The following is a 53,983-nucleotide window of genomic DNA, read 5'->3' as shown; positions in this document are numbered from 1 at the left end:
CCAGGAAGCGGGCGCGGTTCTCGGCATTGCCGCCGTACTCGTCGGTGCGGGTATTGGCGATCGGCGACAGGAAGGAGGCGCCGAGGAAGCCGTGCGCGTAGTGGATCTCGAGCCACTCGAAGCCGGCCTCGAGCGCCCGCCGCGCCGCCGCGGCATAGTCGCGCTGCACCCGGCGGATGTCGTCCCGCGTCATCGCCCGCGCCGCGCGCGGGATGCGGCCGCCATAGGGAATGTCGGAGGGGCCGATCGATTCCCAATTCTCGGGGTCCTCGGCCGGCATCTGCGCATAGCCCTCCCAGGGCTTGCGCAGCCCGCCCTTGCGCCCGGCATGGCCGAGCTGCACCCCCGGCACCGCGCCCTGCGCCCGGACGAAGCGGGTGACGCGGGCGAGGGCCTCGGCCTGGGCATCGTTCCAGAGGCCGGCGCAGCCGGGGGTCATGCGGCCCTCCGGCGCGACGGCGAGCTGCTCGACCACCACCAGCCCGGCGCCGCCGACCGCGCGGGCGCCGAGATGCACCAGGTGCCAATCCGTCACCACCCCGTCCGGGCCGCAGGAATACTGCGTCATCGGCGAGAGGGCGATGCGGTTGCGCAGCGTGACGTCCTTCAGCGCGAAGGAGTCGAACAGCTTCGGCATGGGATCAGACCACCTTGTCGCTGATCACCTGCGGCACCGGCACCGAGCCGGCGAAGGAGGGCCGCGCCTCCAGCCGCGCCGAGAGGGCGACGAGGTTCGGGTACTGGCTGCGCCAGGGATGCTCGGGGAAGCGGACATCGAGGTAGCGCAGCACCGTGCCGGTGACGATGTCGGCGAGGCCGAAGCGCTCGCCGACCACCCATTCGCGGCGGCCGGCGGTCTCGGCGAGGGCCCGCAGCCCGCCATCGACCTTGCGGCGCTGCCGGGCGATCCATTCGGCGCTCTGCTGCTCGGGCGCGCGGTGGCGCTCCCAGAACAGCAGCACGCAGGCATCACAGATGCCGTCCGCGATCACCTCGACCTTGCGGGCGGCGAGCCGCTCCCAGGGATCGGCCGGGACCAGCGCCGGCTCGGGCCACTTCGCCTCGATCACCTCGAGGATGTAGCGGCTCTCATAGGCGCTGCTGCCATCCTCGAAGATCAGCACGGGCAGCTTCTCGAGCGGGTTGTGGCGCGGCGTCTGGGTGGTGCTGTCCCAGGGCACCTCGGTGATCAGCTCGAAGGGGATGTCCTTCTCGGCCAGGGCGATGCGCACCTTGCGGGCATAGGGGCTCGGGGTGGCGCTGATGAGCTTGAGCATGGCGGTCTCCTCTCTATTCGGCGGCGGCGGGGGCCAGCCCGGCCATCCGTTGCGACTGGGCGGCGAAGCCGGCGCGGTCCTGGGCGGCGCGGCGGCTGCGGTCGAGCAGCGAGACGGCGACGCAGGTGAGGAAGGCGAGCGGCATGGTGACGAGGGTCGGCGGGTCGAGCGGAAAGAGCGGCGCGGCATGGCCGAGCACCTTCACCCAGACCGAGGGGCCGATCACGGTGAGGAGGATCGCCGAGGCCAGGCCGACCAGCCCGCCCGCAACCGCGCCCGCGGTGGTGAGGCCGCGCCAATAGATCGCCAGCAGCAGCAGCGGGAAGTTCGAACTCGCCGCGATGCCGACCACGAGGGCGATCATGTAGGCGACGTTCTGCTGGCGGAAGGCGATGCCGAGGCCGACCGCGAGCAGGCCGAGCACCAGCACCGCGAGGCGGGAGACGAGGACCTCCGTCCGCTCCACCGGCCGGCCGCGGCGCAGCAGGCTGGCATAGAGGTCGTGGCTGATCGCCGAGGCGCCGGAGAGGGTGAGGCCGGCGACCACGGCGAGGATGGTGGCGAAGGCGACGGCGGCGACGAAGCCGAGCATCAGGTCGCCGCCGACCGCATGGGCGAGGTGCACCGCCGCCATGTTGCCGCCGCCGATCAGCGCGCCCGAGGCGTCGAGATAGGCCGGGTTGCCGCGCACCAGCGCGATGGTGGCGAAGCCGATGACGAAGACCAGGGCGAAGAAGAGGCCGATGAAGACCGAGCCCCAGAGCATGGAGACGCGGGCGGTGCGGGCATCGGGCACGGTGAAGAAGCGCATGATGACATGCGGCAGGCCGGCGCTGCCGCAGAGCTGCGCGACGGCGAGCGACAGGGCGGAGACCGGCATCAGCGCGAAGCCGGTCGGGGCCAGGATCGCCTCGTGCTTCGGATGCAGCCGGACGGCCTCGCCGAGCAGCGCGCCGAAGTCGAAGCCGAAGCGGCCGAGGGCCAGCAGCGCGATGGCGATGCCGGCGAAGAGCATCAGCACCGCCTTGACGATCTGCACCCAGCTCGTCGCGGTCATGCCGCCGAAGATGACGTAGCAGATCATCAGCCCGCCGACGATCGCCTCGGCCCAGACATAGTCGAGGCCGAAGAGGAGCTGGATGAGCTGGCCGGCGCCGACCATCTGGGCGATGAGGTAGAAGATGACGATGGTCAGCGTCGAGGCGATGGCGAAGCTGCGCACCGGCGCCTCGCCGAGGCGGTAGCAGAGCACGTCGGCGAAGGTGAAGCGGCCGAGCCGGCGCATGCGGTCGGCGAAGAGCAGGGCGATGATCGGGTAGCCGACGCTGTAGCCGACGGCATAGACCAGCCCGTCGAAGCCGCTGCCGAAGACGAGGCCGGAGAGGCCGAGGAAGGCGCCGGCCGAGAGCGTGTCGCCGGCGATGGCGAGGCCGTTCTGCAAGGCGGTGAGCTGCCCGTCGCCGGCATAGAATTGCGCCGCCGAGCGGGTGCGCCGCGCCGCCCACCAGGTGATGGCGAGGGTGCCGGCGACGAGGATGAGGAAAAGCCCGATCGCCGGCAGGTTGGGGCCGGCGCCGGTCGCCGCCGCCGCCGGCTTCGCCAGGACCAGCAGGGCCAGGAGCGCGGGCAGGCCGCGGCCGGCGGCGCGCAGCGCATCCTCCGCCCGGTTGGCGCGCCGCACATAGACGGCCGCCGCGCCGACCGCGCCGGCAATCAGCGCCCAGCCGATCGGGAACCACAGGGTCATGGTGCCGCCGGCGAAGAGCGGCCGGGCGAGCAGCCCCGGCGCGACGCCGGCGATGGCGAAATAGCCGAGGATGCCGAGGCCGATGGCGGCGGCGAGGCCGAGGCCGAGCCGGGCGCAGAGGCCGGCCGCCGGGGCGGGCCCAGGGGTGGGCCCAGGGGCAGACCCAGGGACGGGGCCAGGGGAGGGCGCCGTCATGGCATCCGGGGTCCCGGGCGGGCGGGGGTGGCGGCGGCAGGCGGCATCATCGGTCTCCGGGCCCGGTGGGGGCTTGGTCGTGGCGGCCGCGTGCGCGTGGCGAATTTCATCCCGGACCGGGCCTTTGCTAGGCTGGCCCAAGGCTTGTGCACACAGTGTTCGGTATACGAAGGACTTGGACGCGATACTTCCGCGCCGCATCTCTCGTCAAAGGATTTTCGTATACCGTATACCGAACACGGTGTTCGGGGTACAATGCAGAGCCGCAACAGGAGTGTCAAGCTTGATCACCAGGGTCGCGCCCACCCAGCAGGTCACCGACACGGTCTACGAAACCCTGCGGGAGGCGATCTGCGACGGCGTGCTGGCGCCGGATACGCGGCTGATCCAGGACGAGCTGGCCGAGCGCCTCGGCACCTCGCGCCAGCCGGTGCACCTCGCCTTGCAGCAACTGAAGAAGGACGGCTTCGTCACCGAGACCGGCCGCCGCGGCCTGGTGGTCGCGCCGCTCGACCGCGACTTCGCCGCCGAGCTCTACGAGATGCGGGCCGCGCTCGATGCCGCGGCGGCGGTGGCGGCGGCGCGCAAGGCGGGCCCCGAGGACCGGCTGCGGGGCGAGCGCATCATCCGCGAGGGCCGCGCGGCCGTCGCCGATGGCGACCTCGCCGCCATGGCCTCGGCGGATTTCGCCTTCCACGACTTCGTCTACAGCCTCGCCGGCAACCGCCTGATCGCCCAGACCGCGCGGATGAACTGGCACCATGTCCGGCGCTCGATCATGCTGCTCGCCGGCGAGCCCACCAAGCTCGGCCCCTTCTGGGACGAGCACGACCAGATCCTGCAGGCGGTGGTGGGGCGGGATGCGACGGCGGCGGCGCAGCTCGCGCAGCACCATGCGCTGGCCAGCAGCCGCATCCTCTCGCGCCTCGAGGCGGCGGGCTGATCCGGCCCGGGATTGCCCCGCCCGGCCGCCGCGCGCAGCATCCCGCCCGGCACGACGAAGGGGGGACGCCATGCGCCGGAGCGAGCACCGGATCCTGACCACGCATACCGGCAGCCTGCCGCGGCCGGCCGCGCTCACCGCGCTCTATGCGCGCCGCGCCGCCGGCGAGCCGGTCGAGGAGGCCGCCCTCGAGGCCGCCGGCCGCGCGGCGACGCGGCATGTGGTGCGCCGCCAGATCGAGGCCGGCATCGATGTCGGCAACAACGGCGAGCAGATGCGCGAGGCCTTCTTCCTCTATGTCCGCCACCGCATGAGCGGCTTCGGCGGCGGCTGGTCGCGCCGCAGCTTCGCCGATGTGGCGCGCTATCCCGGCTTCCGCGCCTGGAACGACGCCCTCGCCTCCGGCCGGCCGAATGTCAGCAACCGCGACAACGTGCCGGAGGCGGTGGGCGAGGTGCGCTATCTCGACCCGGCGCTGGTGCAGGCGGAATGCGACGAGTTCCGGGCGGCGCTGGACGAGGCGGCGCCGCGGGGCTTCGCCGAGGCCTTCATGACCGCGCCTTCGCCCGGCATCATCGCCGCGGCCATGCGCAACCGCCACTACGACACCGAGGATGCCTATCTCGCCGCGCTCGGCCGCGCCCTGCAGGTGGAGTACGAGGCGATCGTCGGCAGCGGCTTCCTGCTGCAGATCGACGCGCCGGATTTGGCGATGGAGCGGCACCTCTCCTACCAGGACCGGCCGCTCGGCGCGTTCCTCGACTTCGCCGAGCGGGTGGTGGAGGTGATCAACGCCGCCCTCGCCAACATCCCGCGCGAGCGGGTGCGGCTGCATGCCTGCTGGGGCAATTACGAGGGCCCGCATGACTGCGACGTGGCGATGCACGAAATCCTGCCGGCGATCTCCCGCGCCCGGGTCGGCGGCTGGGTGCTGCCCATCGCCAATCCGCGGCATGCGCATGAGCATCGCTGCCTGAAGGACCTGCCGCTCGACCAGGGGCAGGTGGTGGTCGCCGGGGTGATCGACCCGCTGACCAATTTCGTCGAGCATCCGGAGGTGGTGGCCGAGCGGCTGCAACTCGTGGCGCAATCGGTCGGCGACCCGCGGCGGGTGCTGGCCGGCACGGATTGCGGCTTCGACACCTCGGCCGGGCGCGGCCGGGTGGCGGAGGACATCGTCTGGGCCAAGCTCGCCGCCATGGCCGAGGGCGCGCGCCTCGCCTCGCGCCGCCTCGGCCTCGCGGGCTGAGCGCGGCGTGCCCCGGGGGGCGCCCCGAGGGGCGGCCGATGCAGCGGCCGAGGGGCTGACCGAGGCCTTCGCGGAGGGGCTGGCCGGGATCGCGCTCGGCCATGTCACGCGCGAATACCCGAACAAGCTCGACCACGTGCTGGCCGGGCCAGGGGACCTGCGCGGCCCGCGGGACCTGCACCCGGTCTTCTTCGGCAGCTTCGACTGGCATTCCTGCGTGCACGCGCACTGGCTGCTGGCGCGGCTGCTGCGCCGCTTCCCCGGCCTGCCCGCGGCGCCGGCGATCCGCGCGCTGTTCGACGGGCTCTATGCCGGGGAGGCGATCGCCGCCGAGCGCGCCTATTTCGCCCGGCCCGGCGCCGGCGGCTTCGAGCGGCCCTATGGCTGGGCCTGGCTGCTGGCCCTGGCCGCCGAGCTGGCCGACCGGCCCTGGGGCGCCGCGCTGGCGCCGCTGGCGGGTGATGTCGCCGAGCGGTTCCGCGTCTGGCTGCCGCGCGCCACCTATCCGGTGCGGGCCGGCACGCATGCGAGCTCGGCCTTCGCCCTGGCGATGGCCATGCCCCATGCCGCCGCGCAGGACCCGGCGCTGCTGCGGCTGCTGCGGGAACGGGCCCTGGCCTGGTACGGCGCCGATGCCGATTGCCAGGCCTGGGAGCCGGGCGGCGAGGATTTCCTCTCGCCCGCCCTGATGGAGGCCGAAGCCATGCGCCGGCTGCTGCCGGCCGCGGTGTTCGCCCCCTGGCTCGACCGCTTCCTGCCCCGCCTCGCCGCGGGCGAGCCGGCCACGCTCTTCACGCCGGCGGTGGTGAGCGACCGGACGGATGGCCGCATCGTGCATCTCGACGGGCTCAACCTCAGCCGCGCCTGGTGCTGGCGGGCGCTGGCCGGCGGCTGGGGGCCGGGCGACCCGCGCCGCGCCCGGGCCGAGGCGGCGGCGGCGCGGCACCTGGCGGCCAGCCTGCCGCATCTGGCGGGGCACTACATGGGCGAGCACTGGCTGGCGAGCTTCGCCCTGCTCGCCCTGGAGGCGTGATACGAACGGCCTGAAGGATTCCTTCATGCCGAGCGCCCGGATGGGTGCCGTCAGGCGCGCCTGACGGCGTGACGGCGCGAAGGCCCAGGCAAACCGGAGGGTTGCGCCCGGCGCCAAGGGGGCTGCCCATGGGGGCCGGTGATGGGTCGCCAGCAACGGCCGTTCGTAGGCGGCGATCCCGGCGCGGCTTCCGGCGATGCCGCCGCTGTGCTGCTATGGCCGAGTCTGGGGCGAAGCGCGCCGGGCCGCGGCGGCGGGGCGGGGAGGGGCGATGCGGCATGGCTGGCTTCAGGCGCTGGCGCTCGCGGCCGGGCTGCTCGCCGGCTGCGACCGGCAGGAGGAGACGGCGCCGCCCGAGCCGCCGCAGGTGAGCGTCATGCCGCCGGTCCGGCGCGAGATCACCGACTGGGACGAGTTCACCGGCCGCTTCGCCAGCACCGAGCGGATCGAGCTGCGGGCCCGCGTCAGCGGCTATCTCGACGCCGTGAGCTTCGCCGATGGCCAGGTGGTGCAGCAGGGCGACCTGCTCTTCCGCATCGATCCGCGGCCCTTCCGCGCCACCGTCACCGAGGCCGAGGCGCGGCTGGTCGGCGTGCGCTCGCAGCTCGCCCTGGCCGAGCGCGAGCTGGAACGCGCCCGCAGCCTGTTGCAGTACCGCGCCGGCTCCGAGGCCAATCTCGAGCAGCGCAGCCAGGCGGTGGAGGCGGCCCGCGCCGGGGTCTCCGGCGCCGAGGCGGCGCTGCAGCGGGCGCGGCTCGAGCTGGAGTTCACCGAGATCCGGGCGCCGCTCACCGGCCGCATCGGCCGCCATCTCGTCAGCCCCGGCAACCTCGTCTCGGGCGGCGAGGCCAGCTCGGCGACGCTGCTCGCCACCATCGTCACCATGGACCCGATCGACGTCGTCTTCGACATCGATCAGGGCGCGGCGCTGCGCTACACCCGCATGGCCGAAACCGGCGGCCGCCCCTCCTCGCGCGACGTGGCCAACCCGGTGCAGCTCGCCCTCGCCGACGAGGCCGACTTCCCGCATCCGGGCAAGGTGGTCTTCGTCGACAACGAGGCTGATCCCGGCACCGGCACCATCCGGCTGCGGGCGCGCTTCGACAACAAGCAGGACCGGTTCTCCCCGGGCGTCTTCGCCCGGCTCCGCCTGGTCGCCAGCCTGCCCTACCAGGCGCTGCTGGTGCCCGACGCGGCGGTGGCGACCGACCAGTCGCGGCGCGTGGTCTATGTGCTCGGGCCGCAGAACGTGCTGCTCGCCCGGCCGGTCACGCTCGGCCCGCTGGAGGGCGGCCTGCGGGTGATCCGCGCCGGCCTCGAGGGCGACGAGCAGGTGGTCGTCAACGGCCTGATGCAGGCCCGCGCCGGCCTGGCGGTGCGGCCGATGCCGGCGCCGGCCAGCCCCGCCCCGGCCAGCCCCACCCCGGCCAGCCCCACCCCGGGCGGCGCGGCCAGGGAGGCTCGGCCCTGAGCAATCTCGGCGTCCTCTCGGTCCGCCAGCCGGTCCTCGCCTGCGTCATGTCGCTGGTGCTGCTGATCGTCGGCGGCCTGTCCATGCTCTCGCTGCCGATCTCGGAATACCCCGATGTCGTGCCGCCGACCGTGGTGGTCGCCACCGGCTATCCCGGCGCCTCGGCGCAGGTGGTCGCCGACACCGTGGCGACGCCGATCGAGCAGGAGGTGAACGGCACCGAGGGCATGCTCTACATGTCCTCGCAATCCACCGCCGACGGGCGGATGAACCTCGTCGTCACCTTCGGCCTCGGCACCGATCCCGACCGGGCGCAGATCCTGGTGCAGGGGGCGGTGGCGGCGGCGCTGCCGCGGCTGCCGGAGGAGGTGCGGCGCTGGGGCGTGACCACGCGCAAGCTGGCGACCGACCGCCTGATGGTGATCTTCGTCAGCTCGCCCGATGCCAGCTACGACCAGCTCTACGTCTCGAATTTCGCCCTGCGCCAGGTGCGCGACGAGCTGCTGCGGATCGACGGCATCGGCGACATCGACATGCAGGGGGCGCGCGACTACGCCATGCGCGTCTGGCTCGATCCCGGCCGGATGCAGGCGAACAAGGTCATCGCCGAGGACGTCATCGCGGCGGTGCAGGCGCAGAATGCCGAGGTGGCCGGCGGGCAGATCGCCGAGCCGCCGGTGGCCGACCAGGCCTTCCAGCCCAACCTCATCTTCCGCGGCCGGCTCTCCGACCCGGCGGAGTTCGAGGCGATCGTCATCCGCGCCGGCGCCGATGGCAGGCTGCTGCGGCTCGGCGATATCGGCCGGGTGGAGCTCGGCGCCGCCTCCTACACCACCGCGAGCACGCTGCAGGGGCGGCCGGCGGTGGCGCTGGCGGTGACGCAGCGCCCCGGCTCCAACGCCCTGGCGACGGCGGAGCAGATCCGCGACCGGCTGGCGACCATCACCGCCGGCTTCCCGGCCGGGATCCGCGCCGAGATCGCCTACGACCCGACCCGCTTCGTCGCCGAGAGCGTGCGCGAGCTGGTGCAGACCATCGCCGAGGCGATCTTCCTCGTCGTCTGCGTCGTCCTGCTCTTCCTGCAGAACTGGCGGGCGGCGATGATCCCGATCCTCGCCATCCCGGTCTCGCTCATCGGCACCTTCGGCGTGATGATGGCCTTCGGCTTCACCCTGAACGTGCTGACGCTGTTCGGCCTGGTGCTGGCGGTCGGCATCGTGGTCGACGACGCCATCGTGGTGGTGGAGAATGTCGACCGGCATCTCCGCACCGATCCCGAGGTGCGGCGGGCGGCCGCGACCACCATGCTGGAGGTCGGCGGCGCGCTGGTCTCGATCGCCCTCGTGCTCTGCGCCGTCTTCGTGCCGACCGCCTTCCTCGAGGGCATCACCGGCCGCTTCTTCCGGCAGTTCGCCGTCACCATCGCGGTGGCGACGGCGCTCTCCTGCTTCTGCTCGCTCACCCTCAGCCCGGCCCTGGCGACGCTGATCCTCCGCCGCCACGAGGTGCATCCGCCGCCCCGCCGGCACGGCCCGGCGCGGCTGCTGCGCTGGCTGCTGGCCCGCTTCAACCGCGGCTTCGACCGGCTCTCGCGCGCCTATGCCGCGCTCACCCGGCGGCTGGTGCGGCATGTGCTGCCGATGCTCGGCCTCTACGCCCTGCTGATCCTCGGCACCGGCTGGCTGCTGGTCTCGACGCCGCAGGGCTTCCTGCCGGCGCAGGACCGCGGCTACGCCACCGTCTCGCTCGAGCTGCCGGGCGGCGCCTCGCTCGCCCGCACCACCGCGGCCGTCGAGGCGGCGGCGCGCATCGCCCGCGAGATCCCGGGCATCGCCAGCGTCTCGGCGCTCGCGGGGGTCTCCGGCGCCACCAACACCGCCGGCAGCAACCAGGGCACGCTGACCCCGGTCTTCGCCCCCTGGAGCGAGCGGCTGCCGCAGGGGCTGACGGCGCAGCGCATCATGCGCGAGCTGCGCCAGCGCCTCGCCGTGCTGCAGGAGGCCGCGGTGCTGGTCATCCCGCCGCCGGCGGTGCCCGGCATCGGCAGCGGCGGCTTCGCGCTCCGGCTCGAGGACCGCACCGGGCGGGGGACGGAGGTGCTGGCCGCGGCGGCCGGGAACCTCGCCGCGGCGCTGCGGCAGCTGCCCGGCATCGCCGGCGCCTACACGCCCTTCCGCATCGATTCGCCGCTGATCGCGGTCGATGTCGACCGCGCCCGGATCGAGATGCTCGGCGTGCCGGTGGCCCGCCTCAGCCAGAGCATCGAGACGCTGCTCGGCACCTCCTACATCAACGACTTCACCGCCTATGGCCGCAACTGGCGGGTGCTGGCGCAGGCGGCGCCCGAGTTCCGCCGGCTCGACACCGACCTGGCGCGCATCTTCACCCGCAACGAGGCCGGCGCGATGGTGCCGCTCGCCAATGTCATGGCCTTCCGCGAGGTCACCGGGCCGCAGCGGGTGCCGCGCTACAACCTCTACCCCGCGGCCGAGGTGGCGGGCGAGATCCGCCCCGGCTTCGGCTCGGCGGCGGCGAATGCGGCGATCGAGCGCGTCGCGCGGCGGGTGCTGCCGGACGGCATCGGCTTCGAATGGACCGACCTCTCCTTCGAGCAGACCCATAGCGGCAATGCCGGCCTGCTGGTCTTCCCGCTCTGCGTGCTCTTCGTCTACCTGGTGCTGGCGGCGCAATACGGCTCCTGGAGCCTGCCCTTCGCGGTCATCCTCATCGTGCCGATGTGCCTGCTCGCCTCCACCCTCGGCCTGCGGCTGCTGGGGCAGGAGGTGAACATCCTGACCCAGATCGGCTTCGTGGTGCTGGTCGGGCTGGCGGCGAAGAACGCCATCCTGATCGTGGAATTCGCCCAGCAGCGCGAGGAGGAGGAGGGGATGAGCCCGGTCGAGGCGGTGGTCGAGGCCTGCCGGCTGCGGCTGCGGGCGATCCTGATGACCTCGCTCGCCTTCATCCTCGGCGTGCTGCCGCTGGTGATCGCCAGCGGCGCCGGGGCCGAGATGCGCCGCGCCGTCGGCAGCGCGGTCTTCTTCGGCATGATGGGCGTGACCGTCTTCGGCCTGCTCTTCACGCCGGTCTTCTACATCATGATCCGCCGGCTCGTCGGCCCGGCGCCCTCGACGCTGCGGGAGATGCGCCGCAAGGGGCAGTGAGGCCGGGCGCCGGAGCGTGACGCGCGCGACCCAACGCCGCGCAATGCCCTAGCGGGCGCAGTCGAGCAGCGGGCCGAGCTGCGGCACGCGCCGCTCGATCAGGGCGGTGCGGGCACGCAGCGCCGCGTCCGGCGCGGCCACCGACCAGCGCAGCGGGCTCGGCAGCACCGCGGCCAGCCGCGCCGCCTCGTGCCGCGTCAGCAGCCGCGCCGGCTTGCCGAAGAAGGCCTGCGCCGCCGCCTCGGCGCCGTAGAGGCCGGGGCCGAACTCGACGATGTTGAGATAGACCTCGAGCACCCGCCGCTTCGGCCAGAGCAGGGCGATCTGCGGCGTCAGCCAGGCCTCGGCCAGCTTGCGCAGCGGGTCGCGGCCGGGCCAGAGCAGCAGGTTCTTCGCCGTCTGCATGGTGAGGGTGCTGGCGCCGCGCGGCCGCTCGCCCCGCCACCAGGCCGCCACCTGGCCGCGCAGCGCCGCCAGGTCGAAGCCGAGCGCCTCGGTGCAGAACAGGTTGTCCTCGGCGGCGATGACCGCGTCCGGCAGGGCCGGCGCGATCGCCGCATAGGGCACCCAGTCCTTGTGCAGCCCATGGCCCTGGACGAGGCGGATCAGCATCAGCGGCGTCGCCGGCGGCGGCAGGACGCGGACGACGAGGATCAGGCCAGGCGGGCCGAGGAGCAGGGCGAGGGCGAGGATCCGCAGCAGGCGCCCCAGGCTGCGGGGGAGGGCGGGACGCAGGCGCATCAGGCGGGCAGGGGAAGGGGAAGGGGCAGGGGTGGGGCCGGAAGTGGGGCCAGAAGTAGGGGCAGCGGCCTCACGACAGGTCGTGCAGCGCCTTGTCCATGGGTGGGCCGAGGGCGAACTCGCTGAACCGCACCCGCAGCCCGGCGCGCTCCGGCGTGCAGCACATCGGCCCGACCAGCAGCGGCCCCTCGGCGGGGAAGGGGCAGAGCCGCAGCAGCGCCCAGCGCCGGCCATCGGCCGAGGCCTGCAGCCGCAGCACGCCGTCGGCCAGGGTGAGGCGGAGGCGCATATCCGTGGGGTCGCCGCGGCAGGGGCCGGTCGCCCAGTCGGAGCGGCCGAGGGTGAGCACGCTGCCGAGCAGCGCCTCGCCATCCGACCATTCGACGCCGGCCTTCAGCCAGGTGGCGGCGTCGCGGCGGAGCATGAGGCCGGCCTGGTCGTAGAGGCTCTCGTAGCGCGCCCGCACCCGCAGCGTCGCGGTGAAGGCGGGCGGGGCGGGGAGGCCGAGGAAATGCCCGCTGTCGCGGGTGAAGCCGTAATGCGTCTCGCGCCAGAAATCGCCGCCATGATCGGTGACGACGCCAAGCTGCCCGTCCTCGCGCCGCCAGGCGGCGGGCTCGTTCAGCCATCGTCCCTCGGCGAACATCGACCTCTCCCCGGCATGCCGCGGCGGAGCATCGCATGGCCGCGGCGCCGGGCGAAGCGGCAGGGAGCATCGCCGGCGCGCAGGCAAGCGACCGCTGCGGTCGGCCCCGGGGGGCGGCCGCAGCGGCCCAATGCACTCCGGACGCAATGCCCTGTCTGGAAATCCGGCCTCGGCCCCCCGCTGCGGCGGCGGGCCGGGATCGGCGATCTGAAATGCCAGTCCCGAGGCGGAGGGGTAGTGTCGCCCCAACGGCATCCTTGTCGGAATCCCGACAGTCTGGCTGTGCTCCGGCGCACAGCCCCGGCGTGACCGCCCGAGGCAGGCGGGCGATACTGCGCCCGGGGCGGCTCGCCCGCCTGCCTCGGGCGGCGGGCCGCCAGGAACGGCAAGGGGCCCGCATGAGCGACGTCATCCTCTGGCACAACCCGGCCTGCGGCACCTCCCGCGCCGCCCTGGCGATGCTCCGCGCCGCCGGCATCGAGCCGCGCATCCTCCCCTACCTGCAATCGCCGCCCGACCGGGAGACGCTGCGGGCGACCATCGCCGCCGCCGGGCTCACGGTGCGCGAGGCGTTGCGCGCCAAGGAGCCGCTCTGCGCCGAGCTCGGCCTCGACGATCTGGGGCTCGGCGAGGCGGCGCTGCTGGAGGCGATGCTGGCGCATCCGGTGCTGATCAACCGGCCCTTCGTGATCGCCCCCGGCGGCACGCGGCTCTGCCGCCCGGCCGAGCGGCTGCGCGAGATCCTGCCGGGCGCCTGAGGGCGCCGCTCGCCCGGCGGGGCTGGGGCGTGTGGGTCACGCCCTATAGCGGCAGCCGCACCGCGAGGGCGGCGCTGGCGATCACCGCCGGGTCGTCGCGCCCCGGATCCGGCACGTCGAGCCCGCCCCGGACCACCCGCACCGTCACCTGGCCATGCGGCAGCGAGGCGCGCACCCGCTCCGCCTCCACCCGCTCGGGGCGCTGCACGCCGATGGTCACCTCGACCAGCATGGCGGCCGGGTCGATGCCGAGGCTCCGCAGCATCGAGAGGGAGGAGTGGTGCAGCGCGTCCTGCACCGCCCGCAGCGCCGCCTTGGTGTAGTCGCCGCCATGCAGGTCGTTGCCGGTGCCGAGCTCGAGGATGACGCGGCGGGGCGTGCTCATGGCCGGCCTCCCGCCACCGCCTCGGGCAGGTCGAGGAAGACCTCGGCGGCCGCCTGGGCGAGCAGGGTGACGCCGCGGCCATCCTCGGTCGGGATCTCGAGGCCGCCCGCGACCACCTCCAGCGTGCCGGTGCCATGCGGCAGCGCCGCCAGCACGGCGGCATGGTCCACCTGTTCCGGATGCGGCACGCCGATCGTCACCTTCACCCGCATCGAATCGACATCGACGCCGAGCGCATGGGTGACGGTGAGCGAATTGTGCCAGAGCGCGTCGCGCAGCGCCCGCACCGCCGCCTTGGTCGGCTCGCCGCCGCGGATATCGGTGCCCATGCCGATCTGCAGCACCATGCGCTTCAAGGCCATCTGCGACCCTCCCCGGACCCTGCCTGGCGGCGAGTCTCGCCCCTGGGGCCGGCGCCGTCCATGCCCTGGGGCCGCGAGGGGCCGGGATGCGGCCGCTGCACCGCCGGCCTCGGCGTCCTATCTATGGGAGAGCAAGGGGAGAGGAGTGAGCATGAGCGGAACCGAGAGCGGCCATGCCGAGGCCACCACCGAGGTTGCAACCCTGGGCGGCGGCTGCTTCTGGTGCCTGGATGCGGTCTTCCGCGACCTCCGGGGCGTGACGGGGGTGCATTCCGGCTATGCCGGCGGCCATGTGGAGAACCCGACCTACGAGCAGGTCTGCGGCAAGCGCACCGGCCATGCCGAGGTGGTGCAGGTCAGCTTCGATCCGCGGCAGCTCTCCTACGAGGACCTGCTGCGGGTCTTCTTCACCATCCACGACCCGACCACCAAGGACCGCCAGGGCAACGATGTCGGGCCGCAATACCGCTCGGTCATCCTCTACCATTCGCCGGAGCAGAAGGCGGCGGCGGAGCGGGTGATGGCCGAGGTGACGGCGCAGGACCTCTGGGGCGCGCCGCTGGTCACCGAGCTGGTGCCCTTCGACCGCTACTGGCCGGGCGAGCCGGAGCACCAGGACTACTTCGCCCGCACCCCCTGGAGCGGCTATTGCCAAGTGGTCATCGCCCCCAAGGTGGCGAAGTTCAGGAAGCTCTATGCCGACCGGCTGAAGCGGCCGGCGGCCTGAGAAGGCCCCGCGACACCGCTTCGCGGCAGGGCAAGGGGCAGCGACGGCCCCGATGGGCGTTTCAAGAGACAAGCGTTTGAGGAAAGGAATGCCGATGTCCCTCTTCCGCAAGGACAAGGAGGCGCCCGAGGCGCCCTATCCGGTGGCCAAGCCCGATGCCGAGTGGCGCCAGGAGCTGCCGCCCGACAGCTACCGGGTGCTGCGCCAGCACGCCACCGAGCGGCCGGGCAGCAGCCCGCTGAACGCCGAGAAGCGCCCCGGCACCTTCGCCTGCGCCGGCTGCGGCCAGCCGCTCTTCGACGCCGCGACCAAGTACGAGAGCGGCTCGGGCTGGCCGAGCTTCTGGGCGCCGAAGGAGGGGGCGGTCGAGACCACCACCGACCGCAGCCTCTTCATGGTCCGCACCGAGGTGCATTGCGCCCGCTGCGGCGGGCATCTCGGCCATGTCTTCCCGGACGGGCCGCAACCCACCGGGCAGCGCTATTGCATGAATGGCGTGGCCATGAAATTCGAGCCGGGCTCGGACTGATCAATCCTCGCCCGCGCCGGCGATGATTGCTTGCATGTGCGAGCGGGCGGGGGGATTTTCCCGCCCGTAGTTTTGGGATGTCCGGACCATGCGGCGCGCCTGCCTCGCGCTTTGCCTCGGCCTGGCCGGCTTCGTGCCTGCCGGCGCCCGGGCCGACCTCGTCTATGTGCTGAACAGCGCCGACGCCTCCATCAGCGTGATCGAGAGCACCACGCGGGAGGAGGTGCGCCGCATCCCGGTGCTGCGGGAGGCGCATCACCTCATCCTCTCGCCCGATGGCCGGGAGCTGCTGGTCGGCGACAGCGGCGGCAACGAGCTGATCGCCATCGACCCGGCCTCGGCGACGGTGCTGCGGCGGGAGCGGTTCAGCAACCCCTACCACATGGAGCTCAGCCCGGACGGCAGGCTGCTGGTCGTCACCAGCCTGCGCCGCGACCAGGTCGACATCTACGAGGCGGCGAGCCGCACCCTGCTCGCCCGGCTGAAGGTGCCGGACAAGCCGAGCCACCTCGCCTACACGCCGGACAGCCGCACCGCCTTCGTCACCCTGCAGGGCGCCCGCGGCCTGATGGCGATCGACCTCGCCACCCAGAAGCCGCTCTGGACCGCCGATGTCGGGCCGCAGCCGGCCGGCGTCACCTGGCACAACGGCCGGCTGCTCGTCGGCATCATGGGCTCCGACCACATCGCCGTGGTGAACCCGGCGGACGGCAAGGTGGAGCGCACCATCTATGCCGGGCGGGGGGCGCACACCGTCTTTCCCTCGCCGGACCGCAAGCTGCTCTACGTGAACAGCCGGGTCGACAGCCGCATCACCGTGCTCGATGCCGAGACGCTGAACCCGAAGGCGGTCTGGCCGCTGCCCGGCGGGCCGGACTGCATCGCCTTCGACCCGGAAGGCCGGCTCTGGGTGACGCTGCGCTGGATCGCCCGGGTCGCCATCATCGACCCGGCCACCGGCGAGACCGACAGCTTCCCGGTCGGCCGCTCGCCGCACGGCATCTTCGTCGAGAAGCGGGCGACGCCGCTGCCGCCGCTCACGGTCTCGGACACGGCGCCGGTGGAGGCGCAGCCGGCCGCGGCGCCGCTCACCCAGACCGAGGACGAGGTGCCGGTGCGCCCCGAGCCGGCGGCCCCCGCCCGCCCCGCCAGCCAGCGCCGCCTCTGGAGCCGATGAGGCGCCGCGCCCTGCTCGCCGCGGCGGCGCTGCCGCTCGCGGCCCCCGTGGCGGCGCAGGCCGCCGCGCCCGCGGCCGGCTGCCGCGGCGTGGTGCATCTCACCATCGATACCGGCTGGGGGCGGGAGGCGGAGGCGATCGCCGCCATCCTGCGCCGGCGCGGGGTGGTGGCGACGCTCTTCCTCGCCGACGAGCCGAGCTGGCGCGGCGACCGCACCCTCGACGCGGCCTGGGCGCCCTTCTGGCGCGCCCGCGCCGCCGAGGGCCATGCCTTCGCCAGCCATACCTGGCGCCACTGGTATTTCCGCGGCGACCCGGCGCCCGGCCGGGTGCGCTACGTCGCCCGGGGCGGGGGCGGCGAGGCGGGCGGCGCGGTGGTGTTGGACGGGCCGGGCCTCTGCGCCGAGCTGCGCCGGCCGATCGAGCGGCTGCGCGAGATGGCGCCGGAGGCGCGCGTGCTGCCGCTCTGGCGGGCGCCGGGCGGCATCACCACGCCGAACGCCCTCGCCATGGCCGCCGCCTGCGGGCTGCGGCACCAGGGCTGGACCGGCAACGGCTTCTGGGGCGACGAGCTCGACAGCGCGAAGCACCCGAATGCCGAGCTCGCCCGCCGCGCCATCGCCCGCACCCGGGATGGGGAGGTGGTGGTGATGCATTGGGGCGTCCGCAGCCGCCGCGAGCCCTTCGCGCAGGTGCTCGAGGAGGTGATCGCCGGGCTGCAGGCGCGCGGCTTCTGCTTCGCCCTCCTGCCGCCCGAGGGGATCGCCCCGGGCGGGATGTCATAGGCCGGGCATGAGCCGCATCGCCGATCTCTATGCGGGCCTCACCGGCTGGCTCTTCGAGCATGCGCTGCAGCCGCTGCTCTATGCGCTCGGGCTGATGGACTGGGCGGAGGATGCCTATGCCTGGCTCGACTTCGCGCTCTTCGGCCTGTTCGGCATCCTCGTCGTCGTGGCCGTGTGCCGGCCGCTCGAGGCCTGGCGGCCGGTCGAGCCGCGCACCGACCGCCGGGCGGTGCGGACCGACATGCTCTACACCTTCCTCAGCCGCCTCGGCCTGCTGCCGCTGCTCGCCTTCATCCTGCTGGCCTCCGCCCAGACCGCCTGGGAGGCCTGGCTGACCGAGACCGGGCTGCTGCCGCCGACGCTTGAGGAGCTGCTGCCGGCGCTGCGCGACCACCCGCTGCTCGCCTTCGCCGCCTATGTCGTCATCCTCGACTTCGCCGAATACTGGCGGCACCGGGCGCAGCACGGGCTGCGCTGGTGGTGGGCGCTGCACGCCATCCACCACGCCCAGCGGCAGATGACCTTCTGGACCGACGACCGCAACCACGTGCTCGACGACGTGCTGGCCGCGGTCTGGTTCGGCGCCATCGCGCTGCTGATCGGCGTGCCGCCCGGGCAGTTCCCGCTCATCGTGCTGCTGCTCCGCCTCGCCGAGAGCCTCAGCCACGCCAATGTCCGCCTGCATTACGGCCGCCTCGGCGAGCGGCTGCTGGTCTCGCCGCGCTTCCACCGGCTGCACCACGCGCCGCTCTCGGCCGGGGCGCAGGGCAAGAACTACGCGGTGCTGCTGCCGGTCTGGGACTGGCTCTTCGGCACCGCGGATTTCCAGCGCGGCGTCTTCCCGCCGACCGGCACGCCGGAGGAGCCGGAGGCGCTGGCGAGCGGGGGCTGGCTGCGGCAGCAGGCGATCGGGCTGCGGCGCATGTTCGGCGCGCTCGCCGGCCGCTGAGGCGCGGCGGGGCCGCAGGCGGGTCCAGGCGCCGTCCGGCCGGGAGCGCGGGCGGCAGCAGCCAATTTTATGGAATTGTCGCGGCAGCCCGCGTGTCCCTTCTGCGTTTCACGGTAAGGGGAGGCCAGCCTCCCGCCCCATGCCGGGCGCCCCGCTGAGGACTCCACCCTGCCGCCATCCGCCAAATCGCCGCCGGGCAGGCCCAATGCCTGGAACCGGAGGGCCTGGAACCCGATCCTGCGCATCCTGGCGGGGGGTGGGCTGGCCCTGGCCGTCGGCCTGGGCCTGGCGGGCATCCCGAGCCTCGGCCCGGCGGAAGGGCAGCTCCTGCTGCTCGCGGCGGTGGCCGCGCTGGCCTTCGCGCTCGGCCTCGGAGCCGGCCTCGCCGCCGCGGCGGCCGGCTTCATCTGGCTGCTGCTGCCGGCGGCCGAGGCCGGCACGCTCGGCCTGGGCGAGCTGCTGCGCGGCGTGCTATGGTTCGCCCTCGCCAAGGCGCTGGCGGTGGCGATCGCCCTGCTCAGCGGCCGGCTCGCCCGCCTCTCCGGCCGGCTGCGCGGCACCGAGGCGGTGGCCCGCGAGCGCGGGCTGCTGCTCGAGGAGATGTCCCACCGTATCCGCAACGACATGCAGCGCCTGATCAGTCTGCTGCAGGCCCAGGCCGGCGCCGACCCGGCCGCGGCGCCGGCGCTGCTGCAGGCCGCCGGCCGCATCCAGGTGCTGGGGCGGGTGCATCGCCGCCTGGCGACGCGGCGGAACGGCGGCAAGGTGGACAGCCGCGCCTTCCTCGAGGGGCTGGTCGAGGATCTCGGCGCCGCCCTGGTGCCGGAGAGCGGCGTCGCCCTCACCGCCCAGGCCGAGGCGCATCCGCTGCCCGTCGCGGTCGCCGCCGATCTCGGCCTGGTGGTGAACGAGCTCGTCACCAACGCCCTGAAATACGCCTTCCCCCACCAGCGGGGCGGCATCGTCCGGGTCGGCTTCCGCCGCGGCGGCGGGGAGTACAGCCTGACCGTCGCGGATAACGGCATCGGGCTCGCCGGCGAGCGGCGGGCCGCGGCCGAGGGGGGCAGCGGCATGCGGCTGGTGCAGGCCCTGGCCGGGCAGCTCGGCGGACGGCTGGAGCTGCGCGGCGGCGAGGTCGGCGGCACGCTCTGCACGCTCCATTTCCCGGTGGCCGCCGAGCACCACCCGGATGCGCGCGAGGCGCCGGCGGCGGAGCGGATCGAGCCGCCGGCGCGCGACGAGCGGCGGGCAGCCCAGGGCGAGGGGTAGCGCCGGCCTTCCTGCTCCCCCTCCCGGCCTCAGGGCCGGCCGAGCAACCAGCCGAAGGCCAGCCGCAGCACCATGCCGGCGAGGGCGGTGGCGGCGAGGCTCCAGGCGAGCGGGACGCGCATGCGCAAGAGGCAAACCGCCGCCAGCAGGACCAGCAGCGCCGCCACGGGATCGAGACTCGCCGCCACCGGCAGCTCCAGCCGCGCCGGCCCGAGCGGCACCTCGCGCAGCGCCCCGAACAGCAGGCGCAGCCCGAACCAGAGCACCAGGCTGGCGAGGAGACCGGCCTGCGCGGCCATCACCGCGGCCAGTGCCGCCTTCGGCCGCGCGGCGTCCCGCAGCCGCTCGAGCGGCGGCCCGGCGAGAAGGACCCAGGCGAGGCAGGGCAGGGCGCTCATCCAGAGCGCCAGCGCCGCGCCGGCGAGCCCGCCCGCCGCGCCGCCCGCCGCATAGCCCGCGAGGGTGCCGACGAATTGCAGCACCGGGAGCAGCGGCCCCGGCATGGCCGCGGCCAGGCCGAGCCTGGCCAGCAATTGCGGGCCGCTCAGCCAGTGGTGGCGATCGACCGCCTCCTGCGCGACATAGGCGAGCGCCGCATGGGCGTCGCCGAAATTGACGACGGCCAGCCTGGCGAAGAACCAGGCGAGGTCGCCCCAGGGCGGATGCCCGGCCAGCAGCAGCACCGGCCCGAGCCAGAGCAGCAGCACGCCGAGGCCCATCCACCGCGCCGGGCCGGCGGCGCGCAGGCCGCGGTCCGGCGCCGCAGCCAGCAGCCGGTCGAGCGAGGTTGGCGGCCCGCTGGCGACGAAGCCCGCCGGCCAAGCCAGGCCGGCCAGCGCGGCCGCGAGGATGACGAGCGGGAAGGGCAGGCCGAAGAGGCCGAGCGCGAGGAAGGCGGCGAGGGCGAGCGCCCGGGCCGGCGGGCGCCGCAGGCTGCGGCGCGCCAGCCGTAGCAGCGCCTCGGCCACCAGCACCAGCGCGGCGCATTGCAGGCCGTAGACCAGGCCTGCGACGGCCGGCACCGCGCCAAGCCCGAGATGGAGGGCGGCGAGCGCCAGCATCGCCAGCGCCCCGGGCAGCAGGACGAGCAGCCCGGCCGCAAGGCCACCCGGGACGCCGTGCAGCAGCCAGCCGAGCCAGATGGCGAGCTGCGGGGCCTCCGGGCCCGGCAGCAGCCGGCAGACGCCGAGCGCCTGCAGGAAGCGGGCCTCGGAGAGCCAGCGCCGCTCCTCGACCACCACGCGGTGCAACAGCGCGACCTGCGCCGCCGGGCCGCCGAAGGCGAGGCCGCCGGCCCGCAGCCAGAGCCGCGCCGCCGTGGCCAGGGGCACGGGCATGGGCACGGGCGCCGGGGCGCTGCTCACGCCGCCGCGCCGGTTGCCGTGGTTGCCGGCCGGATCATGCTGTCCCCCTTCTGCCCTGACGCTGCGGGGGCGTGTCATACCGGCCGCCGGTGATCCTGTCCCGCTGGCCTGTCCCGCTGGCCTGTCCCGATGGCAGGGCGCGGCCGGGCGCCGTCCCTCCGCGGCTGCCCGGCACCTGCGCCGGATATCAGGCGAGGTTCGGGGCGCCGCCGCGCGTCGCGTCGTTCGCCGCGGCCGGGTTCGCCGGGCCGCCCTGGAGCTGCTCCCGCTGCGCGCCGCCATCCGGCCGCGGCGGCGCCAGCGACGGCGCCTCGCCGAGCGGCTCGGAGATCATCGGCTCGAACTGGCCCTTGCCGTCGAGCGAGGCGCCCTCCGTCCACCGCCCCATCGGGAAGCGCTTGTCGGTGCGGTGCCCGAAATAGGCGTAGGAGAAGCGGTTCGCCTCCTGGCTCTGCGGGAAGCTGTTCGGGATCGGCAGCTGCGCCGTGTCGCCGCCCAGCTCCTCGATGACCGCGAGCCATTGCTGCTGATGCATGGTGTCGCGCGCGATGAGGAAGGAGAGCATGTCGCGCATGCCGGGATCGTCGGTCATGCCGTAGAGGCGCACCGCCAGGGCGCGGCCGGTCGCCTCGGCGGCGACGTTGGCGTACATGTCGGCGGCGATGTTGCCGCTGGCATAGACATGGCTGGCGTTGAAGGGCACGCCGTTGCAGTTCTCCGGCGTCGCGGCGAGGCCGGTCGAGAGGATGTGCCGCAGGTTCATCCCGCCGAGCACGGCGCCGGCGACGCCATCCTTCGCCGCGTCCTCCTGCATCGACAGCGGCGCGCCTTCGAGGTTCAGCGCGACGGCGGTCGAGAGCATCTCGATATGGCCGATCTCCTCCGTGCCGGTGTTGATCAGCATGTCGCGGTATTTCGTTGGGCCGCGGCTGCCCCAGCCCTGGAAGAGATACTGCATCATGACGCGGATCTCGCCCTCCACGCCGCCGATCGCCTGCTGCAGGGCGCGGGCGAAGATCGGATTGGGCGTCTCGACGCGGACGGGGTATTGCAGCTTGCCATCGGTGTAGAACATGCGGGCGTCCTGGATGCGGGTGACCGCGTGCCAACAGGCCGGACGGGGAGGCAGTTCGGGCGCGACGCGGCAATGACGCCGGCTTCTCCCGAAAGCGTGCGGCATCGCTCGCGCTTTCGCCGCCGTGCCGCGCGCCGTGCGGCGACGCGTCCGCGATGCCGGCGCCGCTGCCGGCGGCTTGCGTCGCGGCTCGGCCGCGCGGGAGAAAAATGGCTCGGCCGCGCGGGAGAAAAATAGCTCGGCCGCGCGGAGAAAAGCGGCTCGGCCGCGCGGAGAAAAGCGGCTTGGCCGCGCGGTCAAGAACGTCGCGCGGCCGCGTGGTGATGCGCGTGACGCGGCCACGTGGTCCGCATCGTCATCCGATCCGGCGCTGCCGCCGGATCGGGAGCGTCGGCATCGGGAGGGTCAGGCGCTCGCCTCGTCGAGCCGCGCCACCGCCTCGGCCGGCAGCACCAGCGTCGCCGCCTTGACCAGATCCGCCACCTGTTCGGCGCTGGTCGCGCTGGCGATCGGCGCGGTGACGGCGGGCTTGGCGCGCAGCCAGGCGAGCGCCACCTGCGCCGGCGTCGCCGAGAGCTCGCCGGCGATGGCGTCGAGCGCGCCCAGCACCGCCTTGCCGCGCGGCGTCAGGTATTTCGCCATGCCGCCGCCGCGGGCGCTCTTGCCGAAATCCGCCTCCGACCGGTACTTGCCCGAGAGGAAGCCGGAGGCCAGCGCGTAGTAATTGATGACGCCGAGCCCCTCCTTCTCGCAGAGCGGGCCGAGCTCCGCCTCGAAGCCGGCGCGCTCCATCAGGTTGTAGTGCGGCTGCAGCGATTCGTAGCGCGGCAGGCCGAGCCGGGCGCTGGTCTCGAGCGCCTGCCGCAGCCGCGGCGCGGTGTAGTTGGAGGCGCCGATCGCCCGCACCTTGCCGGCCTTCACCAGCTCGGCGAAGGCGCCGAGCGTGTCCTCGAGCGGCGTTTCCGGATCGTCCCTGTGCGCCTGGTAGAGATCGATCACGTCGGTCCTGAGACGCTTGAGGGAGGCTTCGACCTCCTTCCTGATCCAGGCCGGCGACAGCCCCTCCTCGCCGCTGCCCATCTTCATGCCGACCTTGGTGAAGATCGTGACCTTGCTGCGGTTGCCGCGCGCGGCGAGCCACTCGCCGATGATGCTCTCGCTCTCGCCGCCCTGATTCCCCGGCGCCCAGACGGAGTACATGTCGGCGGTGTCGATCGCGGTGAGCCCGACCTCGACGAGCTGGTCGAGGATGCGGTGCGAGGCCGCCTTGTCGAGCGTCCAGCCGAAGACGTTGCCGCCGAAGACGATGGGCGGGACGGTGAGGCCGCTGCGGCCGAGGGTGCGGTGCTCCATGGGTCTGCCTCCGAGGATGCCGCGCAGGATGCGCGGGGCCGCGTCAGCGGTCCAGCAGCCCCGTCGCCCGCAACAGGCGGTGCAGAAGCGGCCGCGGATCGAGCCGGCCGAGCAGCCCCGGGGCGGCGGGCCCGGGCGCCGGGCCGGCGGCCCCGCCCGCGGCCGGCGTCGCGCCGACCAGGCCGAAGAAGCCGGCGATCGCCGCGGTCGAGGCGATGCCGACATCGAGCATGTAGGGCCCGGCCTCGCCGAGCGGCGGCTCGCCCGAGGCGGGCGCCGCGGTCCCCGGCGCGATCGGCACGCCATGCCCCATGCCCTCGATCAGGTGCAGCTCGAGCAGCGGCCTGCCATCCGGGCCGCGCCAGAGGCGGAGGCGGTGCCCCGGCCCGGGCGCGGACTCGGCCTCGGCGGCGATGGCCGGGCCGTGCAGGCCGAGCCACTGCGCCAGGATCTGCTCGGCATTGACCGGCCGCACCGTGGCATCGGCGCTGCCCTGCCAGATGGAGAGGCGCGGCCAGGGGCCGCGATGCGGCGAGGCGTGCCGCACCGCCTCGGCCCAGGCCGCGGCCGGGCGGGGGCGGCCGGTGGCCATGGCCTCGAAGGCCTCCGGGATGGACTGCGCCGCGCCATAGGGCAGGCCGGCGATGATGGCGCCGGCGGCGAAGCGCTCGGGATGGGTGGCGAGCATCGCCGAGGCCATGGCGCCGCCGGCCGAGAGGCCGGTGACGAAGACCCGGGCCGGGTCCAGCCGGTGCCGCGCCAGCATCGCCTCCAGCATCTGCGCGATCGAGGCCGCCTCGCCGCCCTCGCGCCGGGTGTCGCCCGGCTCGAACCAGTTGAAGCAGCGATTGGGGTTGTTGGCCGGGCGCTGCTCGGGGAAGAGCAGGGCGAAGCCGTGCCGTGCCGCCAGCTGCGACCAGCCGCTGCCGCGGTCGTAGCCGGCGGCGGTCTGGCCGCAGCCATGCAGGACCAGGACGAGGGGCGCCCCGGGCGGCAGGCCATCGGGCACGTAATCCAGCATGCGGAGCTGCCCGGGATTGCTGCCGAATTCCGGCACCTCCCGCAGGGCGCCGACATCCGGCGGGCCGGCGAAGCCGCCGAGGCCGGCGCCGCGCGCCATCGCCTGGCTGCGCCGGACCAGGTCGGCAAGGTCGAATCGGGGCTGGGACAAGGTCGAGGTCCTTCCAGGGGCCGCGGCCCGGGGCATGGGGCTAGGGGAGCAGCCGCGGGCCTCAGCGTGCCGATGGGCCGAGGGGTTCGCTGCAATGCGGCAAATGTCATGCTGCATTGCAGCATATGGCGGCGCGGCCGGGTCGGAACCAGGGTGTCTGCGTGAACGTTAAGCGAACAGACCGCCCATGGCAGGAGATCCGACATGGCGAAGCAGCCGCAGCCGCAACAGGACGAGAACCCGAAGCGCGATCCGGAGCCCGGCTCCAACACCATCAAGGACCCGGCGGACTGGACCACCGGGGAGGAGCGCATGACCGGCGCCCAGGCGAGCTACCTGAAGACGCTGAGCGAGGAGGCGGGCGAGGCCTTCGACCCCGAGCTCACCAAGGCCGAGGCCTCCCGCCGCATCGACGCGCTGCAGGAGAAGACCGGGCGCGGCCGTTAGGCCATGGCCCGCGAACCCGCGTGAGCGGATCGCGGTCCAGAGCCGATCCCGGCCGGGTGGAAACGCTCGACCGGGAAGCGGCCCGGCCGGCTCAGCGCAGCGGGAAGCCGAGGCTGCGCAGCGTGGCGGCGAGGCGGTCGCGGCCGCGCAGCGCCCGGACGGTGCCGATCCGGGCGATCACCCGCTGCGTCCAGCTATCCGCCGCCATCTCGTTCCGCCGCGAGAAGCCGGTCATCTCGGCATCGTAGGCCCGGCGCGCCGCCGGCTCCGCCGCGGCGTCGTAGCGGCCGCGATGCAGCACCACGGCCTGCGGCAGGCGCGGCTTCACCTCGCCCTCCGCCCCGGGCTTCGGATAGCCGACGCAGAGGCCGAAGACGCCGGCCGCGCCGGGCGGCAGGCCGAGCAACGCGGCGACCCGGGCCGGGTCGTTGCGCAGCGCCCCGATATAGACCGTCGCCAGGCCGAGGCTCTCCGCCGCGACCACGGCGTTCTGCGCCGCCAGCGCCGCGTCGATGGCGGCGACGAGGAAGGTCTCGAGATAGGGGAGGCCCTCCAGCGCCCGCGCCTCGGCCTCGCCCAGGCGCTGGTTGCGCGAGACATCGGCGAGGAATACGAGGAAGAGCGGGCATTCGGCGATATGCGCCTGGCCGCCGGCGATCTCGGCCATCGCCGCGCGCGTCGCCGGATCCTCGACCGTCACCACCGACCAGGTCTGCAGGTTGGAGGAGGTGGCGGCGGATTGCGCCGCCGCGACCAGCGTCTCCAGCGTGCCGGCGGGCAGCGGGTCGGGGCGGTAGCCGCGCACCGAGCGGTGCCCGAGCAGCCCGGCGATGGTGGCGTTCCAGGGGCCGGCGGGCGGCGCCGCCGCGCCGTAGCGCGCCGCGAGCGCCGAAGCCTGCAGGGTCTCCGCCCCGGTCGTTCCATCCATCGCCCGCACTCCTCTCCGCCCGCGCCCATCCGCCGGGCGCCCGTCGCCGCAGCCTATCGCGGTTGCGCCGGCGGCTGAACGCCCCCCCCCGGCGCGGCGCGGTCAGATGAGCCCGAGCCGCCGGCCGAGCTCGCGGTAGAGCGCGACCTGGCTGCGGACATAGTCGCGGGTGGCCTCGGGCGGCAGCAGCCGCGGGATGCCGCCGGTGGTCCGCACCGCCGCCTGCCAGGCGGCGTCGCCGCGCAGGGCGGCGAGGGCGGCGACCCAGGCCTGGCTCGCCGGCTCCGCCAGCGCCGGCGGGGCGAAGAGCGCGCTCCAGCCGGTCACGCCGACCAGGGCGGGCAGCTCGACCTCCCGCGCCGTGGGCACGGCCGGCAGGACCCGCAGCCGCTCCGGGGTGCCGATGACGAGGCCGCGCAGCCGGCCATCCTGCAGCGCCGGCAAGGCCTCGTTCAGATTGGTGCCGAGCAGCTGCACCCGGCCGTCCAGCAGCGCGGCCACCGCCTCGCCGCCGCCGCGGAAGGGCATGGCGAGCCCGGCATCGATCGGCAGGCCGGCGGTGGCGAAGAGGTGGCGCATGCCGAGATCCTGGATCGTCGCCGGCCCGGTGGTGGAGAAGGCGATCCGCCCCGGCTGCTCGCGCAGCACGATCAGCAGGTCCTGCAGCCGGTCCCAGGGCGCGTCGGCGCGGACGCAGACGACGAAGGGCGTGTCCTCCAGCAGGCCGAGCATGGTGAACTCGTCCCAGGCATAGGGCGTGCGGATATCGATGGCCGGCAGGATGGCGGCGGAGGCGACCCGCGCCAGCAGCAGGGTCAGCCCGTCGGGCTTCGCCCGGTGGACGAATTGCGTGCCGACGGCGCCCGAGGCGCCGGCCCGGTTCTCGACCAGCAGCAGCGCCTGCCGATTCGGCAGGTGGGGCGGGGCGTGGCGGGCGAGCAGCCGGGCCGCCAGGTCGGCCGCGCCGCCGGGCGAGAAGGGGGAGACCAGGGTGATCGGCGCCGCCGGATAGGCCGCCGCCACCGGCTGTGCCCGGCCCGGCGAGGCGGCGAGGCCCGGCAGGGTCGCGGCGAGGGCGCGGCGGGACAGGCGGCGCATGGCTTCACTCCGAACTCCGCGGCAGGGTGCCGGCGCATCTGGTCGGATTTGCGGCGGCCGGGATGGCGGCGCCCCCGCCGGGCGGAACGCCGCGATTGCCCCTGGCCGGCCCGCGTGATAGCCGGCGGCGATGACGTCTGCCATGGCCTGGCCAGAGAACGGGGCGGCGAACGGGGCGGAGAACGGGGCCCGGCGTTCCGCTGCGGCGCCCCCGCGCCCGAAGCCCGGCGCGCGCGGGGCCGGGGTGCTGCTGCTCGCCGCGGCGGCGCTGCTGCTGCCCCTCCTGCCGCTGGGCGGCGGAGCGCAGGCCGCCGGGGCCCCGGTGCTGGTCAAGGCCACGCCGCACCGCCCGCCGGCGCGACGGGCGGCCCCACGGCTGCTGCCCAGCCTGCCGCCCAGTCTCCCAGAGGAGCCGGCGGCGGTGCCGCGCATCACCCATGCCTTCCGACTGGCGCCGGTGGTGCAGGCGCCGCGCCAGCCCTGCCTGACCGGCCTGCGCCGGGACGCGGCGCCTGCCGCCGGCCGGCGCCGCGTCGCGGCGCGGCCGCGCGGGCCGGCGGCGCCGGCCGTGCCCCTCTGCGTGCAGTTGCATCGCCGCGAGACCGGCTGACCCGGGCGCGCGCGGCCCGTGGAAGCTGAGCTGGGATGGCCGGGGGTTGGTCCGCGTGCGGCACCCCAGCGCGACGCGCCTGCTGGTCGCATCATCCGGTACCGCACCAGGTTCGAGAGCGAATTTATACCTAAAAACGCATTGTCTCGCCATCGTCACCGCGGACGCCGGAGGGATCGGGGCGGCGGCGCGGGGAGGGGCGCGATCTCATGCGGTGACGCGCTCGTCCCGAATTGATGCACTGCAATCGTCGCGCGGCATGCACCACACATGCGGGAAGAGCGGCAGGATCACATCTTCTTAAGAGTACACGAGCGTGAGGATGCACGCGACGCGCTCATGCCATAGAAAGTTATCCGTAAGTTTGCTGAAGAGAGGCTGAAAAGCGGCGACATGTCGCCTTCGGCCTGGCAGCGGATAGCCTTCGGAGCCGATTTTTCGATCATGCAATGGACGCAGAGGTGGCGGCGCAGTCACGCGCTCGTCACACCGCCGAAGGGCAACGGAGCCGGATAACGGCGCTTGCCTAGGGCGAGGCAGGGGGAACCCAGGGAATGCAGGCCGAACCACCCGTGCTGCTCGTGGTCGAGGATGATTTTCTTGTTCGCCTTACACTGGTGGATGCGCTGAGCGATGGCGGCTTCGAGGTGCTGGAGGCGGCCGATGCGAAGGAGGCGCTGACGCTGGTCTGCGACCGAGGCGACATCGCCGCCATGCTGACCGACATCAACCTGCCAGGCGGCTCGGACGGCTTCGCGCTGGCCCGGGCGGCGCGGGTGATCCGGCCGCAGCTGCCCGTCGTCTACGCCTCCGGCCGCTATGGCGGCGCGGAGGAGGGGCAGGCGGTGGATGGCTCCCGCTTCCTCGCCAAGCCCTTCACGCCGTCCCTCGCCGCGGCGGTGCTGCACGACATGATCGGCCCGGATGCCGGACATGAGCCGCTGCTGCGGGCCGGCGATGCGGACCGGCATGTCTGACTGACGTGCCGGTCGCCGCCCCGGTAGCCCGCCCATCCGGGTGCCGGCACCCGGACCGGACGGGCGGCCGGATCAGTTGACCGCGCGGTCCACCGAGCGGCCGAGGCGCTCGACCGGGCCCTTCGGCGGATCCACGGCGTCGCGCACCGACTGCCCTGCCTTGTCGAGGTTGCGGCCGGCGCGCTCGGCCGGGCCTTCCCGCTGGCAGGCGGCGAGGCCGAGCATCAGCAGGGCCGGCAGGACGAGGGTAAGCGCACGCATCATCATCTCCGTCACGTTGCGTTGGCGGGAAAGCGTGCGAGGCGCGCGAGAGTTCGCCTGAAGCGTCATCACGAGCACCGTCTCATACCGGATCGGGCGCGGGGCCCCGCACCGGCCTGTCCGCCGGCAGGGGCAGGATCGCCTCCGGCCGGCCATGCAGCGCCGAGCGGCCGATCGCCTCCATGATCTGCTGGTCGCGCAGCCCTTCCTCGCCGGGCGTGTGCGGCCGCCGCGCCTCGCGCACGCACCGCGCCATGTGATCGAGCTCGAGCGCGAACTGGTTGCGCGGCTGGATCTGCACCCGTTGGTCGATGCCGGACTCGCCCTCGCGCCGGAACAGGCGCAGGCGCTGGCCGCGATAGGCGAAGGCGTCCTCGAGCAGCAGGCTGCCGCGCTCGCCGGCAAGGCGGCAGGATTTCTCCTGATAGGCGCCGTAGCTCGACTGCGCCTGCGCCAGGAAGCCGGAGGCGAAGCGGAGCGTGAAGCTCATGCTCTCCTCCACCTCGGCGAAGCGGGCATCGCCGGGCGGGCTCCAGGCCTGCGCCACCACCTCGACCGGCTCCTCGCCGCTGAGGTAGCGGGCGGCGTTGAGGCAGTAGAGGCCGATATCCGGCAGCGCCCCGCCGCCGGCGAGCTGCCGGCTGTAGCGCCATTGCGGCCCGGGGCCGTTGGATTGCAGGTTCATCGCCTGCAGGAAGCGCAGCCGCCCGAGCTCGCCCGACTGGGCGAGGCGGATGGCGGCGCGGTTCACGAGCTCGTACTGGCAGCGATAGGCGACCATCAGCCGGACATCGGCGCGGGCGCAGGCGGCGATCATCGCCGCGCAATCCTCGCTGTTCGTCGCCATCGGCTTCTCGGTCAGCACATGGCGGCCGATGGCCGCGGCGCGCTCGGCGAACTCCCGGTGCATGGCATTGGGGAGCGCGATGTAGACCGCCTGCACCGCCGCATCGTCGCGCAGACGCTCGAATTGCGCGTAAGGGTGCACCGCCTCGGGCCGGATGCCGCATTGCCGCGCCACCAGCGCCGCCTTCTCCGGCGAGCCGCTGACCAGCGCCACCGGCCGCGCCAGGCGGCATTCGGCGAAGGCGGGCAGCACCTGCTCGAGGCTGATGCGGCCGAGGCCGATGATGGCGAAGCCGACCCGCTCCCCGGGCGGCAGCGGCGCCGGCGGCGGCTCGCCCGGCGGGTCCGCCTCGCCGCGCCAGGGCGGGAAGGCGACGCGCCCCTCCCGCACGCCGCCGGTATCGAGCGGCGAGGGAGGTGGATAGCCCGGCGCGCCGGCGCCCCCGGTGGCCAGCCCGGCGGCGGCGATCCCGCCCGCCTGCATGATCCCGCGCCGTGTCTTGCCCTCGGCCATCCCGCCTCTCCCATCGACCGGCCGCCAACGCCCGGCCCAGCTCATGGTTGACGGTATGTGGTCGGTCGTCCGACGCTGATGCCAGGGCCGCGCAGACGGCCCGCCCCATCAGCGATGCGGGATGTCGGGCCCGGTCGCGGAGGACATGTCCATGTTCGAGGAACTCGACCGCCGCTCGCGCCTGACCGGCAACCAGAAGCGCATCGTCCTGGCCGCCGTGCTTGGCGACATGCTGGAATTCTTCGACTACTTCCTGATCGGCTTCGTGCTGGCCTTCGTGGTCGGCCCCTGGGGGCTGACCTTCGGCCAGTCGGCCATCATCCTGCTCTCCTCCGGCTTCGGCGCGATCGCCGGCGCCTATCTCTGGGGCTGGATGGCGGACCGCATCGGCCGGCGGCCGGTCTTCACCCTGACCATCCTGAATTTCTCGCTCGCCACCGGCCTGCTCGCCTTCACGCCCGATGGGGGGTGGGTCTACCTGACGGTGCTGCGCTTCGTCGTCGGCTTCGGCGTGGGCGGGCTCTACTGCGTCGACCTGCCGCTGGTGCAAGAGTTCATGCCCTCCCGCAAGCGCGGGCTGATCGGCGGGCTGGTGACGGTGTTCATCCCCGTCGGCGTGCTGCTCGGCTCGCTCTTCGGCGCCTATCTGACGCCGAGCATCGGCTGGCGCGGCCTCTTCGCTGCCGGCGTGCTGCCCGGGCTGCTGGTCTTCCTGGTGCGGCTCTGGGTGCCGGAATCGCCGCGCTGGCTGGCCCGCCAGGGCCGTGCCGAGGAGGCGCGCCGCGCCCTCGCCTGGGCGCTGGAGGTGCCGCCGGAGAGCCTGCCCTTGCCGCGACCGGAGGAGGTGGCCGAGACGCCGACGCGCTGGACCGACCTGTTCCGCTACCCGCGCAGCCTGGTCGTCTCCTGGTTCGGCAATCTCGGCGCGCAGACCGGCGTCTATGGCGTCACGCTCTGGGCGCCGACGCTCTTCATGCTGATCCTGCACGTGCCGCCGGCCCAGGCCTCGAAGCTGATGATCGGCCTGACGCTCGGCGGCCTGGTCGGCCGCATCAGCTTCGCGCTGCTGTCGGAGGGCATCGGCCGGCGCCGCGCCGGCGGCCTGCTCGGCTTCGGCGCGGCGCTGATGATCGCGCTGGCGGGCCTCTATCACGATCAGATGTGGTTCGGCTATTCGGCGCTCTGGCTGCTGCTGATCGCCGCCTTCTTCTTCGCCGATGGCGGCTTCGCGGTGGTCGGCCCCTATGCGGCGGAGGTCTGGCCGGCGCATCTGCGCACCTCCGGCATGGGCTCGGCCTATGGCTTCGGCGGCATCGGCAAGGTGATCGGGCCGCTCGGCCTGGCGCTCGTCGTCGGCAGCGACAACGTCATCAAGCCGGAGGCGACGGTCGAGAACATCCTCCCGGCCTTCCTCTACCTCGCCGCCTGGTTCGTGCTCGCCGGCGCGGTCTACCTCCTCCTTGGCATCGAGACGAAGGGGCGCTCGATCGAGGCGATCGACCGCGAGTTGCATACGCCGGAGCCCGCGCCGCGGCCGCTGCCAGCGGCCGGGGAATAGGCGCGCTTGCGGCGGCGCGCCATCTGCGCTCCCATCCGCGGCCACCGACCGAGGAGGGCCTCGTGCTGCAATTCTACTACAACACCGCGCCGAACCCGATGAAGGTCGCGCTCTTCCTCGAGGAGAGCGGCCTGCCCTACGAGGCCGTGCCGCTCGACACGCGCAAGGGCGAGCAATTCGCGCCCGACTACGTCGCCATCAACCCGAACTCCAAGGCGCCCGCCATCGTCGATGACGGCGTGCCGGTCTTCGATTCCAACGCCATCCTGCTCTATCTCGCCGAGAAGACCGGGCAATTCCTGCCCGAGGGCGCGCATGCCGGGGAGACGCTGTCCTGGCTGATGTTCATCGCCACCGGCATCGGCCCCTATTCCGGCCAATGCGTGCACTTCCGGCATTTCGCGCCGCCGGGCAACGACTATGCCGTGACGCGCTACGCGTTCGAGGCGAAGCGCCATTGGGGCATCCTGAACGACCGTCTGGCCGGGCGCGACTGGCTGGTCGGCGATGCCTATTCCATCGTCGACATGGCGGCCTGGGGCTGGGAGCGCGCCGCGCCCTTCGTCCTCGGCGAGGCGGGCTGGGCCGCGCTGCCGCATGTGCGGCGGCATTTCGAGGCGATCAGCGCCCGCCCGGCGGCGCAGCGCGCGGCGGCGATCAAGGATCGGCACGCCTTCAAGACCGAGATGGACGAGGAGGCGCGCAGGTTCATGTTCCGCCACACCGCGGCCTGATCCCCGGCGGGCCTTGCGGCGCCCGCCGGTGCCCCGGATAGTCCGGCATCAAGCAGGCAGGGAGGACGCCGTGTTCAGGCTGGACGGCAAGGTGGCGCTGGTCACGGGCGCGGGCTCGGTCGGGCCGGGCTGGGGCAACGGCAAGGCGACGGCGGTGGTGCTGGCGCGCGCCGGGGCGCGGCTCTTCGGCATCGACGTCAACGAGGCGGCGGCGGCGGAGACGCGCGACATCATCCTGGGCGAGGGCGGCGACGCCGTCGCGCATCGCTGCGACATGCTCGCGGCCGAGGAGGTGGAGGCCGCGGTCGCCGCCTGCCTCGACCGCTTCGGCCGCATCGACGTGCTGGTGAACAATGTCGGCGGCTCGCATCCCGGCGGGCCGGCCGACATGCCGGAGGAGGTCTGGGACCGGCAGATCGACACGAACCTCAAGACCGCCTTCCTCGGCTGCAAATACGTGCTGCCGGTGATGGAGCGGCAAGGCAGCGGCGTGGTGGTGAACATCTCCTCCGTCGCCGGGCTGCGCATGTCGACGGCGCGCGTGCACAGCGCCTATTCGGCGAGCAAGGCCGGCATCATCGCCTTCTCGAAATCCGTCGCGCTCGGCTATGCGAAGAAGGGCATCCGCTGCAACACCGTGGTGCCGGGGCTGATGCACACGCCGCTGGTCGAGCACCGGCTGGTCCGCCAGCTCGGCGCCAACGATGCCGAGGCGCTGATCGCCAAGCGCCATGCCAGCGTGCCGATCGGGCATATGGGCACGGGCTGGGACATCGCGCATGCGGTGCTCTTCCTCGCCAGCGAGGAGGCGAAATACGTCACCGCGACCGAGATCGTCGTGGATGGCGGGCTGACCTCGGCCGGGCCCGTATAGGCGCGGCGCGGTCAGCCCTGCGCCAGCGCGGCCCATTCCGCGGCGGTGTAGCGCGGCGTGATGTGCTGCGGGCAGTTCCACTCGAAGCCCGCGACCTCGATCACGATCGCCGCCTCGGCCCGCCCCACCTCGGCCTGCCCCGCCTCGCCGGGCGGCGCGAGCCGGGCCAGCAGCGCCGGCTCGTCCTCGACGACCCGCGCATGGCCGAGCAGCTTCAGGCGCCGCCGGTTCGGATAATCCATGAAGAACAGCGCCACCCGGTCATTCCCCGCGAGGTTGCCGCGCGAGACGTGCTGCCGGTTGCCGCCGAGCTCGGCGAAGGCGATGTGCCGCGCATCCAGCACCCTGACGAAGCCGGGCGGCCCGCCGCGGTGCTGCAGATAGGGCCAGCCGGTCTCCGAGACGCTCGCCATGGTGAGGCTGTCGCGCGCCGCGATGAAGCCCGCCTCCGCGCCGGTGAGGGCATCGTCCTCGCGGCCCGCCTCGGCCATCCGGGCGTAATGCGCCAGCGAGCCGATCCGCTGCTGCTCGGCCCGCACGGCGGGCGTGAAGGCGATGCGTGCGTAGTGCCGGCCCATATCCGTCCTCCTGCTGCGTCGCCGGCAAGGATGGGCATTGCATCGACGCCCAGGAATACGGCCTGATCGCAAGTCAGCATTCCAGGTGGCGGAAGAATGGACCGGCTGGAGGAACTGCGCCTCTTCCTGGCGGCGATCGAGGCGGGCAGCCTGGCCGCCGCGGGGCGGCGGCATGGCCACTCGCCGCCCGCCATGTCGCGCATGCTGGCAGGGCTGGAGGAGCGGCTCGGCGTCCGGCTGCTCGAGCGCAGCACCCGCCGCCTGGCGCCGACCGAGGCGGGGCGCCAGCTGGCGGACCGGGCCCGGCGGCTGCTGGCCGACTATGCCGAGGCGGTCTCGGCGGCGGCCGGCGAGGCGGCGGCGCCGCGTGGCCGCCTGCGCCTCACCGCGCCGCTGGTCTTCGGCCGGCTGCACGTGGCGCCGGTCGTCACCGCCTTCCTCGGCGAGCAGCCGGCGGTGACGGCGGCGCTGCAGCTCAGCGACCGCACTCTCGACCTGCTGGAGGAGGGGATCGATGTCGCGCTGCGCATCGGCGCCCTCACCGAGGGCGGGCTGATGGCGCGGCGGGTCGGCAGCGTGCGGCGGCTGGTCGTGGCGAGCCCGGACTACCTGGCGCGGCGCGGCGTGCCGGCGCGGCCCGAGGATCTCGCGGCGCATGACGTCATCCTCTTCCACAGCCGCGCGACGCCGGCGGAATGGCGCTTCCGCGGGCAGGGCGGGGAGGCGGTGACGTTGCGCCTGCCCGGGCGCTTCGCGGTGAACGAGGCGCGGGCCGCGGTCGCCGCGGCGGTGGCGGGCCATGGCATCCTGAGCGCGCTCTCCTATCAGATGGAGGCGGAACTCGCATCCGGCGCGCTGGTGCGGCTGCTGCGCGCGGTCGAGCCGCCGGTGCTGCCGGTCTCGCTGGTATTCCCCTCGGCGCGGCTGCTGCCGGCGCGGGTGCGCGCCTTCCTCGACTTCGCCGCCCCCCGCCTCGCCGCCCTGCCGGTGCTGCGATCGGAGCGCTGAGGCAGCATCGCGGCACGCCTCGATACCGTCGCCCCCCGTTGCCCGCCGCGGCTTGGCCGCGGCAGGCCGTGACGGACCAAGGGTCAGAAGCGAATCCCGGGGCCCCCGCGACGGCGCGCAGCGACGTCGTGGGGAATACTAGAAGACCGTGCCGTCGCTGACGATGCGCAAGGGCGGGCCGCCATCGGCGCGCCGCTCGCGGGCGAGGCGGCGGCCGGCCCACCAGGTGCCGCCCTCCAGCACGCGGACCAGCGGGAAGGCCGCCTCGTCCAGCCCGAGCCGCGCCCGCACCCGCGGCGCGATGGCATCGAGCAGCGCGACGGTCAGCGCCCGCCATTCGACGATGGCGACATCGCCCGGCGCATGCTCGGCCTCGAGCAGCGCCGGATCGCGCGGCTCGATCACCCCCATATCGAGGAAAAGCCCGCCATTGCGGTATTCCGCCAGGCCGGTCAGCGCCTCGAGGCCGGTGACCCGGATGCCGCTGTCCTCCAGCGTCTCGATCAGGGAATAGGCCAGCCATTGCGAGAGCTTGTGGAAGGGGATGAGGCCATTGGTCGCATCGGCCCGGCGGATGCCCGGATGCCGCCAGCAATCGCCGAGCTCGACGCCCTCCAGCACCGCGCGCCCGGGCCAGATCGGGCCGAGATGCCGCAGCAGGGCGATGAGGATCGCGCGCGCCGGGAGGGCGCCCTCGGCGATCTCCGCGGTGAGCCCGTCGATCAGCCCGCTCGGCCGCGGCGGATAGACCTGGCCGAACACCGCGGGCGCCGCCGCCATGGTCTCGCCGAGGCGGCGGAGCAGCGCCGCCCGGCCCTCCAGCCCGGCCAGCGGGTTGTCCGGCCCGGCCTGGAAGCCGCGGCCCAGCGCCTCCTCCGTCATGCCGGCGAGCCGGGCCGCGTCGGCCCGCAGGGAATGGCCGTCATCGGCGAAGTCGCCGCGGGCGAACATGGCGAGGCTCGCCATGGCGAGGCCCTCGGAGCGCGTGTGGCAGTGGCCCGTCTCGAGGTCGATGTAGCGCCAGCCCATCCCCGCGCCGGCATCGAGCAGGACGGAGAGGGTGATGAGGTCCATCCGCGCCCGCAGCAGCGCCGCCGGATCCTGGTCGAGCCGCGCGGCGATCAGGGCGAGGGTGCTGAGCCCGTCCGGCAGCAGGTGCCGCCAGCGGGTGTGCGGCGGCACCCGCAGGTCGGGATAGCGGTCCCGCACCACCGCCGCCACCAGATCGGCCGCCGCATCGAGGCGCTCCGGCCGCAGATGCCAGGCCTGCAGCCCATCCTCCAGGCCGAGCGCATACAGCTCGGCGGCGCGTTCGCGCACCGCCTCCGGCGTCAGCAGCGCCGCGGCGGCCGCCTGCGCCGGCGTCACATCTCCCCCAGGGCGCGGCCGATGGTGCGCTTCAGGGCGGCCTCGTCCGGCACCTCCGGCGCGTAGTAGCCGGCCGCCTTCTTGGCCTCGATCTCGACCGAGGCATCGGGCGGGATGCGGTCGGGCGGGATCGGTACCCGCTCGCCGATCTCGATGCCCTGCTCGACCATGGCGTCGTGCTTCATGTTGGACATGGAGACGAGGCGGTGGATGCGGGTGATGCCGAGCCAGTGCAGCACATCCGGCATGAGCTGCTGGAAGCGCGCATCCTGCACCCCGGCGACGCATTCCGTGCGCTCGAAATAGGTGGCGGCCTGGTCGCCGCCCTGCTGCCGCTTGCGGGCGTTGTAGACGAGGAATTTCGTGACCTCGCCGAGCGCCCTGCCTTCCTTGCGGTTGTAGACGACGAGGCCGACCCCGCCCTCCTGCGCCGCGCGCAGGCTCTCCTCGATGCCGTGGATGAGATAGGGGCGGCAGGTGCAGATGTCGGAGCCGAAGACGTCGGAGCCGTTGCACTCGTCATGCACGCGGCAGGTCAGCGGCACCCGCCGGTCCGCCAGATGCGCCGGGTCGCCGAAGATGTAGACGCTGATGCCGCCGATGGGCGGCAGGAAGACCGAGAGGTCGGGCCGCGTCACCAGCTCGGGATACATCCCCCCGGTCTGCTCGAAGAGGACGCGGCGCAGGTCGTGCTCGGCGGTGCCGAAGCGCTCGGCGATGCCGGGCAGCCACCAGACCGGGTCGATCGCCGCCTTGGTGACCGAGACGTCGCCGCCCGGATGCAGCACGCGGCCATCCGGCTTCAGCGCGCCCGTCGCCAGCAGGGCGTTCAGCTCGGCCATGTTCAGCCGCGCCCGGGTGATGGCGATGGTCGGGCGGATGTCGATGCCCTCGCCGATGGCCTCCCCGAAGGCCTCGCCCACCACATGCCCCCAGGGGTCGAGGGAGACGATGCGCCCCGCCTCGCTCCATTGCGGATGGGGGCCGATGGCCGTCACCGGATGGGTGTTGGCGAGGTCCGGCCGCTGCAGCGGCGAGAGCGCGCCGGCCGAGACGGCCAGCGCCCGGTAGAGGGAATAGGAGCCGCCATGGGTGCCGATGACGTTGCGGTCGCCCGGCCGGGTGACCGAGCCGATGACCGGCCCGCGCGCCGCCGGCGTCGCCGCCCCCCAGGTGATCTGCCAGCGATGGGCCTGGGGCTCGGGATGCGAGGTCAGGCGGATATGGCGGGTCTGGTTGAGGCTCATGCGCGTCCGATCGGCTCCGATCGGGCAATTTCGTCGTTTGGTTGCGGGGCTTCAAGGGTTTTGGCCGAGGGGGGGAGCGGCGGGGGAGGCGGCGGGCCGCCACCCAGGCCACCCCCCTGGCCGCCACCTCAGCAGCCGAGCGTCTGCGCCAGGTCCTGGAAATCCCGCGCCACCGCATCCCAGGGCTCGCTCGGCGCCAGGTCGGTCGCCTGGTCCGGCCCGTGCTCGGTCGGGCGGGGGACGAAGGCGGTGGCCAGGCCGCAGCCGCGCGCCGCCTTCAGGTCGCCGTTATGGGCGGCGACCAGGCAGAGCTCGCCGGGCTCGATGCCGAGGATCTCGGCGGTGCGCAGATAGGCCTCGGGCTGCGGCTTGTAGGCCTGCGCCACCTCGGCGCCGAGGATGGCGTCCCAGGGGATGCCGGCGCGCTTGGCCATGTTGGTCATCAGCGCGATGTTGCCGTTGGAGAGCGGCGCGATGATGAACTTCCGCTTCAGCCGGGTCAGCCCCGCCACCGCCTCCGGCCAGGGATCGAGCCGGTGCCAGGCGCGGTTGAGGTCGTCGAGCCCCGCCTCGCCGAGCGTCGCCGGATCGATGCCATGGTCCTGCAGCACGCCCTCCAGGTTCTCCCGGTGCAGCACGTCGAGCCGGGTGAAGGCGCGGCGGCCGCTGCGGCATGCCTCCATCGCCGGCTGGTAGCGGCGGCGCCAGGCATCGGCGAAGGCGCGCGGGTCGATGTCCCGCCGGCCGAGCTTCGCCAGCACCGGCGCGGCGTCCCGCGCCACGCCCTCGCGCCAGTCCACCACCGTGCCGAAGACGTCGAAGACCAGCGCCTTCACGCTGTCGAAGCGGCTCATGCCTTGTCTCCCGTTGCCGCGGCCTCGGCCCAGCGCCGCTCGAATTCCCAGACCTCGGGAAAGCCCATCAGCGCGGTCATGCGGGCGAAGCCGTAGCTCTCGCCGATCGCCGTGCTGTCGCCGGCCTCCTTCAGATGCGCATAGGCCCGCTCCAGCGCCGCCGCGGCGGCGAGGAAGCCGATCGCCGGATAGATCGCCATGGCGTAGCCGAGCGCCTGCAGCCGCGCCGCCGGCAGGATCGGCGTGCGGCCGCCCTCGACCATGTTGGCGAGCAGCGGCCGGTCGATGGCGCGGCCGATCGCCTGCATCTCCGCCTCGCTCTCCGGGCTCTCGACGAAGATGATGTCGGCCCCGGCCTCCGCATAGATCCGGCCGCGGCGGATCGCCTCCTCGAGGCCGAGCGTGGTGCGCGCATCGGTGCGGGCGACGATGAGGAAATCCGGGTCCCGGCGCGCCTCGGCGGCGACCCGGACCTTCAGCGCCATCTCCTCGGCCGGGATGACGCGGCGGCCCGGCGTGTGGCCGCATTTCTTCGGCATCTCCTGGTCTTCGAGCTGGATGCCGGAGACGCCCGCCGCCTCGTAGCCCATCACCGTGTGGCGGACGTTGAGCAGCCCGCCATAGCCGGTATCGGCATCGGCGATGACCGGCGTGCGGCAGCCGCGCGCCATGGTGCCGACGCGCGCCACCATGTCGCTGTAGGTGGCGATGCCGGCATCGGCCAGGCCGAGATGCGAGGCGACGGTGCCGAAGCCGGTGACGTAGAGGCAGGCGAAGCCCATGGCGTCGGCGATGCGGGCCGAGATCATGTCGAAGATGCCGGGGGCGGTGACGAAGCGGCGCTCGGCGAAGGCGGCCTTCAGGCGGGGATCGGCCATGTGTGCGGGGTCCTATTGCTCGCGCTTGATATGGCCGGCGGCGGCGGCCGCGGCCCAGAGACGGTCCTCGCGCTCCGCCATGGCGGCCAGCCCGGCGGCCGGGCGGAGATCGGGCTCGATCCCCATCATGGTGAAGCGCTGTTGCAGCGTGGCATCGGCGAAGGCGCGTTCGAGCGAGGCTTGCAGGCGCTGGACGATCGCCCCGGGCAGGCCGGCGGGCCCGTAGAGCCCGACCCAGCCGGCGAGGTCGAACCCGGCGATGCCCTGCTCCTGCACGGTCGGCACATCGGGGAAGAAGGGCGTGCGCGTCGCGGTGGAGACGGCGAGCGGGCGCACCCGGCCGGTCTGCATGTGCGGCATGACGCTCGCGGTGCTAGTCCAGCCGACCGGCAGGTGGCCGGCGACGATGTCGTTCATCAGCTGGCCGCCGGAGCGGTACTGCACGTCCGGCATCTCCACCCCCGCCCGCCGCGCCAGCTCCTGGCCGATGAAGGAGGAAAGGCTCTCAGTGCTGCCGGTGCCGATCCGGCCGGGATGCTGCCTGGCCTGGGCCATCATCGCCGGCAGGTCGGCATGGGGCTGCGCGGCGCCGGTCACCAGCGCCATGGTGTTGCGGCTCAGCAGCGCCACCGGGGTGAAGTCGCGCACCGGGTCATAGGGGAGGGAGGCGAGGACGTAGCGGTTGGCGACATGCGTCGAGACCACGGCCATCAGCGTGTGGCCGTCCGGCTCGGCGCGGGCGACGATCTCGGAGCCGATCACCCCGGCGCCGCCGGCGCGGTTCTCCACCACGATGGGCTGCGGCAGGGACGGGCGCAGCGCCTCGGCCAGGGCGCGGGCCAGCAGGTCGGTGCCGCCGCCCGTCGCATAGGGGACGACGAGGCGGATGGGCCGCGCCGGCCAGGCCTCGGCACCCGGCGCGGCCGCGGGCAGGATGGCGGCGGAGGCCAGCGAGGCGGCGAGCAGCCGGCGGCGGCCGATGGGCATGGACGGCGTTCTCCCCCCGGGCGCGGCGCCCGGCCGGGCGAGTATCCGGCGGCAGGGCAGGGATGCAAGGCCCCGCCGACCATGCCAGGATGGGCGCGGGAGAGACAGGAGAGCGCCCATGCCGGATGCCAGCGGCCGCCCCATGGCGGCGAGCGCCGTCGCCGAGATCGAGGCGGTGATCCAGACCTATTTCGACGGGCTCTACGAGGGCGATGTCGAGAAGCTCGCCGCGGCCTTCCACCCGGTCAGCCATCTCTATTGCGAGAAGGACGGCGAGGTGCTGGACGTGCCGCGGGCGCAGTGGTTCGAGGCGGTGCGGCAGCGCGAGAGCGCGGCCAGCAAGGGCCTCGCCCGCGACGACCGCATCCTGATGCTCGACATCAGCGGGCCGGAGACCGCCTTCGTGAAGGTCGCCTGCCAGATTCCGCCGCGCTACTTCACCGACTACCTGGTGCTGAACCGCACGGCGGCGGGCTGGAAGATCGTCAGCAAGGTCTACCGGGCCGAGACGCGCGGATGAGCGCGCCGCCCGCCGATCCGCGGCTGCGGCACATCGCCGGGTTGCTGACGCTGCGGGCGGAGGGCCGCTACGGCCTGGCCGAGATCAACCAGCGGCAGCACGCGCTGCAGGCCGCCTGGCTCGCCGAGCAGGCGGGCTGCGACGATGCGCTCGTCGCCGCCAGCCTGCTGCACGATATCGGCCATCTGGTCCATGACCTCGGCGCGGACCCGGCGGCCGAGGGGGTGGACGACCGGCACGAGGAGCGCGGCGACGCCTTTCTCCGCGCCTGGTTCGGGCCGGAGGTGACGGAGCCGGTGCGGCTGCATGTCGCGGCCAAGCGCTACCTCGTCGCCACCGAGGCGGATTACGCGGCGCGGCTGGCGCCGGATTCGGTGCTGAGCCTCGCCCTGCAGGGCGGCCCGATGTCGGAGGCGGAGGCCGCGGCCTTCATCGCCGCGCCAGGCGCGCGGGAGGCCGTGCGGCTGCGGCGCTTCGACGAGCAGGCCAAGGTGAAGGACCTCGCCACCCCGCCGGTCGGGCATTTCCTGCCCGCCGTCGCCCGCTGCCTGCGGCCCCTGGCGTCGTAGGCCACGATCCGCTCACACAGCGTCGCGGATCATGGTCCTGGCCCTTGTTTGATCGCGTGATTCACGCCTTCGGTAATTCCGCCTCAGGCGATCACGCTCCAGGCCGCCTGCCGAAACCGTCGCCGCCCGTTGCCCTGCCGCGGCTTCGTCGCGGCAGGCTGTGACGCGCCTCACCCCTGCTGCGAATCCCGGGGCCCCCACGAAGACGCGCAGCGGCTTCGTGGGGATGAATCCGGGGCCCCCGCGACGGCGCGCAGCGGCTTCGTGGGGAACACTATCCATTCGGCCGCAGCAGATAGGGCGCGCCGCTGCGCTCGCAGATGCCGCGGATCAGCGCATCGAGCGAGTCCGGCACCGGCACGCCCTCGGCCAGGCGCCTGGCGCGCATGACGTCCTCCGGCTCGCCCGGCACCAGCACCGGCTCGGCCGGATCGGCCGGCGGCGTCGCGTGCAGCACGTCGAGGATGCTGTCGAGCTCGGCCTCGAACTCGCCCTCCTCGCGGAAGGCGCGCGGATCGAGGGCGAGGAAGAAATGGCCGATATTCTGCGGCTTGTCCGGCGTCCATGTCCGCTTGTGGATCGGCGAGAAGGCGGCGCCGGTCAGCGCGCCGCCGAGGATGTGCACCATCATGGCGAGGCCGTAGCCCTTGGCGCTGCCCTGGCTCTCCGTGCCGCCGAGCGGGGTGATGCCGCCCTCCTTGCGCTGGAAGACATAGGCATTGCCCTCATGCGGGTCGGTGACGGTCTGCCCGGTGCCGTCCACCACCCAGCCCGGCGGCAGGGAGGCGTCGTTCAGGTGGTGCACCTTCACCTTGCCGGCGGCGACGGTGGTCGTCGCCATGTCCAGCACGAAGGGCTTGTTGCGCCCGGCCGGCGCGGCGAAGGCGAGGGGGTTGGTGCCGAGCACCGGCATGGCGGCGCGGGTCGGCACCATGGTGATGCCCTGGGCCGAGCTGGTGACGAGGCCGATGACGCCGCGCGCCGCCGCCATCCGGGCATAGGCGCCGGCGGCGCCGAAATGGTGGCTGTTCACCACCCCGACCACGCCGATGCCGTATTGCAGCGCCTTGTCCACCGCCATGCCCATGGCGAGCGCCGAGACGGGATGGCCGAGGCCATTCCCGGCATCGAGCAGCGCCGTCGGCCCGGTGTCGCGGGCGACGCGCGGCCGCGCCTGCATCTGCAGCCGGCCGGCGCGCACGCCCTCCTCGTAGGTCATCAGCATCGAGAGGCCGTGGCTGTCGACACCCATCAGGTCGGTCTCGACCATCACCCCGGCGGTGGTGGCCGCATGCTCCTCCGGCATGCCCCAGGCGGTGAGGATGGCGTGGATCTGCGCCCGGATGCTCTCCGCCGGCACCGGCCGGCCGGTGGTGACGTTCTTCGCCATGCTGCGTTCCTCCTGTGGCCGGCGCCGCGCCCGGGCGCCTGCCGGGCCGGAGCGGCCTTCCGTTCCCGGCCATTTTAGGGCTGCCCGGCCAGGAGCGAAATCGGCGGCGGACGGCGCGACGCGGCGTCGCGGTCGTCCCGCCGCTCGTGCCCGCCGCATGACACCGCGAAGGCGCGCTATCCGCACGACGATGCGAAGGCGCGCTGTTCGCACGACGCCGCGAAGACGTGGGGCAGGACGGTGAAACCGTCCCGCGCCCGGTCTCAGGCGCCCGGCCTGGCCATCTCGACGCGGCGGACGGTGAGGCGGCGGAGGCGCCCGTCCTGGGTCGGCCATTCGATGCCCTGCCCCTCGGACAGGCCGATCAGGCCGGCGCCGACCAGCGAGAGGATCGAGACGCGCGCCGCGGCGATATCGGCCTCGCCCGGCAGCACGATCCGCACCTGCCGTGTCTCGCCCGTCGCCGTGTCGTGGAACTCGACCATCGAGTTCAGCGCCACGGTGCCGGCGGGCAGCTCGGCGGCCGGGACCACCTCCGCGCGGTCGGTCTCCTCCAGCAGCAGGCGGGACAGCAACGGGTTGCGCCGCGTCATGACGGCGGTCAGCGCGACGAGCTTCTCGTGATCCGCCTCCGACATCACCACGGGCGGGCGGCGGGCCGCTGCATCCATCGTCATGCGCGGGCTCCCGCGCCGCCGGCCACCGCCCGGCGGAGGCCGGGCCAGGGCGGCACCGGCCGCCGCGGCAGGCCGGACGGGCGATGCACCACGCGGAGATGCACGGCCAGGCGCCCGCCGTCGCGCGCCGGAACCGCCACCCACGCGCCCGCGCAGGCGCCGAGCAGGGCGGCCCCGAGCGGGGCTGAGACGGGCAGGGTCCAGCCGCTGGCCACATGGTCTTCCGGCATCACCAGGACGCGGGACTCCGCCGCGCGGCCGGGGACGGCGAGGATGATCCGGGTGCCCAGCGCCGCCACCGAGCCCGGCAGGGCATCCGGCGGCACCACGCGGCAGGCGCCGAGCTTGTCGGCGAGCAGCCGGCCGACCGGATGCGCCAGCCCGAGCCGGTGATGCGCCAGGGCCTTCAGGCGCGAATAGTCGTGGGAGGCGAGGAGCGGCACGGCATCCGGATCGGGCCCCTCCCAGGAATCGTCCCAGGGCTCGTCCCAAGGGGCATCCGATGGGGCGTCCGAGGGGACGGGCGTGCCGGCGGGCAGGGCGAAGCCGGCCGGGGGCGAAGGCGGAGGAGGCTGCGGGTCGTGGCGGCGTGCGGACATGCTGGGGCGCTCAAGGCGCCGCGCCGCCGCACCGGGAGGGGCGGGCAGGCTGCGGCTGCGGTTTCCGGAAGGGGATGCCCCGGGTCCGACCGGGCGGCCGAGCGCCGCTGACGGCCCGGGGCTAAGTGCCCGCGAGCAGACATCCCGCGTGAGCGAGGCGGCGTCGGAAGGTCGCGCTGAGCCACATGATGGAGGAAAGATTGCATTTCGTTCACGAGACGTCAAGGGACATCGTCGTGTGGCGAAGGCGGCCACCCCCGGCCGCCGCCGGGGGGCGCCTCAATCCACCCGCGCGCCGCTCGCCTGCACGATCGGCACCCAGCGCGCGATCTCGCTGGCGATGAAGGCGCGGGTCCGCTCCGGCGTCATCCCCTCGGGGATGGTGTTGCCGAGCTGCAGCAGCCGCTCGCGCACCGCCGGCACGCGCAGCGCCGCGGCGATCTGCTCGTAGAGGAATTGCCGGATCGGCAGGGGCGTGCCGAGCGTGGCGCTCCAGGGCGTCCAGGTCGTCGCCTGGTAGGCGGGCAGCCCGGCCTCGGCGCTGGTCGGCACCTCGGGCGCCATGGGCGAGCGCTCCGGCGTGGCGATGACGAGGCCGCGCACCGCGCCGCTGCGGATGGGCTCGGCGAGGAAGGAGAGGGTGTCGGCCTGGAAGGCGGTGCGGCCGGCGGCGAGGTCGGCGAAGGCCGCGGCCGAGCCGCGATAGGGCACGTGCTGCGCCTGCACGCCGAGGAGCTGCACCAGCATGGCGCCGGCGATATGCCCGGTGGTGCCGTTGCCGGAGGAGCCGTAGTCGTACTTGCCGGGGTTGGCGGCGAGCAGCGCCCGGAACTCGGCCAGCGTCGTCACGCCGAGCGAGGGATGCACCGCGACCGCGATCGGCGAATGGCTGCTGATGGTGACGTGGTCGACGCCGGTCAGCGGATGCACCCGCAGCCGGTCGCCATAGAGGCCGATATTCAGCGCATGCGAGCCGAGCGCGCCAACCAGCAGCGTGTAGCCATCGGGCGGCGTCGCCGCCACCGTCTCGAAGGCGACGGTGCCGCCGCCGCTCGGCCGGTTCTCGACCACGAATTGCTGGCCGAGCTGGGCCGAGAGCTGGCCGGCCACCAGCCGCGCGTTGAGATCGGCATTGCCGCCCGGGGCGAGCGCCACGACGATCCGCACCGGCCGGTTCGGGTAGTCGGTGCCCGGCGCGCGCGGCTCGGCCGCGGCGGTGCCGGCGAGCGCCAGCAGCAGGAGGAGGGCGCGACGGATCACGCCGCGCCCCCGATGCCGTGCTCGAGCACGCCGACCTTCTCCACCTCCAGCCGCAGCCGGTCGCCGGGCTTCAGGTAGCGCGGCGGGTCGCGGAAATGCCCGACCCCGGCGGGCGTGCCGGTGGCGATCACGTCGCCCGGCTGCAAGGTGACGAAGCGGCTGAGCCAGGCGATCAGCGTGGCGACCGGGAAGATCAGGTCGCGCGTGTTGCCATGCTGCACCGCCTCGCCGTTCAGCGTGCAGCGGAGCTCGAGCGCCCAGGGCTCGCCCACCTCCTCCGGCGTGGCGATCCAGGGGCCCATGGGGCAGAAGCCGTCCAGCCCCTTGCCGAAGCTGGTCATGCCGATCGGGTGGTCGAATTGCAGCGCCCGGTCGGTGAGGTCGTTCAGCACCGTGTAGCCGGCGACATGGTCGAGCGCCGCGCCCTCCTCCACCTGCCAGGCGGGGCGGCCGATGACGACGCCGAGCTCCACCTCCCAATCCGGCTTCAGCGCCGCGGCGGGGAGGCGCACCACCTCGCCCGGGCCGCTGACCGAGGAGGTCGGCTTGAGGAAGATGCGCGGCGCGGCGAGCTTCGGCCCGCCCACCTCCTTCGCGTGGTCGGCGTAATTGCGGCCGACGCCGAGGATCTTGCCCGGCTGCAGCGGCGCCAGCAGCCGCACCGCGGCGAGCGGGCGGCGCAGCGCGGCATTCTCCGGCCGGGCGGCGAAGGCCAGCGCCCGGGCCGCCGCGGCCATCGCCGCCTCGCCGGCGGCGAGCAGCCCGCGCATCTCGCCGGGCAGCCGCTCCGGCGGCTCGCCCGCCGCCTGCCGCGCCGCATCCAGCGCCGGCTGGAACTCGACCACCGCATCGCCGAGCACGGCGCCGATCCGCGAGGCGCCCTCGGCCTCGAAGCTCGCCAGCTTCATCTCAGGCCGCCAGCGCCGCGTAGTCGCGCGTCGCCATCACCTGCACCCGCAGGATGTAGCGGTGCTCCTCCGGCCCGTAATCGGCCTTGGCGTTGTGGACGGTGCCGATATTGTCCCAGATCAGCAGGTCGCCCGGCCGCCAGGCATGGCTGTAGAGGTATTTCGCCTGCGCCTGGTGGCGGAACAGGTATTCCAGCATGGCGTCGCTCTCGGCCGGCTCCAGCCCCTCGATGCGCATCGCATAGCCGGGGTTGCAGTAGAGCACGCGCCGCCCGGTGATCGGGTGGGTGCGGAAGATCGGCTGCGGCACCGGCGGCTTCTTCGCCCGCTGCTCCGGCGTCAGCGGCTTGCGGATGCTGCCCGGGCGGGTGCGCATGACCTCCCAGAATTTCTCGAAGTCGTGGATCGCCACCCGGCCTTCCAGCCGCTGCACGATCTCGGCCGGCAGGTCGTCATAGGCGGCGTGCATGTTGCGGAACTGCGTGTCGCCGAGCGGCACGCCGTCGCGCATCGGCACCTGCTTCGCGTGCAGCGCGTTGGCCAGCGCGATCTCGCGCGAATAGGACATGTCGGTGTGCCAGCCCTGGCCGGCATCGTGCAGGCCGACCGGCTTGCCGGCGGCGTCCTTCATGTTCGAGAGGATCATCACCTCCGGATGGCCGGGGGCGTGGAACATGTTGGCGACGTTCACCTCCAGCTCGCCGAAGCGGCTGCCGAAGGCCGAGAGCTGCGGCGCGTCCAGCTCCTGGTCGGGGAAGCAGAGCACGCCGTACTGACCGAGGGCGCGCAGCAGGGTGCGGAAGCCGTCCTCTCCAAGCGGCTGCGCGAGGTCGATGCCCTCGATCCGCGCGCCGAGCCCGGCATTGTTGGGTGTGATCCGCATGCTCGCTTCCTCCGGCGACGCAGACTCGGCCAGGGTCCGCACCGGGTCAAGCTTGCGCCCGGCGCCGGGCCGCCGCAGCATCGCGCGGGGGAAACGACCGGGGCGGGGCGATGCGGTTCGGGCGGCGGGCGATGCTGGGATCCGGGCTCACCCTGCCGGCCCTCGGCCGCGCCGAGGAGCCGGCCGGCCGCGCCCTGCGGCTGGTGGTCGGCTATCCCCCCGGCGGCAGCACCGACCTCGTCGCCCGGCTGCTGGCCGAGCGGCTCGGCCGCGCCTGGGGCCAGCCGGTGGTGGTCGAGAACCGGCCGGGCGCGGCCGGCATCCTCGGCGCCGATCTGGTGGCCAAGGCGCCGCCGGATGGCTCGGTGCTGCTGGTCGGCGCCTCGGCCGAGCTGGCGGTGGCGCGCGCCGTGATGCGCACCATCCCCTACCGGCCGGAGGATTTCGCGCCGCTCGCCTGGCTCACCGAGCAGCCCTTCCTGGTGCTGGTGAATGCCGATCTGCCGGTGCGGAGCCTCGGGGAGCTGGTGGCGCTGGCGCGGGCCCGGCCGGGCGGCCTCGACTACGCCTCGCACGGCACCGGCGCCGCCAACCACCTGCTGACGGAATGGCTGCGGGTGGAGACCGGCCTCACGCTCACCCATGTGCCCTATCGCGGCGGCGGGCCGGCGATGACCGACCTCGTCGCCGGGCAGGTGCCGCTGCTGCTGGACGTGATCCCCTCGGCCCTGCCGCAGCTCCAGGCCGGGCGCATCCGGGCCCTGGCGCTCTGCCGGGCGGGGCGCAGCGCCGTGCTGCCGGCGGTGCCCACCACCGCGGAGGCGGGCTTTCCCTTCCTCGCCGGCAGCACCTGGGCGACGCTGGTCGCGCCGGCGCGCCTGCCGGAGGCGATGCAGGTCCGGATCGGCGCGACGGTGCAGGCGGCGATGCGGGAGGGGCTGGCGGAGGCCTTCCGCGAGCGGGGGCTGGAGCCGGTCGGCGCGGAGGCCGGGGCGGCGCGCGCCTTCATCGCGGCGGAGCAGGCGCGCTGGCTGTGGATCGCCGGGCGCGCCGGCGTGCAGCCGACCTAGGCTATTGTTTTCAGGGCATCTTCACCCGATCAGGTGAGTTCACCTGATCGGGATCTGCTCTAATGCCAACGGCCGTTGCTGGTGCCCCATCAACGGCCCCCATCGGCAGTCCCCTTGGCGCCGGGCGGAAGCCTCCGGTTTGCCTGGGGCCTCCGCGCCACGGGGCCCGGCGCTACCGCGGGCTGGGCGTGGTCAGGTAGCCCTGTTGCTTGGACCACATGGTCCCTTCGCTGCTGATCGTCCCCATGGCGCGGTTGCGCTGGGCATCGCCGATGATGGTGTCCGGCACGCCGGAATAGCGGGCGCCGGGCTGCAGCCCGCCAGGGCCGCAGGCGCTGAGGGCGAGGAGCAGGAGGCAGAGGCTGGTCAGGCGCATGCTCATTCTATGGTTGAAGAATTCCGGCAAGGCAAGGCGTCGCCGGGCCGGCCTACTGCGCCGCGGCCAGCGCGCCCGGCGGCGATTGCGGCACCAGGTGCTTCACCCGCGGCGCCACCTCCTCCTGGATCAGCCGCAACGAGTTCTGCCAGGCGCCCGGATTCTCCAGGTAGTCGAAGCCGAAGACGAGAAGCTGGCCGAAGCCGCCGACATCCTCGTAGATCCGCTCGATCTTCTCGGCGACCGTCGCCGGCGAGCCGATCAGCCAGTTGCGCCTGGCGCAATACTCCACCGTCACGTCGCTGTCCGGCACCTCGGGGCTGTGCTTGAGGTATTCCTTGAAGCCGAAATTCGACAGCAGCGGCAGGAAGTACTCGCCCATCATCCGCCCCATCATGCCGCCGACCGAGAGCCGCCAGGCCTCCTCGTCCGTGTCGGCGACGAAGATCTCGCGCACCAGCCGCCAGTCGCGGCGGTCGGCGGTGCGGCCGCCCTTGCGCGCCCCGGCCTCGACGCTCTCCCAGTGGCTCTTCACGTAGCCGGGGTTGAGGTTGAGGCTCATCGGCAGGAAGCCGTGCTCGCCCGCCATCTTCAGCGTGTCGGAGTTCTTCGACAGGCCGGCCACGCCGATCGGCGGATGCGGCGCCTGCAGCGGCTTCAGATGCGGCTTGAGGAAGCCGAACATCGTGTCCGGCTTGTCGACCTTCCAGTACTTGCCCTCGAAATGGAAGGGCACCTCCGAGGTCCAGAGCTTGAGGATGATGTCGAGCGCCTCGCGCGTCATCTCGCGGTTGGTGCCGGACATGCCATCCACGTTGAACATCGCCCAGTCGCTCGGCAACCCGCTCGCCGCGATGCCGAAATTCAGCCGGCCTTTCGAGAGGTGGTCGAGCATGGCGACGCGGTTCGCCAGCTCGGCCGGGTGGTGGTAGGGCAGCAGGAAGCCGCCGGGGCCGAGGCGGATGCGGCTGGTCTCCAGCATCGCCTGGGCCAGCAGCAGGTCGGGCGCCGGATGCGGCTCCCAGGGCGCGGTGTGGTGCTCGCCGATCCAGACCTCGGAGAAGCCGAGCGCGTCGAGCCAGCGGATGGTCTGGAGGTCCCAGTCATGCCCCTCCTTCAGCCCCCGCTCCGGCGGGTGGGAGGGCATGGAGAAATAGCCGAATTCCATTGGGTCCGTCCTCCTCTGCCGGGGTCTGGCCCCGGTTGCCCGCAATGCTCGCGCCGCTTGCGGCCGGCGCGCAAGGGGCATGCCGCGCCGGCCGCCGCCGCTACCGCATCAGGCGCAGGATCGCCGCCACATCCTCCGTGCCCTGCACCGGCCGCGGATTGGTGGCGATGGGCGGGCCGCCATCCCAGCGGGCGGCAAGGCCCTCGATCTCGCTCTCGGCGATGCCCATCTCGGCGAGGGTGGTCGGCAGGCCGAGGCCGCGGATGAAGCGCCGCAACGCCTCATGCCCGCTGCCGCCGCCGAGGATCGCGGCCACCTCCCGCTGCTGCTCGGCATTCACCGGCTCGTTCCACTGCATCACCGCCGGCAGGCCGAGGCAGGAGGTGATGCCGTGCGGCACGCCGCGGGCGCCGCCGAGGATGTAGCCGATGCCATGGCTGGCCCCGGTCGGCACGCCCGCCCAGCCGCCCATCACCGAGAGCCACATCGCCTGCTGCGCCGCCGCCCGCGCCGCCAGGTCCCCCGGCTCGCGGCGGATCGCCGGCAGCGCCTCGGCCAGCATGGCCAGCGCCTGGCGCGAGACGGCATCCGAGAAGGGCGCGCGGAGGCGGGCGCAGAGCCGCTCCACCGCATGGTCGACGGCGCGGATGCCGGAGGAGAGCAGCAGCTCGGCCGGCGTCTCCAGCGTCGCCACCGGATCGAGGATCACCGCCCGCGGCACCTGGCTCGCCTGCACCGCCCGCAGCTTCCGCCCGGCCTCGAGATCGGTGTAGCCGGCATGCGGGGCGAATTCGGCGGCCGAGAGCGTGGTCGGCACCGCCACGATGCGCGGGCTCGGCTCGCTGGCATCCCAGCCCTCCGCCTCGGCGCCGCGCGAGACGGCGAGGCCGAGCAGCCCCGCCCGGTCGGCGACGCCGGCCCAGAGGGCGCGGCAGGCCACCTTGCTGCCGTCGATGACGCTGCCGCCGCCGAGCGCCACCACCCGCTCGGCGCCGCTCTCGCGCAGCATCGCGGCCAGCGCCAGCACGTCCTCCACCGGGGAATGGGCGCGCATGGCGGCGAACTCGCCCGCCAGCCGCTCGCCGATCGCGGCCCGCGCCGCGGCGGCGATGCGGCTGCCGGCGAGCGATCGGGTGGTGACCAGCAGCACCCGGGCGCAATCGGCCAGCTCCGGCGGCAGCGCCTCGGCGATGGGGCCGGTGCGCACGCGCTGCTGCGCCGGCCAGCGATGGACCTTGTTGCTCATTCGGCTGTCGCTCCTGCGTCGCGCACGACCTCGGCCCAGAAGGGCATTTGCTGGCGGATGAAGGCGTCGAAGGCGGCCGGGCTCTCGCTCGGCCAGGCGCGCAGCCCCTCGCCGGCGAGGCGCGCCTGCACCGCGGGGTCGGCGAGCGCCGCGCCGAGCGCCGCGAAGACGCCGTCGCGCTGCGCCGCGGGCAGGCGCGCCGGCGCCCAGACCCCGTACCAGCCGGCGATGTCGAGCCCGGGCAGACCGGCCTCCGCCGCGCCGGGCACGCCGGGGATCGCCGCCGAGGGCGCGGCCGTGGTGAGGCAGAGCGCCACCGCCTTGCCGGCCCGCACATGCGGCAGGATCACCGGCGGCGTGGCGATGATCACCTCGATATCGCCGGCGAGCAGGGCGGTGAGCGAGGGGGCGCCGCCGCGGAAGGGCACATGCGTCCAGTCGAGCCCCGTCACCCGGGCGAGCCGCGCCCCGGCCAGGTGGCTCGGCGTGCCGATGCCGGGGGTGCCGTAATTCCAGCGCCCCGGCTGGGCGCGCATGCGGGCGAGGAGGTCGGCGAGGCTCGTGATGCCGCTCGCCGCGCTCACCGCGATGACGGTCGGCAGGTCGCAGACCCGGCCGATGGCGGTGAAGTCGGCGATCGGGTCGAAGGCGACGCGGCGATACAGCACCAGGTTGACCGCATGGCTGAAATTGCCGCCGAGCAGCAGCGTCGCGCCATCCGGCGCGGCATGGGCGACATGCTCGGTGGCGAGGTTGGAGCCGGCGCCGGGCCGGTTGTCGATGAGGAGGGTGGCGCCGAGGGCCTGGCCGAGGGGCTCGGCCATGGCGCGGCCGAGGAAATCCGCCGAGCGGCCGGGCGGGAAGCCGAGCACGAGGCGGATGATGCGGCCCTGCGCCGCCGCGCCGCCCGATGCGGCCAGGCCCGACGTGACAAGGCCCGGTGCGACAAGGCCCGGCGCGGCGGCGAGCAGGGCGCGCCGGCGCAGCCCGGCGGATGCCCCGCCTCCGATCATCGGCATGGCCTGCCCATCCCCTCCCTCGGGTCTCGTGTCCGGCCTATGCTGCCCGCAAAACCGCGGGAAGGGGAGGGGCATGCCAGACCAGGAGGGAGCGTCGCGGAAGGTGCTGCTGGTGACCGGCGGCGGGCGCGGCATCGGCGCCGCGGTGGTGCGGCTGGCGGCGGCGCGGGGCTACGACGTCGCCTTCACCCATGCCGGCAACGCGGCGCGGGCGGCGGAGACCGAGGCGGCGGTGCGGGCGGCCGGGGCGGCGGCGCTGGCGATGCAGGCCGATGTCGGCGATCCGCAGGCGGTCGCGGCCAGCTTCGCGGCGGTGCTCGGCCGCTTCGGCCGGCTCGACGCACTGGTGAACAATGCCGGCATCACCGGGCCGAAGGCGCTGCTCAGCGAGAGCACGGACGCTGTCTGGGAGCGCGTGTTCCGCACCAATGTGCTCGGCCTCGCCGCCTGCTGCCGCGCGGCGCTGGCGCATCTGCCGCCGGGCGGGTCGATCGTGAACGTCTCCTCGCGCGCCTCGACGCTCGGCGGCGCCGGCGAGTGGATCCACTACGCCGCCACCAAGGGCGCGGTGGACACGCTCACCATCGGCCTCGCCAGGGAGGTCGGGCCGCGGAACATCCGGGTGAACGCGGTCAATCCCGGGCTGATCGACACCGAGCTGCACGCCAATGCCGGCATGCCGGACCGGGTGGAACGCATGGCCTCCGGCGTGCCGCTCGGGCGCGGCGGCAGCGCCGAGGAGGTGGCGGAGGCGGTGCTCTGGCTGCTCTCCGACGCGGCGAGCTATGTCAGCGGCGCGCTGCTGCCGGTGGGCGGCGGACGGTAGGATATTCCCCACGAAACCGCTTCGCGGCTTCGTGGGGCCCCATGAGTCCCCTTCTGCCCAGGGATCGTCACAGCCTGCCGCGGCGAAGCCGCGGCAGGACGACGGGCCGCGACGGGTCCGACGGGGATCTTCAGGGCGGCGTGGCGCCGGGCGGTTCCTTCGGCGCCGGCGTCGGCAGGAAGGCGCCGGTGCTGCTGGTCACCGCCGGGCCGAGCCGGTTCTCGATATCCGCCTGCCGCCGCTGCCGGTAGGCGCTGCGATAGGTGACATAGGGGTCGAGCGAGGTGCGGCGCAGCTCGTCCACCGGGTCGATCAGCGCCTCGCGGGTATCGACCAGGCTCATCGCGCCGCGCGTCGTGCGCAGCGCGTCCACCACCGCGCCCTGGCCGAACCAGGTGATCAGGTTGGCCGAGCCGTCGACGGCGGAGCCGCCGAGGTCGCGCGGATTGGTCGGCCCGAAGAGGGGGAGGAAGAGGTAGGGGCCCTCGCCGAGGCCCCAGACCGCCAGGGTCTGGCCGAAATCCTCCGTATGGCGCGGCACGCCGAACCAGCTGTCGGCGACGTCGAAGAGGCCGGCGACGCCGACCGTGGTGTTGATGAGGAAGCGGCCCAGCGTGTCGCCGGCGCGGCGCGGCTCGCCCTGCAGCATGTCGTTGAACAGGATCACCGGGCTGCGGATGTTGTTCAGCAGGTTGCGGATGCCGCTCCGCACCGGGCGCGGCACGGCGCGGCGGTACTCCACCGCGACCGGCCGCGTCACCGCGCGGTCGAGCCACTCATTGGCGGCGTAGAGCGTGCGGTTCGCCGGCTCGAAGGGGTCGTTGTTGGCGCGGAACTCGGCCAGCGCCTCCGGGTCGGAGGCCGGCGGCGGCGTGGCGCAGCCGGCGAGGAAGAGGCCGAGGGCGAGGACCGCCAGGCCGCGCCGGCCCGGATCAGACGTGCTGGCCGCCATTCACGTGGATCTCCGCCCCGTTCACATAGGAGGAGGCCTCGGTGCAGAGGAAGTAGATCGCCTTCGCCACCTCGGCCGGCTTGCCGAGGCGGCGCATCGGGATCTGCTCCTCGACGATCTTCTCCGTCCCCGGCGAGAGGATGGAGGTGTCGATCTCGCCCGGGCTGAGCGCGTTCACCCGGATGCCGAGCGGGCCGAAATCATGCGCCATCTCCCGCGTCAGCGCCATCAGCGCCGCCTTGGAGGTGGCATAGGCGGCGCCGGCGAAGGGATGCACCCGGCTGCCGGCGATGCTGGTGACGTTCACCACCGCGCCGCGGGTGCGCTGCAGCTCCTCGATCAGCCCGCGGGCGAGCATGATCGAGGAGAAGAAATTCACCTGG

At 73.7% G+C, this 53,983-nt stretch carries 56 protein-coding genes (2 of these 56 only partly in view); 23 read left to right on the top strand and 33 right to left on the bottom strand.

The window, feature by feature from the left end:
• The 3 genes in view from DOO78_RS14180 to DOO78_RS14170 are tightly spaced (at most 13 nt apart) and all read right to left on the bottom strand, a layout consistent with a single transcriptional unit that may run on beyond the window.
• Nucleotides 1-637 carry the 5' portion of an NADH:flavin oxidoreductase/NADH oxidase gene (locus DOO78_RS14180; RefSeq protein ID WP_111470500.1) on the bottom strand. The gene continues 509 nt to the left of window position 1, outside the view, so 637 of the gene's 1,146 nt are visible here — the first part of the coding sequence; the start codon lies at nt 635-637; its stop codon lies beyond the left edge, outside the window.
• 4 nt (nt 638-641) lie between these two features.
• Nucleotides 642-1,277, bottom strand: coding sequence for a glutathione S-transferase C-terminal domain-containing protein (locus DOO78_RS14175; protein ID WP_111470499.1), 636 nt, complete (start codon nt 1,275-1,277; stop codon nt 642-644).
• A gap of 13 nt (nt 1,278-1,290) precedes the next feature.
• Nucleotides 1,291-3,219 (bottom strand): sodium:solute symporter family transporter, encoded by a 1,929-nt coding sequence (locus tag DOO78_RS14170; protein ID WP_207802904.1) that lies wholly within the window; start codon nt 3,217-3,219, stop codon nt 1,291-1,293.
• 283 nt (nt 3,220-3,502) lie between these two features.
• On the opposite strand from DOO78_RS14170, the gene DOO78_RS27510 reads away from it, so the two are divergent.
• From DOO78_RS27510 to DOO78_RS14140, 5 genes are all read left to right on the top strand, one after another.
• Entirely contained in the window at nt 3,503-4,162 is a 660-nt protein-coding gene (locus DOO78_RS27510; RefSeq protein WP_165838893.1) for a GntR family transcriptional regulator, read from the top strand.
• A 70-nt stretch (nt 4,163-4,232) separates the two neighbouring features.
• Nucleotides 4,233-5,411 (top strand): uroporphyrinogen decarboxylase/cobalamine-independent methonine synthase family protein, encoded by a 1,179-nt coding sequence (locus DOO78_RS14155; protein ID WP_111470497.1) that lies wholly within the window; start codon nt 4,233-4,235, stop codon nt 5,409-5,411.
• A 7-nt stretch (nt 5,412-5,418) separates the two neighbouring features.
• Entirely contained in the window at nt 5,419-6,444 is a 1,026-nt protein-coding gene (locus DOO78_RS14150) for a DUF2891 domain-containing protein (RefSeq protein WP_243634544.1), read from the top strand.
• 271 nt (nt 6,445-6,715) lie between these two features.
• Nucleotides 6,716-7,915 carry an efflux RND transporter periplasmic adaptor subunit gene (locus DOO78_RS14145; protein ID WP_111470496.1) on the top strand — a complete coding sequence of 400 codons (1,200 nt, stop codon included), beginning with the start codon at nt 6,716-6,718 and terminating at the stop codon, nt 7,913-7,915.
• The gene (locus DOO78_RS14140) at nt 7,912-11,079 is read left to right on the top strand and encodes an efflux RND transporter permease subunit (RefSeq protein WP_408887576.1); all 3,168 of its coding nucleotides are present in this window, start codon (nt 7,912-7,914) and stop codon (nt 11,077-11,079) included. The genes DOO78_RS14145 and DOO78_RS14140 overlap by 4 nt, the downstream gene beginning before the upstream one ends.
• A 48-nt stretch (nt 11,080-11,127) precedes the next feature.
• Here DOO78_RS14140 and mtgA read toward each other — a convergent pair whose 3' ends face one another.
• Together mtgA and DOO78_RS14130 are read right to left on the bottom strand one after the other, a co-directional pair.
• Nucleotides 11,128-11,820, bottom strand: coding sequence for a monofunctional biosynthetic peptidoglycan transglycosylase (mtgA, locus tag DOO78_RS14135; RefSeq protein ID WP_111470494.1), 693 nt, complete (start codon nt 11,818-11,820; stop codon nt 11,128-11,130).
• A gap of 70 nt (nt 11,821-11,890) precedes the next feature.
• Complete coding sequence (locus tag DOO78_RS14130) at nt 11,891-12,466, bottom strand: DUF1349 domain-containing protein (protein ID WP_111470493.1); 576 nt, start codon at nt 12,464-12,466, stop codon at nt 11,891-11,893.
• Nucleotides 12,467-12,864: 398 nt separating this feature from the next.
• Between DOO78_RS14130 and arsC the strand changes: the two genes are divergently transcribed.
• Nucleotides 12,865-13,224: an arsenate reductase (glutaredoxin) gene (gene arsC / locus DOO78_RS14125; protein WP_111470492.1), complete on the top strand. Its 360-nt coding sequence runs from the start codon at nt 12,865-12,867 to the stop codon at nt 13,222-13,224.
• A 43-nt stretch (nt 13,225-13,267) separates the two neighbouring features.
• Here the strand turns inward: arsC and DOO78_RS14120 are convergent, their stop codons facing one another.
• Complete coding sequence (locus DOO78_RS14120; protein WP_111470491.1) at nt 13,268-13,609, bottom strand: Lin0512 family protein; 342 nt, start codon at nt 13,607-13,609, stop codon at nt 13,268-13,270.
• Entirely contained in the window at nt 13,606-13,971 is a 366-nt protein-coding gene (locus DOO78_RS14115; RefSeq protein WP_111470490.1) for a Lin0512 family protein, read from the bottom strand. Before DOO78_RS14115 ends, DOO78_RS14120 begins: the two co-directional genes overlap by 4 nt.
• Before the next feature lie 151 nt (nt 13,972-14,122).
• On the opposite strand from DOO78_RS14115, the gene msrA reads away from it, so the two are divergent.
• The 6 genes from msrA (at nt 14,123) to DOO78_RS14085 (ending at nt 19,407) form a co-directional block, all read left to right on the top strand.
• Nucleotides 14,123-14,698, top strand: coding sequence for a peptide-methionine (S)-S-oxide reductase MsrA (msrA, locus tag DOO78_RS14110; RefSeq protein WP_111470489.1), 576 nt, complete (start codon nt 14,123-14,125; stop codon nt 14,696-14,698).
• A gap of 94 nt (nt 14,699-14,792) precedes the next feature.
• Nucleotides 14,793-15,227: a peptide-methionine (R)-S-oxide reductase MsrB gene (gene msrB, locus DOO78_RS14105; RefSeq protein WP_111470488.1), complete on the top strand. Its 435-nt coding sequence runs from the start codon at nt 14,793-14,795 to the stop codon at nt 15,225-15,227.
• A gap of 88 nt (nt 15,228-15,315) precedes the next feature.
• Nucleotides 15,316-16,404 (top strand): YncE family protein, encoded by a 1,089-nt coding sequence (locus tag DOO78_RS14100; RefSeq protein ID WP_111470487.1) that lies wholly within the window; start codon nt 15,316-15,318, stop codon nt 16,402-16,404.
• A complete protein-coding gene (locus tag DOO78_RS14095; protein ID WP_111470485.1) occupies nt 16,401-17,189 on the top strand; it encodes a polysaccharide deacetylase family protein in 789 nt (262 codons plus the stop codon). The genes DOO78_RS14100 and DOO78_RS14095 overlap by 4 nt, the downstream gene beginning before the upstream one ends.
• 7 nt (nt 17,190-17,196) lie before the next feature.
• The gene (locus DOO78_RS14090; protein ID WP_111470483.1) at nt 17,197-18,138 is read left to right on the top strand and encodes a sterol desaturase family protein; all 942 of its coding nucleotides are present in this window, start codon (nt 17,197-17,199) and stop codon (nt 18,136-18,138) included.
• A gap of 342 nt (nt 18,139-18,480) precedes the next feature.
• Nucleotides 18,481-19,407, top strand: a complete 927-nt coding sequence (locus DOO78_RS14085) for a sensor histidine kinase (protein ID WP_111470481.1) — start codon at nt 18,481-18,483, stop codon at nt 19,405-19,407.
• Between the two features lie 29 nt (nt 19,408-19,436).
• Here DOO78_RS14085 and chrA read toward each other — a convergent pair whose 3' ends face one another.
• From chrA to DOO78_RS14065, 4 genes are all read right to left on the bottom strand, one after another.
• Complete coding sequence (gene chrA, locus DOO78_RS14080; protein WP_111470479.1) at nt 19,437-20,744, bottom strand: chromate efflux transporter; 1,308 nt, start codon at nt 20,742-20,744, stop codon at nt 19,437-19,439.
• A gap of 214 nt (nt 20,745-20,958) precedes the next feature.
• Nucleotides 20,959-21,846, bottom strand: coding sequence for a manganese catalase family protein (locus DOO78_RS14075; protein WP_111470477.1), 888 nt, complete (start codon nt 21,844-21,846; stop codon nt 20,959-20,961).
• A 405-nt stretch (nt 21,847-22,251) separates the two neighbouring features.
• Entirely contained in the window at nt 22,252-23,199 is a 948-nt protein-coding gene (locus DOO78_RS14070; RefSeq protein ID WP_111470475.1) for an aldo/keto reductase, read from the bottom strand.
• A gap of 43 nt (nt 23,200-23,242) precedes the next feature.
• On the bottom strand, nt 23,243-24,370 hold the full coding sequence (locus tag DOO78_RS14065) for an extracellular catalytic domain type 1 short-chain-length polyhydroxyalkanoate depolymerase (RefSeq protein ID WP_165838892.1): 1,128 nt from the start codon (nt 24,368-24,370) through the stop codon (nt 23,243-23,245).
• A 204-nt stretch (nt 24,371-24,574) separates the two neighbouring features.
• Here DOO78_RS14065 and DOO78_RS14060 point away from each other — a divergent pair, with 204 nt between their 5' ends.
• Nucleotides 24,575-24,817, top strand: coding sequence for a DUF3072 domain-containing protein (locus DOO78_RS14060; RefSeq protein ID WP_111470471.1), 243 nt, complete (start codon nt 24,575-24,577; stop codon nt 24,815-24,817).
• A 91-nt stretch (nt 24,818-24,908) separates the two neighbouring features.
• Here DOO78_RS14060 and DOO78_RS14055 read toward each other — a convergent pair whose 3' ends face one another.
• Both DOO78_RS14055 and DOO78_RS14050 read right to left on the bottom strand, forming a co-directional pair.
• A complete protein-coding gene (locus DOO78_RS14055) occupies nt 24,909-25,745 on the bottom strand; it encodes a nitroreductase family protein (RefSeq protein ID WP_111470469.1) in 837 nt (278 codons plus the stop codon).
• A 102-nt stretch (nt 25,746-25,847) separates the two neighbouring features.
• Nucleotides 25,848-26,843 (bottom strand): Bug family tripartite tricarboxylate transporter substrate binding protein, encoded by a 996-nt coding sequence (locus tag DOO78_RS14050; RefSeq protein ID WP_165838891.1) that lies wholly within the window; start codon nt 26,841-26,843, stop codon nt 25,848-25,850.
• A gap of 142 nt (nt 26,844-26,985) precedes the next feature.
• On the opposite strand from DOO78_RS14050, the gene DOO78_RS14045 reads away from it, so the two are divergent.
• Nucleotides 26,986-27,453 carry a hypothetical protein gene (locus DOO78_RS14045; RefSeq protein ID WP_111470465.1) on the top strand — a complete coding sequence of 156 codons (468 nt, stop codon included), beginning with the start codon at nt 26,986-26,988 and terminating at the stop codon, nt 27,451-27,453.
• A gap of 554 nt (nt 27,454-28,007) precedes the next feature.
• A complete protein-coding gene (locus tag DOO78_RS14040) occupies nt 28,008-28,430 on the top strand; it encodes a response regulator (protein WP_111470463.1) in 423 nt (140 codons plus the stop codon).
• A gap of 72 nt (nt 28,431-28,502) precedes the next feature.
• Here the strand turns inward: DOO78_RS14040 and DOO78_RS14035 are convergent, their stop codons facing one another.
• Both DOO78_RS14035 and DOO78_RS14030 read right to left on the bottom strand, forming a co-directional pair.
• Entirely contained in the window at nt 28,503-28,691 is a 189-nt protein-coding gene (locus DOO78_RS14035; RefSeq protein ID WP_243634543.1) for a hypothetical protein, read from the bottom strand.
• A gap of 82 nt (nt 28,692-28,773) precedes the next feature.
• The gene (locus tag DOO78_RS14030; protein WP_111470459.1) at nt 28,774-30,051 is read right to left on the bottom strand and encodes a Gfo/Idh/MocA family protein; all 1,278 of its coding nucleotides are present in this window, start codon (nt 30,049-30,051) and stop codon (nt 28,774-28,776) included.
• A gap of 121 nt (nt 30,052-30,172) precedes the next feature.
• Here DOO78_RS14030 and DOO78_RS14025 point away from each other — a divergent pair, with 121 nt between their 5' ends.
• The 3 genes from DOO78_RS14025 (at nt 30,173) to DOO78_RS14015 (ending at nt 33,217) form a co-directional block, all read left to right on the top strand.
• On the top strand, nt 30,173-31,609 hold the full coding sequence (locus tag DOO78_RS14025) for an MFS transporter (protein ID WP_207802902.1): 1,437 nt from the start codon (nt 30,173-30,175) through the stop codon (nt 31,607-31,609).
• 62 nt (nt 31,610-31,671) lie between these two features.
• Nucleotides 31,672-32,343 carry a glutathione S-transferase family protein gene (locus DOO78_RS14020; protein WP_111470457.1) on the top strand — a complete coding sequence of 224 codons (672 nt, stop codon included), beginning with the start codon at nt 31,672-31,674 and terminating at the stop codon, nt 32,341-32,343.
• A gap of 70 nt (nt 32,344-32,413) precedes the next feature.
• Nucleotides 32,414-33,217 (top strand): SDR family NAD(P)-dependent oxidoreductase, encoded by an 804-nt coding sequence (locus DOO78_RS14015; RefSeq protein ID WP_111470455.1) that lies wholly within the window; start codon nt 32,414-32,416, stop codon nt 33,215-33,217.
• An 11-nt stretch (nt 33,218-33,228) separates the two neighbouring features.
• Here DOO78_RS14015 and DOO78_RS14010 read toward each other — a convergent pair whose 3' ends face one another.
• Complete coding sequence (locus DOO78_RS14010) at nt 33,229-33,795, bottom strand: pyridoxamine 5'-phosphate oxidase family protein (protein ID WP_111470453.1); 567 nt, start codon at nt 33,793-33,795, stop codon at nt 33,229-33,231.
• A 96-nt stretch (nt 33,796-33,891) separates the two neighbouring features.
• On the opposite strand from DOO78_RS14010, the gene DOO78_RS14005 reads away from it, so the two are divergent.
• Entirely contained in the window at nt 33,892-34,803 is a 912-nt protein-coding gene (locus tag DOO78_RS14005) for a LysR family transcriptional regulator (RefSeq protein ID WP_111470451.1), read from the top strand.
• 138 nt (nt 34,804-34,941) lie between these two features.
• Here the strand turns inward: DOO78_RS14005 and DOO78_RS14000 are convergent, their stop codons facing one another.
• The 5 genes from DOO78_RS14000 to DOO78_RS13980 form a co-directional block, all read right to left on the bottom strand.
• Nucleotides 34,942-36,171, bottom strand: coding sequence for a DUF1688 family protein (locus DOO78_RS14000; RefSeq protein ID WP_111470449.1), 1,230 nt, complete (start codon nt 36,169-36,171; stop codon nt 34,942-34,944).
• Nucleotides 36,168-37,418, bottom strand: coding sequence for a GTP cyclohydrolase II (locus DOO78_RS13995; protein WP_111470447.1), 1,251 nt, complete (start codon nt 37,416-37,418; stop codon nt 36,168-36,170). The genes DOO78_RS14000 and DOO78_RS13995 overlap by 4 nt, the downstream gene beginning before the upstream one ends.
• 128 nt (nt 37,419-37,546) lie before the next feature.
• The gene (locus DOO78_RS27880; protein WP_207802901.1) at nt 37,547-38,272 is read right to left on the bottom strand and encodes a haloacid dehalogenase type II; all 726 of its coding nucleotides are present in this window, start codon (nt 38,270-38,272) and stop codon (nt 37,547-37,549) included.
• Nucleotides 38,269-39,150 (bottom strand): isocitrate lyase/PEP mutase family protein, encoded by an 882-nt coding sequence (locus DOO78_RS27875; RefSeq protein ID WP_111470445.1) that lies wholly within the window; start codon nt 39,148-39,150, stop codon nt 38,269-38,271. Before DOO78_RS27875 ends, DOO78_RS27880 begins: the two co-directional genes overlap by 4 nt.
• Before the next feature lie 12 nt (nt 39,151-39,162).
• The gene (locus DOO78_RS13980; protein WP_165838890.1) at nt 39,163-40,137 is read right to left on the bottom strand and encodes a Bug family tripartite tricarboxylate transporter substrate binding protein; all 975 of its coding nucleotides are present in this window, start codon (nt 40,135-40,137) and stop codon (nt 39,163-39,165) included.
• A gap of 118 nt (nt 40,138-40,255) precedes the next feature.
• On the opposite strand from DOO78_RS13980, the gene DOO78_RS13975 reads away from it, so the two are divergent.
• Together DOO78_RS13975 and DOO78_RS13970 are read left to right on the top strand one after the other, a co-directional pair.
• Entirely contained in the window at nt 40,256-40,657 is a 402-nt protein-coding gene (locus tag DOO78_RS13975) for a nuclear transport factor 2 family protein (RefSeq protein WP_207802900.1), read from the top strand.
• Nucleotides 40,654-41,226: an HD domain-containing protein gene (locus tag DOO78_RS13970; RefSeq protein WP_207802899.1), complete on the top strand. Its 573-nt coding sequence runs from the start codon at nt 40,654-40,656 to the stop codon at nt 41,224-41,226. Before DOO78_RS13975 ends, DOO78_RS13970 begins: the two co-directional genes overlap by 4 nt.
• A gap of 274 nt (nt 41,227-41,500) precedes the next feature.
• Here the strand turns inward: DOO78_RS13970 and DOO78_RS13965 are convergent, their stop codons facing one another.
• The 6 genes from DOO78_RS13965 to DOO78_RS13940 form a co-directional block, all read right to left on the bottom strand.
• Complete coding sequence (locus tag DOO78_RS13965) at nt 41,501-42,616, bottom strand: Ldh family oxidoreductase (RefSeq protein ID WP_111470439.1); 1,116 nt, start codon at nt 42,614-42,616, stop codon at nt 41,501-41,503.
• A gap of 263 nt (nt 42,617-42,879) precedes the next feature.
• Nucleotides 42,880-43,293, bottom strand: coding sequence for a nucleoside diphosphate kinase regulator (gene rnk, locus DOO78_RS13960; protein WP_111470437.1), 414 nt, complete (start codon nt 43,291-43,293; stop codon nt 42,880-42,882).
• Complete coding sequence (locus tag DOO78_RS13955) at nt 43,290-43,892, bottom strand: hypothetical protein (RefSeq protein WP_128080057.1); 603 nt, start codon at nt 43,890-43,892, stop codon at nt 43,290-43,292. Before DOO78_RS13955 ends, rnk begins: the two co-directional genes overlap by 4 nt.
• 279 nt (nt 43,893-44,171) lie before the next feature.
• On the bottom strand, nt 44,172-45,152 hold the full coding sequence (locus DOO78_RS13950; RefSeq protein WP_111470433.1) for a Bug family tripartite tricarboxylate transporter substrate binding protein: 981 nt from the start codon (nt 45,150-45,152) through the stop codon (nt 44,172-44,174).
• Complete coding sequence (locus DOO78_RS13945; protein WP_111470431.1) at nt 45,149-46,060, bottom strand: fumarylacetoacetate hydrolase family protein; 912 nt, start codon at nt 46,058-46,060, stop codon at nt 45,149-45,151. Before DOO78_RS13945 ends, DOO78_RS13950 begins: the two co-directional genes overlap by 4 nt.
• 1 nt (nt 46,061) lies before the next feature.
• The gene (locus tag DOO78_RS13940; protein ID WP_111470429.1) at nt 46,062-46,943 is read right to left on the bottom strand and encodes a TauD/TfdA dioxygenase family protein; all 882 of its coding nucleotides are present in this window, start codon (nt 46,941-46,943) and stop codon (nt 46,062-46,064) included.
• A gap of 131 nt (nt 46,944-47,074) precedes the next feature.
• On the opposite strand from DOO78_RS13940, the gene DOO78_RS13935 reads away from it, so the two are divergent.
• Nucleotides 47,075-48,013 (top strand): tripartite tricarboxylate transporter substrate-binding protein, encoded by a 939-nt coding sequence (locus tag DOO78_RS13935; RefSeq protein ID WP_165838889.1) that lies wholly within the window; start codon nt 47,075-47,077, stop codon nt 48,011-48,013.
• 172 nt (nt 48,014-48,185) lie between these two features.
• On the opposite strand, the gene DOO78_RS13930 is transcribed toward DOO78_RS13935, so the two are convergent.
• From DOO78_RS13930 to DOO78_RS13915, 4 genes are all read right to left on the bottom strand, one after another.
• Complete coding sequence (locus DOO78_RS13930) at nt 48,186-48,395, bottom strand: hypothetical protein (RefSeq protein ID WP_111470425.1); 210 nt, start codon at nt 48,393-48,395, stop codon at nt 48,186-48,188.
• Nucleotides 48,396-48,441: 46 nt separating this feature from the next.
• Complete coding sequence (locus DOO78_RS13925) at nt 48,442-49,557, bottom strand: LLM class flavin-dependent oxidoreductase (protein WP_111470423.1); 1,116 nt, start codon at nt 49,555-49,557, stop codon at nt 48,442-48,444.
• A 100-nt stretch (nt 49,558-49,657) separates the two neighbouring features.
• Nucleotides 49,658-50,803, bottom strand: coding sequence for an iron-containing alcohol dehydrogenase (locus DOO78_RS13920; protein WP_111470421.1), 1,146 nt, complete (start codon nt 50,801-50,803; stop codon nt 49,658-49,660).
• The gene (locus DOO78_RS13915) at nt 50,800-51,822 is read right to left on the bottom strand and encodes a Bug family tripartite tricarboxylate transporter substrate binding protein (protein WP_165838888.1); all 1,023 of its coding nucleotides are present in this window, start codon (nt 51,820-51,822) and stop codon (nt 50,800-50,802) included. The genes DOO78_RS13920 and DOO78_RS13915 overlap by 4 nt, the downstream gene beginning before the upstream one ends.
• Before the next feature lie 73 nt (nt 51,823-51,895).
• Here DOO78_RS13915 and DOO78_RS13910 point away from each other — a divergent pair, with 73 nt between their 5' ends.
• The gene (locus tag DOO78_RS13910; RefSeq protein ID WP_111470520.1) at nt 51,896-52,648 is read left to right on the top strand and encodes an SDR family oxidoreductase; all 753 of its coding nucleotides are present in this window, start codon (nt 51,896-51,898) and stop codon (nt 52,646-52,648) included.
• 130 nt (nt 52,649-52,778) lie between these two features.
• Here DOO78_RS13910 and DOO78_RS13905 read toward each other — a convergent pair whose 3' ends face one another.
• Together DOO78_RS13905 and DOO78_RS13900 are read right to left on the bottom strand one after the other, a co-directional pair.
• Complete coding sequence (locus DOO78_RS13905; RefSeq protein WP_111470417.1) at nt 52,779-53,600, bottom strand: MlaA family lipoprotein; 822 nt, start codon at nt 53,598-53,600, stop codon at nt 52,779-52,781.
• Nucleotides 53,581-53,983, bottom strand: partial view of an SDR family NAD(P)-dependent oxidoreductase gene (locus tag DOO78_RS13900; protein ID WP_111470415.1) — the 3' portion only. 377 nt of this gene lie beyond the right edge of the window; the window shows 403 of its 780 coding nt (coding positions 378-780); its start codon lies beyond the right edge, outside the window; it ends in the stop codon at nt 53,581-53,583. Before DOO78_RS13900 ends, DOO78_RS13905 begins: the two co-directional genes overlap by 20 nt.

This window comes from Roseicella frigidaeris, from assembly GCF_003258945.1.
GTDB lineage: Bacteria > Pseudomonadota > Alphaproteobacteria > Acetobacterales > Acetobacteraceae > Paracraurococcus > Paracraurococcus frigidaeris.
The sequence above is the reverse complement of the archived record's forward strand: the minus strand, read 5'-3'. Positions and strand labels throughout refer to the sequence as shown.

Coding starts and splice junctions, on each gene's coding strand:
- DOO78_RS14175 (WP_111470499.1), bottom strand. CDS start 1,277: ATGCTCAAGCTCATCAGCGCCACCCCGAGCCCCTATGCCCGCAAGGTG.
- DOO78_RS14170 (WP_207802904.1), bottom strand. CDS start 3,219: ATGACGGCGCCCTCCCCTGGCCCCGTCCCTGGGTCTGCCCCTGGGCCC.
- DOO78_RS14155 (WP_111470497.1), top strand. CDS start 4,233: ATGCGCCGGAGCGAGCACCGGATCCTGACCACGCATACCGGCAGCCTG.
- DOO78_RS14145 (WP_111470496.1), top strand. CDS start 6,716: ATGCGGCATGGCTGGCTTCAGGCGCTGGCGCTCGCGGCCGGGCTGCTC.
- mtgA (WP_111470494.1), bottom strand. CDS start 11,820: ATGCGCCTGCGTCCCGCCCTCCCCCGCAGCCTGGGGCGCCTGCTGCGG.
- DOO78_RS14130 (WP_111470493.1), bottom strand. CDS start 12,466: ATGTTCGCCGAGGGACGATGGCTGAACGAGCCCGCCGCCTGGCGGCGC.
- arsC (WP_111470492.1), top strand. CDS start 12,865: ATGAGCGACGTCATCCTCTGGCACAACCCGGCCTGCGGCACCTCCCGC.
- DOO78_RS14120 (WP_111470491.1), bottom strand. CDS start 13,609: ATGAGCACGCCCCGCCGCGTCATCCTCGAGCTCGGCACCGGCAACGAC.
- DOO78_RS14115 (WP_111470490.1), bottom strand. CDS start 13,971: ATGGCCTTGAAGCGCATGGTGCTGCAGATCGGCATGGGCACCGATATC.
- msrA (WP_111470489.1), top strand. CDS start 14,123: ATGAGCGGAACCGAGAGCGGCCATGCCGAGGCCACCACCGAGGTTGCA.
- msrB (WP_111470488.1), top strand. CDS start 14,793: ATGTCCCTCTTCCGCAAGGACAAGGAGGCGCCCGAGGCGCCCTATCCG.
- DOO78_RS14100 (WP_111470487.1), top strand. CDS start 15,316: ATGCGGCGCGCCTGCCTCGCGCTTTGCCTCGGCCTGGCCGGCTTCGTG.
- DOO78_RS14095 (WP_111470485.1), top strand. CDS start 16,401: ATGAGGCGCCGCGCCCTGCTCGCCGCGGCGGCGCTGCCGCTCGCGGCC.
- DOO78_RS14090 (WP_111470483.1), top strand. CDS start 17,197: ATGAGCCGCATCGCCGATCTCTATGCGGGCCTCACCGGCTGGCTCTTC.
- chrA (WP_111470479.1), bottom strand. CDS start 20,744: ATGCCCGTGCCCCTGGCCACGGCGGCGCGGCTCTGGCTGCGGGCCGGC.
- DOO78_RS14075 (WP_111470477.1), bottom strand. CDS start 21,846: ATGTTCTACACCGATGGCAAGCTGCAATACCCCGTCCGCGTCGAGACG.
- DOO78_RS14070 (WP_111470475.1), bottom strand. CDS start 23,199: ATGGAGCACCGCACCCTCGGCCGCAGCGGCCTCACCGTCCCGCCCATC.
- DOO78_RS14060 (WP_111470471.1), top strand. CDS start 24,575: ATGGCGAAGCAGCCGCAGCCGCAACAGGACGAGAACCCGAAGCGCGAT.
- DOO78_RS14055 (WP_111470469.1), bottom strand. CDS start 25,745: ATGGATGGAACGACCGGGGCGGAGACCCTGCAGGCTTCGGCGCTCGCG.
- DOO78_RS14050 (WP_165838891.1), bottom strand. CDS start 26,843: ATGCGCCGCCTGTCCCGCCGCGCCCTCGCCGCGACCCTGCCGGGCCTC.
- DOO78_RS14045 (WP_111470465.1), top strand. CDS start 26,986: ATGGCCTGGCCAGAGAACGGGGCGGCGAACGGGGCGGAGAACGGGGCC.
- DOO78_RS14040 (WP_111470463.1), top strand. CDS start 28,008: ATGCAGGCCGAACCACCCGTGCTGCTCGTGGTCGAGGATGATTTTCTT.
- DOO78_RS14035 (WP_243634543.1), bottom strand. CDS start 28,691: ATGCGTGCGCTTACCCTCGTCCTGCCGGCCCTGCTGATGCTCGGCCTC.
- DOO78_RS14030 (WP_111470459.1), bottom strand. CDS start 30,051: ATGGCCGAGGGCAAGACACGGCGCGGGATCATGCAGGCGGGCGGGATC.
- DOO78_RS14025 (WP_207802902.1), top strand. CDS start 30,173: ATGTCGGGCCCGGTCGCGGAGGACATGTCCATGTTCGAGGAACTCGAC.
- DOO78_RS14010 (WP_111470453.1), bottom strand. CDS start 33,795: ATGGGCCGGCACTACGCACGCATCGCCTTCACGCCCGCCGTGCGGGCC.
- DOO78_RS14005 (WP_111470451.1), top strand. CDS start 33,892: ATGGACCGGCTGGAGGAACTGCGCCTCTTCCTGGCGGCGATCGAGGCG.
- DOO78_RS13995 (WP_111470447.1), bottom strand. CDS start 37,418: ATGAGCCTCAACCAGACCCGCCATATCCGCCTGACCTCGCATCCCGAG.
- DOO78_RS27880 (WP_207802901.1), bottom strand. CDS start 38,272: ATGAGCCGCTTCGACAGCGTGAAGGCGCTGGTCTTCGACGTCTTCGGC.
- DOO78_RS27875 (WP_111470445.1), bottom strand. CDS start 39,150: ATGGCCGATCCCCGCCTGAAGGCCGCCTTCGCCGAGCGCCGCTTCGTC.
- DOO78_RS13980 (WP_165838890.1), bottom strand. CDS start 40,137: ATGCCCATCGGCCGCCGCCGGCTGCTCGCCGCCTCGCTGGCCTCCGCC.
- DOO78_RS13975 (WP_207802900.1), top strand. CDS start 40,256: ATGCCGGATGCCAGCGGCCGCCCCATGGCGGCGAGCGCCGTCGCCGAG.
- DOO78_RS13970 (WP_207802899.1), top strand. CDS start 40,654: ATGAGCGCGCCGCCCGCCGATCCGCGGCTGCGGCACATCGCCGGGTTG.
- DOO78_RS13965 (WP_111470439.1), bottom strand. CDS start 42,616: ATGGCGAAGAACGTCACCACCGGCCGGCCGGTGCCGGCGGAGAGCATC.
- rnk (WP_111470437.1), bottom strand. CDS start 43,293: ATGACGATGGATGCAGCGGCCCGCCGCCCGCCCGTGGTGATGTCGGAG.
- DOO78_RS13955 (WP_128080057.1), bottom strand. CDS start 43,892: ATGTCCGCACGCCGCCACGACCCGCAGCCTCCTCCGCCTTCGCCCCCG.
- DOO78_RS13945 (WP_111470431.1), bottom strand. CDS start 46,060: ATGAAGCTGGCGAGCTTCGAGGCCGAGGGCGCCTCGCGGATCGGCGCC.
- DOO78_RS13940 (WP_111470429.1), bottom strand. CDS start 46,943: ATGCGGATCACACCCAACAATGCCGGGCTCGGCGCGCGGATCGAGGGC.
- DOO78_RS13935 (WP_165838889.1), top strand. CDS start 47,075: ATGCTGGGATCCGGGCTCACCCTGCCGGCCCTCGGCCGCGCCGAGGAG.
- DOO78_RS13930 (WP_111470425.1), bottom strand. CDS start 48,395: ATGAGCATGCGCCTGACCAGCCTCTGCCTCCTGCTCCTCGCCCTCAGC.
- DOO78_RS13925 (WP_111470423.1), bottom strand. CDS start 49,557: ATGGAATTCGGCTATTTCTCCATGCCCTCCCACCCGCCGGAGCGGGGG.
- DOO78_RS13920 (WP_111470421.1), bottom strand. CDS start 50,803: ATGAGCAACAAGGTCCATCGCTGGCCGGCGCAGCAGCGCGTGCGCACC.
- DOO78_RS13915 (WP_165838888.1), bottom strand. CDS start 51,822: ATGCCGATGATCGGAGGCGGGGCATCCGCCGGGCTGCGCCGGCGCGCC.
- DOO78_RS13910 (WP_111470520.1), top strand. CDS start 51,896: ATGCCAGACCAGGAGGGAGCGTCGCGGAAGGTGCTGCTGGTGACCGGC.
- DOO78_RS13905 (WP_111470417.1), bottom strand. CDS start 53,600: ATGGCGGCCAGCACGTCTGATCCGGGCCGGCGCGGCCTGGCGGTCCTC.